Raw genomic sequence first — 49,455 nt, 5'->3', positions numbered from 1 at the left:
GGCGTTGGCCTCGACCCGGTAGGTCGAGCCCGGCGCGAAGGCGGCGTTGCCGGTGACGGTCAGCGTGCCGATCGAGTTGCCGGGCGACACGGTGCCGCCCGGCAGCGCGCGGATCCCGCCCACGATGCCCGTGCCGCCGAGCAGGCCGCCGGATCCGACCGAGACGGTGCCGGAGATCGTGCCGTTGGCGTAGAGAGCGCCGCCCTGGCCGATGCCGACGTCGAGGCCGAGGCGGTCGCTGGAATCCATGTGCAGCGTGCCGGTGACGTTCCCGAAGTAGCCGGCGGCGGAGTAGAGGTCGAGGCGGCTCCAGTAGCTGAGCGGGCTGCCGTAGAAGGCAGCGAGCGCGTTGGTCTCGGTGTTGACCAGGATCTGGTTGACTGTCGCGGTCGAGAGCTGGCCGTAGAGGCCGCCGTTCGGCGCGAGGGTCTTGGCCGCGCTCGTCGAACCGCCGTAGAGGGGCGCAAGCAGGATCGAGGCGTCGGGTCCGTTGGCGGGCGCGGCCTCGCGCGGCGCCTGGGCAAAGGTCAGGGTCGGCAGGCCGTAGGTCAGGCGGCTCTGGTAGAGGGCCTGGTTGGCGGCGGACGGCACGTAGGGGTTGCCGGCCTGGTTGGCGGCGCTGCCGGCACAGGCCGCGACGGTGTTGCCGCAATGGGCGGCGAGGTAGGCCTGGAGCTCGCCCTGCGCCTTCACGAACTGCGCCGGCAGGTTGACCGCCGTGCCGGTCACCGCCGCGTTGTTGATGTAGGCCGGGTTCGTGAAGGCCTGCGCGAGGTCGTAGGTCGCGAGCGCCCGGCTTCCGATGACGTCGAGCGGGTAATGCACGCCGAGCGCGACTCGGCTGTAGCCGTAATCGGCCGCGCGGGCGAGCATGTTCTGGTACTGCTGCGGCACCAGCATCGCCAGCAGGATGCCGTCGGTGAACGCGTAGGTGGTGTGCCCGCTCGGGAAGGACGGGTTGGTGGCGATGCCGCTGAGCGCCGTCGGATCGTAGATGTTGAACCGGGCGGGCGCCGCCTGGACCGGCCGCGAGGAGCCGTAGACGTCCTGGCCCGGCTGCGTGTTGGTGACGCCGTAGGCGAGATCGTAGACGCTGTTGGTGGTGTTGGGCAGGCCGTTATAGGTCGGCAGGCTGTAGCCGGCCGGCGCCACTGCCGGAGCCGCGACGTAGTTGTTCGGCGTGACGCTCGGGTTGTTGGCCGCACCGTTGGCGCAGTAGTTCTTGGCGACGCCCAGATTGTTGCCGCTGAAAGTGTACGCGCCGACCAGGAGATTGACCACGCTGCCGAGCGGGCCGCTCGCCCCCTGCGCGACGCCGCGCTGGTAGATCGGGCCGAGCTGGGCGCCGAGACCGCCCACGAGCTGCTGCGGGACGATCCCGTTGACCGGCGTCTGGGCCGGCAGGCCGCCCGCGAGGTTGGCGGCCACGCCGTAGGTGCCCAGCCCCACCGAGGACAGGTTGTTGCTGGCCGAGCCGAGGAGGCTCTTGTCGCTGATCGCGCGCTGCTGCTGCGCGAGGCCGGCAGCGGTGTTGATCGCCGCCGATTGAGACACGTTGAGTTGCAGCGTCTGCTGACCGGTGGCCGTCGCGTTGAGGGCGAGATACGGCGCGAGAAGATTGAGCACGTTCACGTCGGACGGCGTCGTATTGACGGTCTGTGCCCGCACCCCCGAACTGAATGCCGCGACCATCAAGGCCGCAATCGAGACCCCGTGTCGTAACGTCATCTTTGGCCCCCAAAGCCCGCGGCCGTCCGGCTGCGGCAGCAGACTTAGCGAAAACTACCGGCGCAACGACGTCATAATCTAGTCACGATAAGCAGAATCGCCCCGTGTCGCATTCAAGCAACACAGATACTCTTAGCCAACACATAAATTGATCCGGAAGCACTGCAACTGTTATTTCGAACGTCAGGGCTCGACGTGCCGTCAACGTCCGGCGGACCAACGTCCGACCGTCGCCACAACCCTTGAAGTCACCTTCATGGCCTGTTGTAGCCAAACTCAAATCTTGGGCCATCAAGAACAATGACGACGATGCGAAGTCGTTCATCGCACGAATGTTGTCCCCGCACGGCGTAATCGCTCAAAGGCGTCACCGAAGCGTCACGGGCGCATCTTAATCGGGATTTTACCAACACACCTGATTCCGCGTGAGGGTTCATGTCCGATTCCGCCGTGCTGTCGCCACCGGGGGCCGCAGGAGTTCGACCGGCCGGTCCCCCCCGCCTGGATCACGGGATGCACCCGGGCGGGGTGATCGCATTCCTCCTCGTTCTGGTGGCGGGGCTGGGCTACGCGGTCGTGAGCCTGATCGCCGACATGAATGCGGTCGGCGAAGCGCCCCTGGCGTACGGCGCCTTCGCGCTGCTGGGGCTCGCCCTCCTGATCGCCCTCGCCTTCGAGTTCGTGAACGGCTTCCACGACACCGCCAACGCGGTCGCCACGGTCATCTACACCCACTCGCTGCCGCCCCTCGTGGCGGTTATCTGGTCGGGTTTCTTCAACTTCCTCGGCGTGATGCTCTCCTCCGGCGCGGTGGCCTACGCCATCGTCACGCTGCTGCCGGTGGAGCTGATCCTGAACGTCGGCTCCCACGCGGGCTACGCGATGATCTTCGCGCTGCTGCTGGCGGCAATCATCTGGAACCTCGGCACCTGGGCGTTCGGCCTGCCGAATTCCTCGTCCCACGCGCTGATCGGCTCGGTTCTGGGGGTCGGCCTCGCCAACCAGCTGATGAGCGGCGGCGATGGGACCTCCGGGGTCGATTGGGGCCAGGCGCTCAACGTGTTCAAGGCGCTGCTGTTCTCGCCGATCTGCGGCTTCGTGCTGGCGGCGCTGCTGCTGCTCGCGCTGAAGTTCACCGTGCGCCGCAAGGATCTCTACGCGGCGCCGAAGGGCGACGCCCCGCCGCCCCTGTGGATCCGCGGCCTGCTGATCCTGACCTGCACGCTGGTCTCGTTCTTCCACGGCGGCAATGACGGCCAGAAGGGCATGGGCCTGATCATGCTGATCCTGATCGGCGCCGCCCCGACCGCCTACGCGCTGAACCGCACCATGGCGGACGACACCACGCCGGCCTTCGTGCAGACCTCGATGGCGGCGAGCCAAGTCTTCGCCGCCCGCGCGCCCGGCGCCCCGGTGCCGGAGGCCGCCGAGGCGCGCCGGACGGTGACGCAGGCGCTGAAGACCAAGGACCTGAACACCCCTCCGGTCTTCGCGGCCCTCTCGGCGCTCTCGACCGACATCGCCGCCAGCGTGAAGAATTACGGCGCGATCCGGACGGTGCCGGCCGCCCAGACGCAGAACCTGCGCAGCGACATGTATCTCGCCTCCGACGCGGTGCGGCTCCTGCCGAAAGCCGGCGCCGACCTCTCGGAGGCCGAGAGCGGGACCCTGAAGCGTTACGCGGGGCTGCTCAATGACGGCACCCGCTACATCCCGGGCTGGGTGAAGGTCTGCGTCGCGCTGGCACTCGGTCTCGGCACCATGGTCGGGTGGAAGCGCATCGTCGTGACGGTAGGCGAGAAAATCGGCAAGACGCACCTCACCTACGCGCAGGGCGCCTCCGCCGAGATCGTGGCCGCCGGCACGATCGGGCTCGCCGAACTCTACGGCCTGCCGGTCTCGACCACCCACATCCTGTCGTCGGGCGTCGCCGGGACGATGGCGGCCAATGGTTCGGGGCTTCAGATGTCGACCGTGCGCAACATGGCGCTGGCCTGGATCATGACCCTGCCAGCCGCCATCACCCTTGCGGCCGGATTGTTCTTCATCCTGCGCCACGTGTTCTGACGCGCGAGCACCATCCCGACCGGTGAGGGCCGGTTACAGGATGAGGCAGACATAATGATCGACAGCGTCGTCCCGGACCCAAGGCCCGGGACGATGCTGTCTGAGAATCTCTCTGACCCGGAAATCGGGTTTCCAAAGGGCTGAAGCCGTTTGGCGGGTTCTCAGGGCGGAGCCCTGAGAGGACGGCCAGGGCTCTGCCCTAGACCCGCGAAAGGTCCCGATCCTTCGAAACCAGGATTGGAGCCACCCGCGCGACGCGGAAGACCTTCATAACGCAGCCGGCCGGGTTCGCCGGGCCCGCCCCGTGCGCCCCCCCGGGCCCGAGCGGGCGGCGTGACGCCCGGCCAGCTGCGGCGCCCCCCGGCGCCTCAGGAACTCGCCATCGCCCGCACGAAGGCCAGACAGGTCCGGCGCGCGGCGGGGTTCTCGATCGCCGAGAAGACCGTGACGAGATTCGCCGCCTGGAGGACAGCTTCGCCGCGTCCCTGCTGCTCGGGGGAGAAGGCCGAGACCGGAACACCCAGCACGTCCGCGAGGCGGGCGAGGTTGTCCCGGATCCGGGCCGCATCCGGCAGGGGCGCAGGCGACGGCGCCGGCCCCTCAGGGTAGCCGGGCGCCATGGCTCAGGCCGCCTTGTGGCCGAGCTGGATCGCCTTGGCGATCTCGGACCGGCGGACAGCGTAGCCCGGGGCGACCATCGGGTAATCCGCCGGCAAGCCGTACTGGAGCCGGTAGCGCTCCGGCGTCAGGCCATGCGCGGTGAGGTGACGCTTCAGGGTCTTGTAGGACCGGCCGTCGATGAAGCTGATCAGGCCGTCATGCTGGATCGAGGCCTCCACCTTCGCGGCATCCGCCCCGGCCCAGCGCGCACCGCCCTGCCCCGCCCGGTCGCGCAGATCCGCGATGGCCGTGTGGACCTGATCGATCAGGCTCGGCAGCTCCGCGGCCTCGACGGCGTTGCGGGAGACGTAGGCCGCCACGATGGCACCGACCTTCTCCAGCATGAAAACGGGGTGCACTTCTTTCAGGTTGTTCATTTCGAGCTTCGCTGTCTGTTAGACCTTCGCGGAATCGTCGATCGGATTGATTTTCATCCGGTATCTCACGGAGTTAGATCGACGCCGAAAGCCGCTCGGGTGACTGGGGTGGGACCGACCTCAAGTTCGCTTCGCCTCGTTTCTTGAGGATGCAGAAGATATACAATATGTGTCGGATCGCGCTTGTCCGACGGCGCGAGGATTTTTGCTCCACGGCGCAGCCCAGCGGCATCAAGGTTGAGAATACTGATGCAGCCACTGTTTTCGACTGTTGGCCTTCACCCACGAAACAGTTTTCCGCTCTGGCGCGATATGCTGCGCCAACAATCGCTGCCGATCGAAGCAGAGCGCCTCGACGATACGCCGTTTGAAGGCCGGCTCGATGTCGCAGATATTGGTCCAATACAGCTCACTCGTATTGCGCAAGGCAACATCCGCAGCGAAGTCACACCGGAACTTCTGCAACGCCTGAGGAAGGGCGATACGCTCGTCGTGCTGTTCAAGCTCGCCGGAACCTTGACGGTCCAGCAGTCGGGGCGGATTGCGGAGCAGCAGGCGGGCGATTTCGTGGTGATCGATCACCGGCCCGCGATCCTGACATCCGGTCCGGGGAGCCAGTCCCTGTTCCTGGAACTGCCCCGGGAGCGGCTGGAGAGCCTGCTCGGGCCGGCCGGCCTCTATACGGCGCTGACGGTCGGCGCGGATCTGAGCGCGACGCGGCTGGCCACGATGTTCTTCCACGATCTGATCCGGGTCCGCCGCCAGCTCGCGCCGGACGCTGCGGCCCGCATGACGGCGATCGGCAGCGACTTGATCGTGGCCAGCATCGCCGAGCGGCTCGCCCAGGAGGTGCCCCAGCCCCTGCACGGCACCGTCGTGGTGCAGCGTGCCAAGGCCCATGTCGAGGCCCATCTCCACGCACTCGACCTCGATCCGCGCACCCTGGCCGGGGCCCTGGGCGTGTCGCTGCGCCGCCTTCAGGACTTGTTCCAGGCGTGCGGCCAGTCCGTCTCCGACTACATCTGGGAGCGCCGTCTGGAGGCCTCCGCCAAGCGCTTGGCCGATCCCGCCTGCGCCCATCTGGCGATCGGCCTCGTCGCCTACGGTTGCGGCTTCACCAGCCAAGCCCACTTCGCCCGCCGCTTCAAGGCCCATCATGGCATGACGCCCCGGGAGTACCGGCAGGCCGCCCTCGTGGGCGCCCCCTGACCGGCCGAACCGGGGCGCCCGGTGCCGCCCCTTAGGAGGCGCGATCGCTCCGGCGCAGGCTCGCCGGCAGGGCGAACAGCGCGAGCGCGGCGGCCACGAGGCAGAGCGCCCCGATGCCGTAGAGGGCGGGGGTGGTCGAGCCGGTGAGGTCCTTCACCCAGCCAACCATCACGGGGCTGACGATGCCGCCGAACTGGCCGAGGGTGTTGATCAGCGCGATGCCGCCCGCCGCGCCGACGCCGGTGACGAGCTTGGCCGGCAGGGTCCAGAAAGTCGGGATCGAGGCCACGATGCCGGCCCCCAGCAGTGCCAGGGCGAACATCAGCGGCACGATGTGCTTGTCGAACAGGCCGGCGCCGAAGAAGCCGAGCGCCGCCGCAATGGCGAGGCCGGCGACGAATTTCGGCCGCTCGCCCGAGGCGTCCGACAGGCGCCCGATCACCACCATGCTGATCGCCCCGCAGATGTAGGGGATCGCGGTCAGGAAGCCGACGGAGGCCGCCTGCCCGCCGCTCGCGGTCTTGATCAGGTCAGGCCCCCAGAAGTTCAGGCCGTAGGAGCCGATCTGCAGCAGGAAGTAGATCAGCCCGATCATCAGGAAGCCCGGCTGCCGGATCGCGCCGAGGAGCGAGTGGTCGCCGATATCCTTGTTGTGATGCGCGATGCGGCTCGACAGAAGCGACTTCTCGGGCTCCGACAGCCATTTCGCGTCGGTGATCCGGTCGTCGAGGCGGGTCAGCACAAGAAGGCCGAGGACGAGGCAGGGCAGGCCGCCGGCCAGGAACAGCCATTGCCAGCCGGCCAGTCCCCCGACGCCGTTGAGGCCGCCGAGGATCAGCCCCGCCACCGGCGCGCCGAAGATCCCCGAGAAGGCCGAGGCCACGAACATGAACGAGGTGATCCGCCCGCGATGCGAGGCCGGAAACCAGATAGTCAGGTAGTAGAGGATGCCCGGCGCGAAGCCCGCCTCCATGGCGCCGATCAGGAAGCGCAGGGCGTAGAAGTGCCACTCGCTGCGGATGAAGATCATCAGCGCGGTGGCAATGCCCCAGGAGATCATGATCCGGGCGATCCAGCGCCGCGCCCCGACCCGGTAGAGGAACAGGTTCGAGGGCACCTCGAAGATCACGTAGCCGACCACGAACATGCTGGCGCCCAGCCCGTAGGCGACGTTGCTGAAGCCAAGATCGCTCTGGAGCTGGAACTTGGCGAAGCTGATGTTGATGCGGTCGAAGAACGCGAACATGTAGCAGATCATGATCAGCGGCATGAGCCGCCACGCGACCTTGCGGACGATGGCGTTCTCGGTCACCGCGCCGGCCTCGACGGCGGCCGGCGACCCGGACAGGGCTGCGGTCATGGTTTCCTCCGTTTTTTTGGGTTTGGGGGAGCGGTGCCGCCTTCGGGTGGGCGGCTTTTCGCGGAATCAAGCTTGGGTGGGCAGGCTTACGACCGACGACGGTAATGCCGTCTTTGCCGGGCCCGGCGCGGGTCCCCCCTCCCGTGCGGGAGAGGTCTGCTTTCGCAGAAAGCCGGGTGAGGGATCAGGTCTGTTCGAATGTGGCGCCTCGCTGGCGTGCTCGATCCTGGGAGTTCTCGTCCCTCACCCCAACCCTCTCCCGCATGGGAAAGGGACTCGTCGTGCCTAATCGCAGATCCAGCCGGATCCCCGTCCGACCGGGGTGAATCAAGCTTTGCTCAACCGCCGCGCGTTGGCCTGGACCTTCCGGCGGTAGCTGCGGATCACCTTGCCGTTCGAGGCGCCGGTGGCGAGCATCAGGGCGGCCTCGCCGGCGGCCATCATCTTCTCGGTCACCATGAGTTGCGCCTCGGCCTGGGCGGCGGGTCCACCGAGGGCGAACATCGCGAGACGCTGCGCGATGACGCCCTGCGCCTCCAGTCCCAGCATGGCCATGTCCAGGCCTGTCTTCCACCAACCGAACAGCATTGCGTTCCTCATGTTGCCCATGGCAACTGTTGCATAGGGCAACGGCCGAGCCTGGTTTCGGGTCCCGGCATGCGCCCAGGTCTGCGTGGGACGCAAGCGTTATCCCGCACCGCGGCATCGTGGCTTTGCACCGCCGCGGCCAATGCCGTAAGCGCCCGGGAGACCTCCGGACAGCGCCCACCCCATGATACGCCTGGACAAGATCACCAAGCAGAACGGGCGGCAGCTCGTCTTCATCGAGGCCTCGGCCGCCCTGCAGAAGGGCGAGAAGGTCGGGCTCGTCGGCCCGAACGGGGCCGGCAAGACCACCCTGTTCCGGATGATCATCGGCCAGGAGCAGCCCGACGAGGGGCAGGTCTCGGCCGATCGCGGCATCACGATCGGCTATTTCAGCCAGGATGTCGGCGAGATGTCCGGCCGCAGCGTCGTCACCGAGGTGATGGACGGCGCCGGCCCGGTCAGCACGGTGGCGGCCGAACTTGCCGAGCTCGGCGCGGCGCTCGCCGACCCGGACCGTGCCGACGAGATGGATGCGTTGATCGAGCGCTACGGCGAGGTCCAGGCCCGGTTCGAGGAGCTCGACGGCTACGCCCTGGAGGGTCGGGCCCGCGAGGTGCTCGACGGCCTGAGCTTCAGCCAGGCGATGATGGACGGCGATGTCGGCGCCCTCTCGGGCGGCTGGAAGATGCGCGTGGCCCTCGCCCGCATCCTGCTGATGCGCCCGGACGTGATGCTCCTCGACGAGCCGTCGAACCACCTCGACCTGGAGAGCCTGATCTGGCTCGAATCGTTCCTCAAGGCCTATGACGGCGCCCTGCTGATGACCTCGCACGACCGCGAGTTCATGAACCGCATCGTCACCAAGGTCATCGAGATCGACGGCGGTGCGCTCACCACCTATTCGGGCGATTACGCCTTCTACGAGGGCCAGCGGAAGCTGAACGAGGCGCAGCAACAGGCGCAGTTCGAGCGCCAGCAGGCGATGCTGGCGAAGGAAATCGCCTTCATCGAGCGCTTCAAGGCCCGGGCCTCCCACGCCGCCCAGGTGCAAAGCCGGGTGAAGAAGCTCGACAAGATCGAGCGGGTCGAGCCGCCCCGGCGGCGGCAATCGGTGGCCTTCGAGTTCCAGCCGGCGCCCCGCTCGGGCGACGACGTCGTGATGCTCAAGGGGGTCCACAAGCGCTACGGCAGCCGCACGATCTACGAGGGGCTCGACTTCTCGGTGCGCCGCCGGGAGCGCTGGTGCGTGATGGGCATCAACGGCGCCGGCAAGTCGACGCTGCTCAAGCTCGTCACCGGCACCACGGAGCCCGATGACGGCGCGGTCACGATCGGCGGCAGCGTGAAGCTCGGCTACTTCGCCCAGCACGCCATGGACCTGCTCGACGGCGACCGCACCGTGTTCGAGACACTGGAAGACGCGTTCCCCCAGGCCGGCCAGGGATCGCTGCGGGCGCTCGCTGGCTGCTTCGGCTTCTCGGGCGACGATGTCGAGAAGCGCTGCCGGGTCCTGTCCGGCGGCGAGAAGGCCCGGCTGGTCATGGCGCTGATGCTCTACGACCCGCCGAACTTCCTGGTGCTCGACGAGCCGACCAACCACCTCGACATGGGCACCAAGGAGATGCTGATCGCGGCGCTCGCCACTTACGAGGGCACGATGCTGTTCGTCTCGCACGACCGGCATTTCCTGGCCGCGCTCTCCAACCGGGTGCTGGAGGTGACGCCCGAGGGCATCCACCAGTATGGCGGCGGCTACACCGAGTACGTGGCCCGCACCGGCCAGGAGGCGCCGGGCCTGCGGAGCTAAGGGGCCGCGCCGTCATCGCGAGGGCCGCGAACCGACCCGGGGCAGCGCGTCGTGGGCAAGCATGGCGCGACTGGATTGCTTCGCTCGCGCTCGCAAGGATGGTGAGGGTTCGGGCTGGACGCCCTGCGACCGGCGCGCCGCTATCCCGCCGGGGGTCCCCGCGCTAGGTTGCGCGCAAACGGCCCGGGTGAGACGCCGTGCGACGCCTGCTCAAGTTCCTCCATACGATGGGATCCGCCGGATTGCTCGGGGCGCTGGCGTCCCTGGTGGTCATGCTGGCGCTGACCCCGCCCCCCACCGCCCTGCTCGGCTACGCGGCGATGCGCGGCGCGATGGGCGCGGTGGCCACCTGGGTGTTCCTGCCGTCGCTCGCCGTGACGCTGATGTCGGGGCTGATCGCCATGGCGGTGAACCGGGCCTATCTCAACGCCGGTTGGGCGTGGCTGAAGCTCGCCACCGGCGTCCTGATGTTCGAGGGCGGGCTGGTCTACGTGCAGGGGCCGATGAAACAGGAGGCAGAGCAGAGCGCCCGGGCGCTGTCCGGTCTCCTCGATCCGGCGGCGCTCGCTGTCTCGCTCCCCGGCGAGCGCGGGACATTATGGGTCCTGCTCGCGATCTCGGCTGCCAACGTCGCGCTGGGCATCTGGCGGCCGCGGATCCTGCGAATCCCGAGCTAGGCGTCGAAGCCTGCTATTTGCCGATACAAAAGCCGGCAAACAACCGATCGAGCACGTCCTCGACGCCGACATGACCGGCGACCTCGCCCAGCGCCCGGACGGCGAGGCGGAGATCCTCGGCGACGAGTTCCGGCGGGCTGGTGGCCCCGGCGAGCAGGCGATCGAGATGGGCGGTGCAGGCTTCCAGGGCGGCCCGGTGGCGCGCCCGGGTGATCAGCGCATCGCCCTGCCCCAGGCCGGTCTCAGCCTGCGCCTGGATGGCATCGAGGAGATCGATCAGACCGTGGCCGGTCCGGGCCGAAACACGCAGAACGCCAACCGATCGCTGGCCTTGAAAGCCGGCTAACAGATCGGCCTTGGTGTGAACCGTCATGACGGGCACGGCGGTGCCGGTGAGGTCGGGTGCCGCGCCCTCGGGTGGCACCAGCGCAACGACGAGATCGGCGGCCTCGATCCGTACGCGGGTCCGCCGGATTCCCTCGGCCTCAACGGCTTCCGCCGTTTCGCGCAGCCCCGCGGTATCGACCAGCAGAACCGGCAGGCCGGCGAGATCGAGACGCACCTCGATCGCATCCCGCGTGGTGCCGGGCGTATCCGACACGATGGCGACGTCCCGACGACTCAGCGCATTCAGCAGCGTCGACTTCCCGGCATTGGGCGCGCCCGCCAACACCACGGTGAACCCATCGCGCAGCCGCTCGCCCCTCCGCCCATCGCGGAGGACGGCGGCGATCTGGTCGCGCAGGGCGGCAGCCCGGGCGAACAGCGCGGCATCGAGACTGGCATCGTCGACATCGCCCTCATCGGCGAAATCCAGTGCGGCTTCCGCGGCGGCGAGGCAATCGATCGCCTCCGCGCGCCAGGCCGCGACCTGCCGGCTGAGCGCACCGTCGAGCTGGCGCAGGGCCTGCCGTCGCTGCCCCTCGGTTTCGGCATCGATCAGGTCGGCGACGGCTTCGGCCTCGGCCAGATCCATCCGGCCGTTGAGCACCGCCCGCCGCGTGAACGCGCCGGGTCCGGCGGCCCGGCAACCCGGCATTCGGGCCAGGACGGTGAGCACGCCCATGCGCACCGCTGGCCCACCATGGAGGTGCAGTTCCGCCATGTCCTCGCCGCTGTAGGTGTTCGGCCCCGGAAGCCACGCGACGAGCGCCCGGTCCAGCTCGGTCCCGTCGGCCGGGTCCCGCAGCGTCCGCAGGGAGAGCCGGCGGGGGGATGGCAGAGCCCCGCACAGGGTGCAGAGGACCTCCCGGGCGGCCGGTCCGCTGAGGCGGATGACTGCCACGGCCGCTCGGCCGAAGCCGCTGGCGGGTGCGAAGAGGGTTCTGGTTTCGGTCATGGCTGCAGCGTTGCGCAAGCTTTGCCTTGTTCAGGCCGTGGGTGGGTGTTTCACGTGAAACAGGCCGGCTCCCTATACCGCATCCCGGTGCGGCGCCGATCCGTCTGATCCTGAGGAAACCCCGATGGTTCCCACGCGCCGCACGCTCTGCCGCAGCCTGCTCGCTGCGCCGGTCATCCTGCCGATACGGTTCGCCGGAGCCGAAACGGACGGGGAATTGACGGCGATCGAGCGGCGCATCGGCGGCCGGATCGGCGTCGCGGCCGGATCGGCGGATCGTGTTTTGCTCCGCAACCGGGTCGACGAACGCTTCCCGATGTGTAGCACCGTCAAGGTCCTGATCGCGGCGGCTCTGCTGGCGCGGGTCGATGCGGGCTCCGAGCGGCTCGACGCGTCGGTGACGTATGGGATGGGCGATCTCCTGAGCTATGCCCCCGTCACCCGGAAGGCCCTCGAGACACACGGCGGCACCGGGCAACTCCCGGTGGCCGATCTCTGCGCCGCCGCCCTCGAATGGAGCGACAACACGGCCGCCAATCTGCTCCTCGCCCGCGTCGGTGGACCCGAGGGACTGACCGCGTGGCTGCGGGGCATCGGCGATCCTGTGACCCGGCTCGACCGCACAGAGCCGACCCTGAACACGGCGATCCCCGGTGATCCCCGCGACACCACCACCCCGGAGGCGATGCGCGCGACCCTCGGCCGGATCCTGCTCGGCTCCATCCTGGCGCCGCCGTCGCGCGACCGCCTGGAGGCCTGGATGGTCGGCAGCCAGACCGGCTTCAAGCGGATCCGGGCCGGCCTGCCGAAGGATTGGGCCGTCGGCGATAAGACCGGCACCGGCGACACCGGCACGGTCAACGACGTGGCGATCCTGCGGCCGCCGGGGCGTGCGGCCATCATCGCGACCGTGTACATCACCGGCGCCACCCAATCCGCCGCCGCGGCCGACATCGGCCCATGCCGAGATCAGCCGGCTCATCGCCGCCCGGATCGCCGCCTGAGGCCCGTCTCTCCAGACCATCATGGCCAGATCAGTCCCCAAGACCACCCGGGCGACCCAGGTCCTCGACAAGGCCGGCACGCCCTACAGCGTCCACGCCTACGATTACGATCCCGACGCCCCGCGCATCGGCCTTCAGGCCGCGGAGGCTTTGGGCGTCCCGCCCGGCCGCGTGCTGAAGACCCTGATGGCGGCGGTCGACGGACGCACAATCTGGCTGCTGGTCGCCTCCGACCGGGAGGTGGCGATGAAGCGGGTGGCGGCCGCCTTCTCGGGCAAGACCGCCGCGATGCTCAAGCCCGCCGACGCCGAGCGGCTGACCGGCTACCATGTCGGCGGCATCAGCCCGCTCGGCCAGAAGCGCCTGTTTCCGACCGCGATCGATGCCGGTTCGCTCAGCGATCCGGGCGCCGCAATCCACGTCAACGGCGGCGGTCGGGGCCTGCAGATCCGCTTGGCCGAGGGGGATCTGGTGGCGGTGCTGAAGGCGCTGGTCGTGCCGCTGACCTAACGGCAGGTAATCAGTCATTTACCGCGATTCGCCACGGTACCGGCCCATCGAGGAGATGACGGCGACATGCGGATGATCGGGCGCAGGGACACGATGGCGCTCGGATTCGCCCTGCTGCTCGCCGTCCCCGGCGCGGCCGCGGACCTCGATGTCCGGGGTCCCTACGGACCTGAGCCGAGCGCCCGTCTCCGCTTTTTCCCGCGCAGCGACGGCATCGACCGCCCGCCGGTCTATGCGTATCGGACCCGCCCCGTGCCGGTCGGCTGCACGCCGCGGCGGGCGCCCGTGCCCACCAACGCGCCGGACGATCCGAGCTATGTCGGCTCTGAATACGGCTTGGCGCATCCGAGCTACTATGGCTTCACGCCGCCGCTCGGCGTCGATGACCCCTTCGGCCGCTCCCTGCTCCCCTACTGCCCCTGATTCCCCTCCCCGGCCGCATGCTCTAGACGGGCGGTCCCGCCCCTCCGGAGCCCGTGCCGTGCCTGATTCGGTCCCCCAGCGCTTCAGCGATCCGGCCGCTCTGCGCCACTGCATGGCCGCTTGGCGGGAAGCGGGCGAGCGGATCGTCCTCGTGCCGACCATGGGCGCACTGCACCGGGGACACCTTGCCCTGGTGGCGGAGGCGCAGCGGATCGGCGACCGCGCCGTGGTCAGCATCTTCGTGAACCCGACCCAGTTCGGCCCCAACGAGGATTTTTCCCGTTATCCGCGCGATCTGGAGGTCGACCTCGCACGCCTGGGCGAGGTGGGGACCGACGCGGCCTGGACGCCGACCGTCGAGACCATGTACCCGCCGGGCTTCGCCAGCCGCATCGAGGTCGTGGGCCTGTCCGAGGGGCTGTGCGGGCCGTTCCGACCCGGTCACTTCGCCGGGGTCGCCACGGTGGTGACCAAGCTGCTCAATCAGGTTCGGCCCGACGTCGCCCTGTTCGGCGAGAAGGATTTCCAGCAGCTCCGCGTCATCCAGCAGGCGGTGGCCGACCTCGATATCGGGGTCGAGATCCGCGGCGTGCCGACCCTGCGCGAGCCCGACGGGCTCGCCCTGTCGTCGCGCAACCGCTACCTGTCGCCCGAGGAGCGCGCCATCGCGCCGAAGCTGCACGGGGTGCTGGCCGAGATCGCCCTCGCCTCTCGCAACGGCACCGGCGTCGCCGGGCGGATCGCGGCCGGACGGGCCGCCCTGGAGGCTGCGGGCTTCCGGGTGCAGTATCTTACGGTCTGCGACGCCCGGACGCTGGCGCCGGTCGAACGGGTGGACGGCCCGGCCCGGGTCCTCGTGGCGGCCTTCCTGGGCCGGACGCGGCTCATCGACAATCTCGCGGTTTAGGATCAGCCCTGGCGCTCCGGTCCGACGGCGATCCGCTGGCGGATTGCCCGCGGCCCTGGGGACCGCGCCCCCAACCGGCGGAAGCAGGCTCCCCGCTGCCTCCGTGGCTGCTCAGCCACCCCGCTGAATTTTTCCGTCCGTCCTAACCCCATGATATTGGCGGCGCCGCATCGACCTGTTCTTTGCTGGCGGCGTGATAAGAGTTCGCCCGGCCCCGACCTTCCTGGCCGCCACCCTCGCCTGCGCGGCCCCAGCCCGCGCCGGTGATGCGATCGAGGGCATGGCGGGGCCCTATGGCGAGCGCCTGCGCTACGACGAGAAGGGCCTCAGCCTCACCTTTCCCGCGTCGGACGTCACCCTGGAGATCGGTGGCCGGCTCCATCTCGATGCCGGTGGCGCGCGCTTCAGCCGGCCCGAGGGGCCGGAAGCCTTTCCCGACACCTTCGCGGTGCGCCGTTCCTGGATCGAGCCGACGCTCACGATCGGCCGGGATTGGGTGATCGCCTTCCAGTACGATTTCAGCGACCCGGTGCTGCCAATCAACGACGCCTTCGTGGCCTGGAAGGGGCTGCCCGACACGATCGTGACGCTCGGCAACATGAAGGTGCCGCTGAGCCTCGAATGGCTGCAGAGCAACAACGACACGCTGTTCGTCGAGCGCTCCCTGGCCAACGCCTTCGTGCCGGACCGCCGGTTCGGCTTCGCCATCGGCCATCATGGCCAAGCCTGGACCGCGGTGGCCGGGGTGTTCGGCAACGCGGCCAGCAACGGCATCGCGGGGGACGGGGTGGCGGCCGCGGGGCGGGCCACCTGGGCCCCGATCCTGGAGGAGCGCGAGACCCTGCATGTCGGGCTCGCCGGGATCTATCGCCGCCGCTCCCGGGGGGATGGCGATTTCAGCGTCTCCACCACCCCGGAGGCGGCCCTGTTCACCCGCTCCTTCGTGGATACCGGAGACCTTCCGGATGCGGCGAGCGTGTCGCGGATCGGCGCCGAGTTCGCCTACCGCAACGGTCCGGTCCTGGTGCAGGCCGAGTACATCCGCGCGGAGATCGAGCGTTTCGGTGGCCCCGGTGGGCCCGCCTCGGGTCTCGGCTTCCAGGGCGGCTACGTGGAGGCCGGCTGGGTCTTGAATGGGGAGGGGCGCGGCTATGCGCTCACGCCCAAAGGCGGCACCACCTACGCGACCTTCAAGGGCGTCACCGTGCCGGAGGGCCAGCGGGTCTCCCGGGGCGGGATCGGCGTGTTCGAGCTGGCGGCGCGCTACAGCGCCATCGACCTCAACGCCCGGGGTTTCAGCGGCGGCCTCGAGCGGGACGTGACCCTCGGCCTGAGCTGGTATCCCGAGCCGAACCTCCGCCTGATCGCCAACTACATTCACGGCCGCGTGCGGCCGGGCGAGGCCCAGGCCGACACGGTCGGGCGCGCGCCGTTCTCGGTCGACACGGTCGTCGGGCGCCTGCAGATCTATTGGTAAGGTCGGGTTCCCAAAGGGCTCGCCCTTTGGCGGGGTTCGGGGGCGGAGCCCCTGACAGCGCGCCCCGGGCTCCGCCCTGGACCCGCGCAAGGGCTCGCCCTTTCGAAACTGGGACAGGCGCAGATTCTCAGACGGCCCGGCGCAGGACCGAGCGGAAGGGCCGCCGCTCGGGGGCCGGCTCCGTGGGGGGCGCCGGGGTCTCGGGGGGCGCGGTCAGGACCTCGGCCCGCACCGGACGCGGCGCCGCGAAGACCACGCCCTGCGCGAACGGCACGTCGAGGTCGATCAGGTCGGGGATGTCGGCCTCGTCGCCGACACCCGTGGCGACGAGGCGGATCCCGGCCCGCGCCAGGGCCGGGCCCGTATCCTCGACCGCGATATCCGACAGGCTGCCCCCTGCCTGAGGCCGCAGCAGCATCGCGGCCGGCACGCGGACCTGACCGATGCCGAGGGCGGCGAGTTCCACCGCGTCGAAGCGCAGGTCGTCCGGCCGGTCGAGGCTGAAGCCGATCCGCCCACGCAACGGCATCAGCAGGCCGCGCTGACCGGCATCGAGGCCCCGCCAACTCGCCTGCGGCAGGGCAATCACCAGACCGGCCAGGGATGGATCCTCCGCCACCGTGCGGCCGAGCTCGCGCAGCAGGCCGGGCTCGAACAGCGAGAGCGGCGAGAGGCTGTAGGTCAGCAGGGTGTCGCTGCCGCGGCGCGCGAGGTGCCGTACCACCAGGGAGGCCCGCTGCAGCATGCGGCGGTCCAGCTCGGTGGTGCGGCCATAGCGCTCCAGCACCGGCAGGAACGCCTCCGGCTCGGCCGGGGCCGCGGGACCGAGATCGCCGATCCGCAACCGCGCCAGCGCCTCGTAGGCCACGACCTTGCGCTGGGGCAGGCTGACCACCGGCTGCAGGTGGATCTCCAGCCCGTCCTCCTCGAAGGCCCGGATGATCTCGGCCTCGCTTGCGGGATCCCGCGCCGGCCGGGGCGGGATCGGCCGGGTCTGGATCGGCCGGGTCTGGATCGGCCCTGGGGGGACCGGACGTGGCGGAATCGGCCGTGCCGGGACCGGTGGTTCGAACACAGGCGGCGCCGGGGCGGGAGGCTGAACGTCAGGCGGCTGGAAGGCCGCGGGCTGCCGCGCGACGGCCGCGGGCGGCGGCGGAACCACGGCGGGGATGGGCGCAGCCGCGGTCCGGGGCGGAGGCGCGGGCTCGGGCCGGGCCTTGAAGCTCGCGATCTCGGTATCCTGCGTGCTCACCACCGTCGTGAGATCGCGCACGATGCCCGAGAGGAGGCCGAACTCGACCGTCAGTTCCTCGATCTGGGCGCGGAGCGCCGCCTCGCCGGAGCCGGGGGTCGGCTTGGCACCCGTGGTCTCGACCTTCAGCAGGCGCCGGGACAGGAGATCGACCTCGCCCGACAGCTTCTCGCAACGCTCCGTCAGGGTCTTGATGCGGGCGAGGGCGAGGCCGGACGCCGCGGCCGCCACGGCGCCGAGCGTCAGGGAACTCCAGAGCGGCAGGAACACGGCGAGCGGCCCGAACACGACGAGCCCGATGAGGGCGACCGTCAACAGCCCCGCGTACCGGCCGAGGACCGGGACCATCGTCTGAACACCTGCCGGACTCGCGCGCCGGTCGCCGGGAAGATCCCGCGCGAAGCCCCGCCGGGCGCGAATCGAATCCTTCGATCAATGGCCCGGAGGAACCGGCGCGGCAAGGCCGTGCGCCGGGGCCTATCGATCGGCCGCCTGTTAATTCTGGGCGGTGTGACGCCCACGCCCGCTGGAACGTTGCGGAATCATCACGGCGCGCCTGATTGCGTGGCGATCCGGGATGGGTTGTGCGCGTTGCAAATGCATGGGTCAGCAAAAGGCGCCATAAAGCGTGGCCATGAGCTCCGTACCTCCGCGTAATCCCCGACTTTGCACCGTTCTCGGCGCCGGCGCGCTGCTGGCCGTCTGTGGGACGACCGCGCCCCGTGCGGCCGATCTCACCGCTGATCTTCCGCGGCAGGCGCCGACCTTCACCATGGTCGATCCCAACACATGGATCGTGACGCTGAGCGGCTCGATCCAGGCGATCCCACGTTACCCCGGCGCCAGCGACTACGCGGCGGTGTTCTATCCCTCGATCGACATCCGGAAGGTGGGCGAGCCGCGCCGCTTCTCGACGCCGGATGACGGCTTCAGCTTCGCGCTGTTCGACAACGGGACCTTCCGGATCGGCCCGACCGCGCGGTTCGTGCCCGGGCGCTACTACGGCGACGACCGGCGCCACCTGTTCGGCTTTCGCGACGCGCGCTTCGCCGTGGAGCCCGGCGTGTTCGCGGAGTTCTACCCCGTCTCCTTCATCCGCACCCGGGTGGAGGCCCGGCAGGGGGTCTACGGGCATCACGGCACGGTCGGCTCGGTGGCGGCCGATTACCTGATCCCGGTGGAGAAGTTCCTGTTCTCGATCGGGCCGCGCTTCAACATCGGCGATGGCAGCTATGCCCGGAAGTATTTCGGCGTGTCGCCGATCGAGGCCGCGCTCAACGGCCGCGTCACCCCGTACGATCCGGCGAGCTTCTACTCCGCGGGCGTGCTTGGCGGCATCACCTACACGCAGAACGAGACCTGGGCCTATACGGCCTATGCCGGCTACACCCGCATCCTGGGCGCCTCCGGTGCCAGCCCGCTGGTGCGCCGCCCCTTCGGCAACCCCAACCAGTACCAGTTCGGCCTGCGGATCGACTACGCGTTCCAGATGCCGGCGCTGTTCTGAGCCCGCGCTTGCGCGAACCGCACCGGGCCCCGACATACCGGTGATCCCGTTCACGGAGGCTCACATGGATGCGACGCGCGCCGATCTGCTGATGCGGGTCGAAGGCATGACCTGCGATGGCTGCGCCGCCGCCGTGACCCGCACGGTGAAGCGCCTCGACCCGGCGGCCGAGGTTCAGGTCGACCGGGCGGCGGAACGGGTGGCGATCCGCACCGACGCGCAGGCACTGTCGATCGCCGAGGCGCTCACCAAGGCGGGCTACACGGCCACCGCAATGACGGGCTGAGGCTAGGTTTCGAAAGGTCGAGACCTTTCGCAAGTCCAGGGCAGAGCCCTGGAAGCCGCCTCCGGGCGAACAGCCGTTACGAGCGGGTCAGGTACATACCGGTCAACAGCAGGGCGAAGGCCGCGAGGCCGAACAGGCCCTCCTTGCGATGGGTGGTGTCGAGGAAATGGGCGGCCGCGCCGGCCGCGCAGCAGGCGGCGCCGAGGCCGATCGTGAGCGAGGACATTGGTGTCTCCCCCACCGCGCGTCGCCGGGGCGACGCTGCGAAGCGAGGTCTCCCGGGTGCCTGCCGGACACCGGCGTTCGGCCAGGAATCGGGGACGGAACAGGTTTGCACGCGTTGAATGAGCTGGCAAGCGGCATTCATCAGGTCTTTTTCATCTGTTGAATAGTAAAGCAGCGCCGTCTGCACATCTCGCGATCCAGGCGCGCAAAAAATACTATATTCAGCGTTCGGCTCGGCCCGCTCAGCGACTGAGCCGCAAGGCTTCGCACCGGGGCGCCCCGTTGACCACCCCGCCCGGCCGCCTTTAGACCGGCGGGCAACGCGCCCGGCCTGCATCATCCCTCAGGGATCCGACCCGGCGACAATCCCGCAGATCCTGTTCGAGACCCGATGTCCCTCCCCTCCCCCGACCGGTTCGACGTCGCGGTCGTCGGCGGCGGCCATGCCGGCGTCGAGGCGGCCGCCGCCGCGGCGCGTTGCGGCGCGCGCACCGCCCTGGTCACGCACGATCCGGCCACGATCGGCGCGATGTCGTGCAACCCCGCCATCGGCGGACTCGGCAAGGGCCACCTCGTGCGCGAGGTCGATGCCCTGGACGGGCTGATGGGCCGGGTCGCCGATGCGGCCGGCATCCAGTTCCGCCTGCTCAACCGCCGGAAGGGGCCGGCCGTGCGCGGGCCTCGGACCCAGGCCGACCGGAAGCTCTACGCCGCCGCCATGCAGGCGGCCATCGCCGCCACGCCGGGCCTCACCGTGGTGGCGGGCGGTTGCGAAGATCTGGTTCTCGACGCGGAGGGCCGGATCCAAGGCCTCGTCCTGGCGGATGGGCGCCGCCTCGCCTGCGGCGCCGTGGTGTTGACCACCGGTACCTTCCTGCGTGGCCTGATTCATATCGGCGAGCGCCAGATCCCGGCCGGCCGGGTCGGCGAGGCCCCCGCAATCGGGTTGGCCCAAACCCTCGACCGCCTGGGCCTGCGCCTCGGACGCCTGAAGACCGGAACGCCCCCACGCCTCGACGGCCGGACCATCGACTGGTCCGGCCTGGAGATGCAGGACGCCGATGCCGATCCAGTGCCGTTCTCGACGCTGACGGAGCGCATCATCAATCCGCAGATCCGCTGCGGCATCACCCGGACGACCCAGGCGGTCCACGACCTGATCCGCGCCAACCTGCACCGCTCGCCAATGTATTCCGGCGGCATCGCCAGCCGGGGCCCTCGCTATTGCCCGTCGATCGAGGACAAGGTGGTGCGTTTCGGCGACCGGGAGGGCCACCAGATCTTTCTGGAGCCCGAGGGGCTCGACGATCCGACCATCTACCCGAATGGCATCTCCACGGCCCTGCCCGAGGCGGTGCAGCACGACCTTGTGCGGCTGATCCCGGGGCTGGAGCGGGTCGAGATCCTGCGGCCGGGCTACGCCATCGAGTACGATTACGTCGATCCCCGGGAGCTCGACACCGGCCTTCAGGTGAAAAGCTGTCCCGGCCTGTTCCTGGCCGGGCAGATCAACGGCACCACCGGCTACGAGGAGGCGGCCGGCCAGGGGCTGGTGGCCGGCCTGAACGCCGCGCGCCGGGCGGGCGGCGTTCAGGCCGCGACCTTCGACCGGGCCGAATCCTATCTCGGCGTGATGATCGACGACCTCGTGACCCACGGGGTCAGCGAGCCCTACCGGATGTTCACCTCACGGTCGGAGTACCGTCTGTCCCTGCGGGTCGACAATGCCGATGCGCGGCTGACCCCGCGGGGCATCGATCTGGGCTGTGTCGGCGCGGCGCGAGCCAGCCATTTCGCGGCGTCCCAGCAGGTGCTCGATGCGGCCCGCACGCGGCTGGACACGCTCGCGCTGACGCCGAGCCAGGCCGCCCGCCATGGGATCAGCCTGAACCGTGACGGCATCCGGCGGACCGCCTTCCAGCTGCTCGCATACCCTGAGATCGAATGGCGTGACGTGGCGGCGATCTGGCCGGACCTCGCCGCCGTGCCGGCTCAGGTCGCCGACCGTCTGAAGACCGATGCGACCTACGCGGTCTATCTCGACCGGCAGAACGCCGATATCGCGGCCTTCCGCCGGGACGAAGCCGTGCGACTTCCGGTGAGCCTGGACTACGCGGCGATCAGCGGGCTCTCCAACGAAATGCGTACCAAGCTCGAGACTGTCCGGCCCGGGACCCTGGGGCAGGCGGCTCGCATCGAGGGTGTGACACCCGCGGCCCTGACACTGCTGGCCGCCCATGCCCGACGGGGCGAGCGGGCAGCCCTGGTTCACCCGTCGGCATGATCGACCGGGACCGCGCCCGCATCCTCGCCGCCTCCGGTGTTTCACGTGAAACAGCCGAGCGTCTGGACCTCTATGTCGCCCAGCTCCGCCGTTGGCAGCCGATCAAGAACCTTGTCGGCCCGGCTACTTTGGCGGAGGTCTGGAGCCGGCACATCGACGATGCGCTCCAGCTGCTTGACCTCGCTCCGCAGGCAAAAACTTGGCTGGATCTCGGCTCCGGCGCCGGCATCCCCGGCCTGATCCTCGCCATTGCGGGGCTGGAGCGGGGCATCCGGGTCGATCTCGTCGAGAGCAACGCACGCAAATGCGCCTTCCTCACCGAGACCGCCCGGCTCACCGGGGCGCCGGCCCGGATCCGCAATGCGCGGATCGAGGCAGTGATCGGCGAATACGTCGGAACCGCCGAGATCGTCTGTGCCCGGGCGCTTGCCCCCCTCTCTCAACTCCTTGCCTGGACCGAGCCATTGTTGAAAACGGGCACCACCGGACTGTTTCCGAAGGGCCGGGATGCGCATGCTGAATTGACCCAGGCGGCCGCGCAGTGGACAGTCGTTAACGACCTCGTGCCGAGCCGGACCGATTCCGAAGCCCGAATCGTGCGCGTCACCGCCCTCGCCGCCCCGAGTCACCGATGAGCGAAGCCATCCTCGGCGAGCCCGCCGACCGGTCCATGGAGTCTGCCGTGCGTCGCCCCGTGCGTGTCCTCGCCCTTGCCAACCAGAAGGGCGGCGTCGGCAAGACCACGACGGCGATCAATCTCGGCACCGCGCTCGCGGCCATCGGCGAGGATGTGCTGGTGATCGACCTCGATCCCCAGGGCAACGCCTCGACGGGCCTGGGCATCGATCGGGCGAACCGCCGGGTCTCGACCTACGAGGTCATGGCGGGCGAAGCCTCGCTGGCCCAGGCGGTGATCCCCACGGCGGTGCCGCGGCTGTCGATCGCGCCCTCCACCATGGATCTCCTCGGGCTGGAGCTGGAGCTCGCCACCCTGCCCGACCGGGCGCATCGCTTGCGCGGCACGCTGAAGAGCCTGACTCAGGCGCCGAGCCTGAGCCGGATCAGCTACGTGCTGATCGACTGCCCGCCCTCGCTGAACCTGCTGACCATCAACGCCCTGGCGGCGGCCGATGCCGTGCTGGTGCCGCTGCAATGCGAGTTCTTCGCCCTGGAGGGCCTCAGCCAGCTGCTGCGGACCGTCGAGCAGGTGCGCGGCGCCCTCAACCCGAAATTGACGATCCAGGGCATCGTGCTGACGATGTACGATCCGCGCAACAACCTCTCGGCCCAGGTTGTGGCGGATGTGCGCGGCTTCATGGGCGACAAGGTCTACGAGACCGTGATCCCGCGCAACGTGCGGATCTCGGAGGCGCCCTCGCACGGCAAGCCGGCCCTGCTGTACGACCTGAAATGCGCCGGCAGTCAGGCCTATCTGCGCCTCGCCTCGGAGGTGATCCAGCGCGAGGGCCGGGTTCCGGCGGCCGCCTGACGGCGAATGGAGAGACCCCCGACAAAGGGGGGCGTGTGGAGCGTGAGACGGGTGGCAAGCATGGCGGAGGAGGGGGCAAGACCCCGGCTGGGGCGCGGTCTCGCCGCGCTGATCGGCGATTTCGGCGATGCCGCGCCGGCGCCCGAGAAGGTCGAGGGGCAGCGCAAGGTCGCCATCGAGTTCCTGCGGCCCAACCCGCGCAACCCGCGGCGCAGCTTCGGTGAGGTGGAACTGAGCGAGCTCGCGACCTCGATCACCCAGCGCGGCCTGATCCAGCCGATCGTGGTCCGCCCGATCGGCGACGTACCGGGCACGTTCGAGATCGTGGCCGGCGAGCGGCGCTGGCGGGCGGCCCAGCGCGCCGGGCTCGACGAGGTGCCGGTGGTGGTGGTCGAGATCGACGACCGCGCCTCGCTGGAATTCGCCATCCTGGAGAACGTCCAGCGCAGCGACCTGAACCCGATCGAGGAGGCCTCGGGCTACGAGCGCCTGATGCAGGACTTCTCGTACACCCAGCGGGATCTGGCCGAGATCCTCGGCAAGAGCCGCAGCCATCTCGCCAACACCCTGCGCCTGCTGAACCTCCCGCCCGCCGTGCAGGATCGCGTGTCGGCGGGCGAGCTGACCGCAGGCCATGCCCGCGCCCTGCTGGCGGTGAAGGACCCGGAAGGTCTGGCCCGGCGGGTCGTGGCCGAGGGCCTGTCGGTGCGGCAGGTGGAGGCCCTGGCCTCGGCCGAGGCCGAGCCGTCCGAGACGCCCCGCCCCGGCCGGCCGCGCCTCTCGGCCGAGCGCTCCGCGCCGGTGCGCGATCTGGAGCTGCGGATCCGGCGGGCGCTGGGGGTGGAGGTGACCTATCGGCCGAAGGACGAGGCTTCGGGCGAGATCCGGATCCGCTACGAGACCCAGGACGAACTCCAGGGGCTGCTGAACCGGTTCAAGGTGTCGGACGGCTGAACGAAACCGGGGTTTCCAACGGGCGAGCCCTTTGGCAGGGCGTCGGGGCGGAGCCCCGACAGCGGCCTTGCCCGAATCCAGCAAGGCTCCGCCCTGCACCCGCAAAAGGCCTCGGTCTTTTGAAACCCGGAACTTCTACCGCCGCCGGCGGGCGCCCGCCTCCGCGACCCGCAGCAGCGCCGCCGAGGCCAGGGCGTGGGCCAGTTCCGGCTCGGCCCGGCGGCAGGCCAGGACGGCCGCCTGGAGGGCCACCGCGGCCTGACGCAGGGTACCGGGCGCCCAGGTGCCGAGCTGCCCCTCCAGGCTGGCCTTGCGCTTGAAATGCAGGCCCCGCCACGTCGCCACCATCATGGATGGCGTCTTGTCGGGGTTGTCGAGCCGGGTCGTCAGCAGCGTCAGGGCGTGCCGGAGGGCCGAGCCGAGCACCACCCCCGGATCCAGCCCCTCGTGCCGGAACCGCCGGTAATCGCGCTCCACCGCCTCCCGCCGCCCGTCGAAGGCGGCGTCGATCAGGGTGTTGAGCACGCTCGCCGCCACGTCGCTGGTGATGGCCTCCACGTGATCGAGCGTCACGGTGCCCTCCCCCGCGGCGTAGAGAGCGAGCTTCTCGATCTCCATCAGGCTTGCCCGGCGGTCGCCGCCGAGGCTTCGCGCCAGGACCTCCCGGGCGGCCCGGTCGATCCACAGGCCGCGCTCCTGCAGGGTCCGGTCGATCAGGTCTGCGAGGGTGCGCTCGTCATCCGCGTAGCAGGGGATCGCCAGCGCCTTGGGTGAGCGCTCGCACAGGGTGCGCAGGGGGTTGTTCTTGGCGAGATCGCCACCCTCCACGACGATGCGAGCCTCGGCCACCGGCGCACCCAGCACCGCCTCGACGGCCGGCGCGTAATTGCGGCTCCCGGGCCGGACCCAGATCGACCGGCGCCCGCCGAACAGGCCCATCGTGCCGGCCTCGTCGCAGAGGCGTCCCGGATCGGACGCCAGGGCGTCGCCGTCGATCCGCACCAGCGCGAAGGGATCGGACGGGTCGGTGACGAAATCCTCGGCGAGCTTGCGGGCCCGCTCGGTCACGAGGCCGGTATCGGGGCCGTAGACGAGGATCACCGGAATGCGCGGGTCGGGCCCGCGCCGGATCAGCCCCTCGATCTCACCAGCCTTGGCGGCGACCATTCCGGCTTACGGCTTCGTCGACAGCACGGCGGCCAGCCGGCTCTTGATCTGATCGGACAGCACGCTGGCGAGCCGGATCTCGGCGTCGCGGGCGGCCCGCTGGCTGGCGAAGCGCTGAACGGACCGGTCGTAGGTCGCGGTCGAGGTCGCCACACCCTCGGTGTAGACCTTGCTGCCCGACATGTCCTCCAGGCTGTACTTGATGTTGGCCACCAGGGTGCCGGCCTCGGCGCGGCCGGTGGTCGAGGACACGATCGGGGTCTGCACGATCTCGGAGCCCGAGAGCTTCAGGCGGTAGGTCTTGGTCGCGGGCTGGCCCGATCCGTCGAGGTCGAACACCAGCTCGCTGCGCAGGTAATGGCCGAGCCGCTCCTGGCCCTGCGCCATGGCGACGTCATCGACCTGCACGGAGGCCAACAGCGCCTGGACCGGCACGCCCGAGGCGGTCGGCCCGTAGAGCGGACGGAAACAGGCCGACAGGCTCAAGCAGAGGCCGCCGATGCAGGCGAGGCGTGCGATCCGCCCCACAACCGATACGCTCGAACTCACCATACGCCGTCGTTCCGCCCCGCTCTCGAGGATCATTCTAGCGCGGACAGGGGTGGCCGCGCCACAAGCTACGCGGTGCGGGCTACGATTCCTCTGCGGCGGGAGCGTGGTCGTTCGGTTTCTGAGCCGGCTTCATTCGGAAACCGGTCCTGAACGCCTCCGAGTCAGGCCATCCAACCCGATGCCCGCATCCTGAGATGCCGAGGCGCAGCGGAGGCCGGGAAGGAGATCTCCAGCCAGCACAGCGATCCCTGGGCCTTCCTCCGAGGCCCGCTACCGCGGGCACCTCGGGATGAGGCCGGGGATAGGAGGAATCGGGGCGATCGGAGCCTCAGAGTGTCGCCAGGTAGCCGGAGACGGTGACCACCGCCAGCACGGTCGAGACCAGCACCACGGTGGCGGTCAGGTCCGCCTCGCGCCGGTAGAACTCCGCCAGCATGAACGGCCCGGTGCCGGTGGGCAGCGCCGCCATCAGCACGGCGGTGTGGAGCAGGAGTGGTGGCAGGCCGAACACGTAGCGGCCGAGCCCGTAGGCGAGGAGCGGATGGGCGGCGAGTTTCAGCCCGACCAGCAACGCCGCGATTCGCGCATGCCCGTCCCGCCCCGGCCCGCCCCGGTTCCGGCGCTTCTGGGCGAGGAACAGGCCGAGCGCCACCAGGGCGCAGGGCGAGGCCGCCCCCCCGAGGAGCTTCAGGAAGGTCTCCACGGACCCCGGCACGGCGAGGCCGAGGCTCGGCACCAGCGCACCGAGGGCCGGGGCCACCAGCAGCGGGTTGCGCACCAGGGAGCGGCCGACCGCCAGCCAGATTGGCAGGCGCCGCTCCCCCTGCCCGCCCGCCGGATCCGCCCGGCGCAGCCCGGTCTCGATCAGCACGATCGCCACCGCGAACACGGCGCAGACCGTGAGGATCACCGCCACCGTGGTGGGGGCGAGCGCCTCCGGCCCGAAGGCCACGAGGGCCAGGGGGAATCCCATGAAGCCGGTATTGGCGTAGCCCGCGTTGAGCCCGTCCAGGGCGGCATCCGCCAGGGGTCGCCCGGCCCCACACCGGATCAGGACCGTGAAGGCGAAGACCGCGAGGCTGCTCAACCCGAAGGCGCCGATGAAGCCGGGCTTCCAGAGGGCCGCCCAATGGGCATGGGCCGTGACGTCGAACAGCAGCGCCGGCAGGGCCAGGAAGACCACGAACCGGTTGAGTTCCGTGGTGGCGGCGGCGCCGAGCACGCCGATCCGCCGGGCGAGCCACCCGGCGAAGACGAGCGCGAAGATCGGCAGCACGACCGGGAGGGTCGACAGCATGGCGGGTCCGGATCGAAGGACGAGGCTCCGGCCTTAGGACGAAGTGCCCGCCGATCTCCAGTGCCGGGGGCGGGGACCTGCCATGCCGGTGGCCCCGTGCCCCCCGATCCCTGCCCTGGCCCCCTGCCCCGTCGGCTACCAGCGGTAGATCAGGCTGCCGATCACCGTGGCGGGGGCACCGCGGAAGCAATTGCCGAACGCGCAGGTATTATAGGTCCGGTCGAACACGTTAGTGGCGTTGATCTGCGCGCGCAGGCCCTGATACTTCGGGTCGATCGCGGCGAAATCGTAGGCCACCAGCGCGTCGTAGAGCGTCACGGTGGGGTTGCGCACCGTGTTGTCGTCATCGGCGAAACTCGTGCCGATGTAGCGGATGCCGCCGCCGATCGTCAGGCCGCGCAGGGGCGAAGACGTCGGGAACGCGTAGGTGAGGAACGACGCGTAGGTGTCGGCGGGGATGCCGGAGACGCGGTTCCCGTCCTGCGTCGCACCTGTGAACGCGGTCTGGCTCAGGAAGCGGAAGTCGAGGTGCGTGTAGGCGATGGTCAGGTTCGTGCCCGGCGCGAGATTGGCGGTCGCCTCGGCCTCGAAGCCCCGGGAGCGCACGGCCCCGGTGGCGGATTGGAAGGCGAGGTTGGTCGGATCGGTGCGCAGGATGCTCGACTGCTCGATGTCGAAGCCCGCGAAGGCCGTCTGGATGTTGGTGCCGGGGATCAGGTATTTCACGCCGGCCTCGATCTGGTCGCCGGTCGCCGGCTTGAAGGCCTGCCCGCGCACGTCGGTGCCCACCTGCGGCGTGAAGGTCGTGGCGTAGCTGGCATAGGGCACGAGGCCCGGCGCGAGGACGTAGCCCAGGCCGACGCGGCCCGTGAAGGCGGTGTTGTCCTGGCGGGTCGCCGTGCTGACGGGCGTCGCGCGGTTGTCCTGTGAGACCCAGTCGTGCCGCCCGTTCAGGGTCAGGATGAAGTTGCCGAACCTGGCCTGGTCCTGCAGGTAGACGCCGATCTGATCCTGCGCCTGGCGCGTGGGGCTGGCGAGCGTCGGCGTCGGGATGAATTGCCGGCCGTAATTCTGGGTGACCAGATCGAGGTCCGGCGCCGGGCCGGCCCCGAAGCGGTTGCTCAGGCCGTAATGGGCATAATCCACCCCCGCCAGCAGGGTGTGGGCGACCGGACCGGTGACGAGGTGCGCCTCGATCTGGTTGTCCAGCGTCTGCTGCACCAGCCCCTCCCGGATGTAGCCGGTCGAGCGCGAAGCGAGCGTGCGCGCCGCGTTGATGGAATCGATGCCCGTGTACTTCGCGCTGAGGAAGACGCCGTAGTGGCGGAAGTTCTGGCGGACGATCAGATCCTCCGAGAACCGGTGCTCGAAAGCGTAGCCGATTCGGTACTGGGTCTGGTCGAGGCCGGCGAAGCGCGGATCGCCGCTGTAGTACTTGGTCACCCGGAAGCCGGGATCGTTGTAGTAGAACACGGTTGCGGGCGTGTTGCGGACCTGGAACTCGCTCAGGACGGTGAGGGTGGTGTCGGCCGAGGGCTTCCACGTGAAGGCCGGGGCGATGTTGAGCTGGTCGTCGTTGGTGCCGCGGCCGATGAAGGTGCGGGCTTCCCGCCGCACGCCGGTGAGCCGGTACGCCATGGTGCCGTCCGAGCCCGCGACCGGACCGCCGAGGTCGAAATTGCCCTGGAAGCGGTCGAAGCTGCCGGACTGGAACCAGACCTCGCCGAAGGGCGCGAAGACCGGGCGCTTCGACGTGACGTCGAGGATGCCGCCCGGTGAGCCCAGGCCATAGAGGCCCGAGGACGGGCCGCGCAGGATCGTCACGGCCTCCAGCCCGTAGGGCTCGATGCGCGGGAAGATGAAGCCGCTGCCGATCTGGCGCAGGCCGTCGCGGTAGACGCCCTGGTTGGAGAGCACGTCGAAGCCGCGGATGAAGACCTGATCGAAGCGCGGATCGAAGCCCGACACGTTGATGCTCGCCCCCGGGACATAGGCCAGGGCGTCGCTGAAGGACTGGACGTTGCGGTCGTTCAGCTGCTCGCGGGTGACGACCGAGACCGATTGCGGCGCCTCGATCAGCGGCGTGTTGGTCTTGGTGGCGGTGGGGCTGATCCGGGCGACGTAGCCGGTGACGCCGGAGGGCCCGCCCCCGCCGCCGCTGGTCGCCGCCGTGCCGCCGTCACCCAGGCTCAGGTTGCCGCCCAGCCCCGCACCGGCCGGAACCACGGGCCCGGGGCCGACGGCTTCCACGGAGATCTCGTTGAGCTGCACGCTCCGGTCCTGGGCGATGGCGGGGCCGAGGGCGGGCGCCACGAGGGCCGTGGAGGCGAGGAGCAGCCCAAGGCGGGCGGAACGCATGAACATCGAAAACCCTGTTGTGTGCCGTTGGAGTGGCACCGGGCTCACGATGGTTCGATCACGGGTTGTTGATCAAGCCAAATACGTGTTGTAAATCACACACTTAGAAGACTTAAAAAGTGGAATCGTTCGAGCCTAGAATTCCAGCGGCGGTTCGCGCAGGGCCTCGCTCTCCCGGGTGCAGATGGCCTGATCGGGGGGCGTCCCGGCCCCCGCCATCGCGGCCCGGAGTTCGGTGCGGGCCTTCTCCAGGTCGGCCCGGAAGGTCGGATCGCCCATCAGGGCGGCGAAGACCGACGTGCCGGTGAGGCGCCCCGCCACCACGTCGCTCAGCCAGTGCACCCCGCACACGACGCGGCTCTCGCCATAGGCCCGCCCGCGCACCAGGATCGGGGTCGCCTTCTCGGGTACCAGGGCGGCCAGGATCAGCGCGTAGGCCCAGCCCTGCGTCGCGTGACCCGACGGGTAGCTGAAGCTGTCGGCGAGCTTCTCGGTCCGCTGCACACAGATCGGTGCCTCGTTGCCCACGAAGGGGCGCAGGCGCCGGTAATGCACCTTCGGACCCCGGGTGGCATGGGCGAGGTCGAGACGGGCGCGTTCCAGAAGGTTGATCACCGCCGGAACCCGGGTCTGGTCGATCCGGGTGCCGAGCACGCAGGCGAAGTTCTCCAGCACCGCGGCGGCGCCCTCGGCCACGTCGTTGGCGGCGATCTCCCAGCGGGGGCTGCCCTTGAGGACGCGGGTGTTGGCGAAGGCCGCCCGGTCGGCCTTGTCGAGGGGTGCGTCGTGGCCTGGCGGCGGCGGCAGGATCTGGACCGCGTCCGGCAGCGCCGTATCGGCGAGATAGGGTTTCACCGCCGGCTTGCCGGGCTTGAGCGTGTCGGCGCCGAGCGAGGGCGGGGCCGCGGGGGCCGGCGACGGGGCGGGGCGGGGCGCCTCTTCGGCCCGGGCCGGGATGGCGGAGGCCAGCAGAAGGACGAGGACCGCCGAAGGGAAGGGGGGCCGGAGCGGGAGGCGCATCATCGGATCCGGGGCTCTCTCGGATGCTTCCGCGGGGTGCTCCCGCCCTGCCGGATGAACGGTTCAGCCAGCCCGGTCAGTCCGTGCACAGGTGGAGGATCGTGTCCAGGGGTGCTCGACCCCGGCCGGGGTGGGGTGGTTGACCCCAGGTGGGGTGGTTGACCCCAAGGGCGCGCCGTCAAGCTTGAAGCGAGCCACATGATCTAAGCGGCATCTCCCGGGGATAGGATCAAGCTGCCATGACCGAAACGGACCCAACCCTTTCACTGGCCGAACAGGCCCAGATCGCGAATCTGATGACGGCCCAGATCGATGTGCTCCTCATGGACCTGCATCGGCGACGCGCCGAACTGGCGGCGCAGATTGCCAGCCTGCACGGGCAGGATTCGAGTGGTCTTACACGGATCGACAAGCTCCGCACCGACCTGAACGCTGAGATCAACAGCAGCTTGGCGGCGATCGATGCGCTGATCGAAGAGACCGAGACGGCCGCCCAGGGGCTCCGGCGCGAGGCCGCGTCGGCGTGAGCCTTTAGCCGGGACGCGGCCGAAGCGCCCTGATCGCGATGCCGCCGAGCCTCCGCCGGGCGCCCTGCCCCGAGGATCCTCAGGCCGCCCGGATGGCGGCCGCGACGGCGCCCGGATGCTCCTCGTGCGGGCTGAGCGCCCCGGGAATCGCGGCGCCCGTCACCCGGCCGGAGGCGATCAGCGCGTCCATCTCGGCCCCGGAGCGCCGCGGCGCGCCTTCGGGGCGCAGGACCAGGGTCGGCGGCAGATCCCCGGCGAACAGGTCGAGGAAGTCCATGCGGCTGCCCACCGGGTCGAGGCCGCCGGTGACGAAGGCCGCGGTGCCGAACCGGCCGTTGCGCTGGCGGGTGATGGCGTGCTTCTCGCGAACCAGGGCCGGGGTCACCCGGGCGGAATCGGCGTAGACATGGGCGCGCAGCATCCGGCCGATGATCGGCGGGCTGATGTTGATCCGATAGAGCGCCTCGCCCAGGAGCGGCGCCTCCACGGCCCGGCGGATCCGCGGGAACCAATGGGCGCGCCCCGGCATCGCGGTGGGCAGCGGCCCCCGCCAGGTCGGCGCCACCAGCACCAGCCGGCCGAAGGTTTTTGGGTGGCGCCGTGCCGCCGCGACCAGATAGCCGGCGGCGTGGCCGGCCGCGACCCCGAGGGCGTAGGGGCCCGGGGCGGCCTCGAGCAGTGCGTCCAGGAAGGCGTGGAAGGTTTCGGGGGCCAGCGGCACCCGCGCCCGCGGACGCGCGCCGAAGCCCGGCCAGTCGGGGATGCGGCAGCGATAGTCGGCGCCGAGCGCGTGGGCGAGGTCCCGCATCTCGGCCCGGGCCGAGATGGTCGAGAGGGCCGGGAGCAGCAGCGCCTCCGGCCCCTGTCCGATCCCGTCGCAGGGTGTCGGCACCGGCCGGCCCGTCACCGTGAGGTTCAGCGCCTGCGTGTCCATCCGGCGGTCCACCGATCGGGGATCCCAAAGGGCCGGGCCCTTTGGTGGGTCGCCAGGGCAAAGCCCTGGCGTATGGGGACGCGCGTCAGGTGCGCAGCAGCTCGTTGATGGCGGTCTTCGACCGGGTTCCGGCATCGACGCGCTTGACGATCACCGCACAGTACAGGCCCGGGCCCGGCGAGCCGTCCGGCAGGGCCTTGCCGGGCATCGTGCCCGAGACCACCACCGAGTAGGGCGGCACGCGGCCATACATCACCTCACCGGTGGTGCGGTCCACGATCTTGGTGGAGGCGCCGATATAGACGCCCATCGACAGGACGCTGCCCTGGCCGACGATCACACCCTCGGCCACCTCGGCGCGGGCGCCGATGAAGCAATCATCCTCGATGATCACCGGGTTGGCCTGGAGGGGCTCCAGCACGCCCGCGATGCCGGCGCCGCCGGAGATGTGGCAGTTCTTCCCCACCTGCGCGCAGGAGCCGATCGTCACCCAGGTGTCGACCATGGTCCCCTCACCCACATGGGCGCCGAGGTTGACGAAGCTCGGCATCAGCACGGCGCCCGGCGCGATGTAGGAGCCGCGGCGCACGAAGCAGCCCGGCACGGCGCGCAGGCCCGCTTCCCGGAATTCCGCCTCGCCCCAGCCGGCGAATTTGGAGGCGACCTTGTCCCACCACGGCGCGCCGCCGGGGCCGCCCTCGATCGTCGCCATGTCGTTGAGGCGGAAGGAGAGCAGCACCGCCTTCTTGAGCCACTGGTTGACGACCCAATCCTGGTTGCCGGATTTCTCGGCGACCCGGGCCTTGCCGGAATCGAGCAGGTTGAGCGCGGCCTCGACAGCCTCGCGCACCGCGCCCTTGGTGGCGGTCGTGATGGTGGCGCGGTCCTCCCAGGCGGATTCGATGGTCTGGGCGAGATCGGAATGGGGCATGTCAGCCTGGGACATGAAGGTCGAAACACTCTCGTGGCGGGTGCCCGTGCTTACAAGCGGGCACCGGGGCTGTCACCTGAGGAGATGCCGTCGATCACCTCAAGGAGCCCGCGCACCTGATCGAGGTCGGCCACCAGACCGGCGAGGTCGTCGGCCAGCGTATCGTGGACCGCCTGCGCGGCCTGCGGGAACTCCTCCAGCACGCGGCGCATCAGGGTGGGCGTGATGCGCATGACCTCGGCGGCGCTCTCGGCCCGCGCCCCAGTCGGGCGCGTTCCACGGACGAACAGGGCGAGCTGCCCGATCAGGGCGGAGCGGCCGGCCCGCACCGGCTCGGTCCGGGCGTCCCGGGGTTCGAGCCGGATCGTGCCCGACAGCACCACGAAGCCGCCATCGGCCGGGTCGCCCCGGGAAAACAGCACATCGCCATCCGCGAGTTCGCGGCGCTCGGCCGCGAAGGTCAGCAGGCGCAGGGCATCCCGGTCGAGGAAGCCGAACAGCGGCGCGGCGGCGAGGATCGCGATATCGTCGTCGAGCCCCAAGAACGCCTCACCACCCTGCGCATACGCGAACCGATTGATCGCCTATACGGTAAACGTCTTTTCGTCAGGGCAGCAACTTGTATCCACCGCCTTCCGTCACCAGGATCGCGGCGGTGGCGGGGTTCGGCTCGATCTTCTGGCGCAGCCGGTAGATATGCGTCTCCAGCGTGTGGGTGGTGACGTGGGCGTTGTAGCCCCACACCTCGGCGAGCAGCGTGTCGCGGTTCACCACGGCCCGGCCGGCCCGATAGAGGAAGCGCAGGATCGCGGTCTCCTTCTCGGTGAGCTTGAGCTTCGAGCCGCGCTCGCCGACCAGCAGCTTGGCGCCGGGCCGGAACGTGTAGGGGCCGATCTGGAACACCGCGTCCTCGGAGGCCTCGTGGCTGCGCAGATGGGCGCGGATCCGGGCCAGCAGGATGCCGAACTTGAACGGCTTGGTGACGTAATCGTTGGCGCCGGCCTCCAGCCCCTCGACATGGTCGGCCTCGGAATCCTGGGCGGTGAGCATGATCACCGGCCCGCGGAAGCCGCCGGCGCGCATCCGGCGCACGGCCTCGCGCCCGTCGAGATCGGGCAGGCCGACATCCATCACGGCGAGGTCGATGCGCTCCGTGGCCGTCCGCCGGATCGCGTCCGCGGCGTTCGCCTCGGTGAAGACCGAGAACTCGTCGCAGAGATCGAGCTGCTCGGTGAGGGTGTCGCGCAGGATCGCGTCGTCGTCGCAGATCAGGAGGCGGTAGGCATTCGGCATCGTCCGGGCCCCAGGACAGGCCGCCGGCGGGGGAGGGTGATCCTCCCGGGGGGCAGCACGCAAGACTAACGGTTCTCGGCAGGATCACGGCGATTCTGCGGAGGCTTCTGTTTCCGCAGCATTGCGCCGCCGTGGTGGCGGACGGGATTGCTGCGGTGGCCGAGCCGCCGTGCCGGACTCCGAAGGTGCCCATCCCGCAGGGGCGAGGGGCCGAGTTCCTCCCGGGTCCCGGCTGGCTCCCGGGTTGCAATCAAGGATAGAGCACACTTTGTGGCCGGAAATTGCCTTGTGCGCAATTTTCATCCGTCCGGTCGCGAATATCGGGCATAAGGCGCGCCGATCGGGCGGAGGGCGGACATGCGGCGGGCGCGGGGCCAAGCGGAGGACGGCGTGCGCGTGACGCTGCGCGAGATCCGCGTGCGCCCGCTGGTCGGCGACCGGCGCCGGGGCCAGTTGCTGGTTGGGCCGGCGGTCATCCCCTGCGCACTCGGCGCGGGCGGCATCGTGGTCGACAAGCGGGAAGGGGACGGCGGCTCGCCCCGCGGACGGTTCCGGCTGCGCGGTGGGGCCTATCGGCCCGACCATCTGGGGATCCGCCCGCGCACGATGCTGCCGCTCCGGGCGACGCAGCCCGGCGATGGCTGGTGCGACGAAAGCCGCGACCGGCGCTACAACCGTCCGATCCGCCTGCCGGCGCCCGGGATCAGCGCTGAAACGCTGTGGCGGGACGACGGACTCTACGACGTGGTGATCGACCTCGATTACAACCGCGCCCCGATCCGGAAGGGGCGGGGTTCGGCAATCTTCCTGCACCTCGCCCGGGACGGCTACCGCCCCACGGAGGGCTGCGTGGCGCTGGCCCGGGCCGATCTGCTGCGCCTGCTGCGGCGGCTCGGGCCGCGGACCCATCTGCGGATCGGGTGATTCTTAAACCTTCGGCCGCCGAGCCCCGAAGATTGCGGTTCCGACCCGGACATGGGTGGCGCCGAGCTGGATCGCGGCCGGAAAGTCCGCGCTCATGCCCATGGAGAGGATCGGCAGGTTGTGCTCCTTGGCGAGTCGGGCCAGCAGGGCGAAATGCCCCGAGGGCGGGTCCTCCGCGGGGGGGATGCACATCAACCCCTGGATTGCCAGCCCGTGGGTCTGGCGGCATTCGGCGAGGAGGGTGGCGAGCTGGTCCGGCAGGACGCCGCCCTTCTGGGGCTCCGCGCCCGTGTTGACCTGAATCAGCAGCTTCGGGGTCCGACCGGACCGGGCGATCTCCTTGGCAAGCGCGGCGGCCAGCGACAGCCGGTCCAGGGAGTGGATTACGTCGAACAGCGCCACGGCTTCGCGGGCCTTGTTGGATTGCAGCGGCCCGACGAGGTGCAGCTCCACATCCGGGTAGCGGTCCCGCAAAGCCGGCCATTTGGCCGTGGATTCCTGCACGTAATTCTCGCCGAACACCCGCTGCCCCGCTTCGAGCGCCGGCAGGATACCCTCGGCCGGCACGGTCTTGGAGACAGCCACGAGCTGAATTTCGGCCGGGTCGCGCTCGTTATCCTCGGCTGCCTGGGCGATCGCCGCCCGCACCTCGGCGAGCCCGGCCGCCACGTCGGCCTGCCCGACCGGCGGCTTTTCCGCCCGATGCCCCATCCCGTCCGCCGCCGGGGCGTTCGTGTCGATCGCCTGATCGTCCATGGCGTGTCTGTCCTGTCGCTGCCGGGCGCCGGGTCCGACCTATGCGCTCGCGCGCCCCGCGCAAGCCCGAATCGCGCGCTGCGTTGACCGGCTCCCGCGCAGATATGCTATCGCGGCGCAACCGTGCCGTCGGTGTTCCGCAAAACGACCGACGAGCCCTTGACCCCGCCGGATCCATGACCAGCACCACCGCCCAACCCGTCGAGCGCTACAACGCCAAGGATGCCGAGCCGCGCTGGCAGGAGGCCTGGGCCGAGCAGCGGCTGTTCGAGACCGACAATGCCGATTCGCGTCCGAAATACTACGTGCTGGAGATGTTCCCCTACCCGTCGGGGCGCATCCACATGGGCCATGTCCGCAACTACGCGATGGGCGACGTGGTCGCCCGCTACAAGCGCGCCCGCGGCTTCAACGTGCTGCACCCGATGGGCTGGGACGCCTTCGGGTTGCCGGCCGAGAACGCCGCCATGGAGCGCAAGGTCAACCCGCGGGACTGGACCTACGCCAACATCGCCTCGATGCGCGACCAGCTGAAGGCCATGGGCCTGTCGCTCGACTGGAGCCGGGAGATCGCGACCTGCGATCCCGACTACTACAAGCACCAGCAGCGCATGTTCCTGGACTTCCTGGGGAAGGGCCTCGTCACCCGCCGGACCGCCAAGGTGAACTGGGACCCGGTGGACCACACGGTGCTGGCCAACGAGCAGGTGATCGACGGGCGCGGCTGGCGCTCCGGCGCCTTGGTCGAGCAGCGCGAGCTGACCCAGTGGTTCTTCAAGATCACCGATTTCGCCGAGGATCTGCTCACCGCCCTCGACGGTCTGGACCGCTGGCCGGAAAAAGTCCGGCTGATGCAGAAGAACTGGATCGGCCGCTCGGAGGGGCTGGAGGTCCGGTTCGCCCTGGCCCGGCCTGTGGCGGGCGCCGCCGATTCGGTGACCGTCTACACGACCCGGCCCGACACGCTGTTCGGTGCGAAATTCCTGGCGATCGCCGCCGACCATCCCCTCGCCGCCGCTCTGGCCGCGGACCGGCCGGAGCTGCAGACCTTCATCGAGGAGTGCCGCCGCACCGGCACCGCGCAGGCCGCGATCGACACCGCCGAGAAGCACGGCTTCGACACCGGCCTCACCGTACGCCATCCCCTCGACCCGTCCTGGGAGCTGCCGGTCTACGTGGCGAATTTCGTGCTGATGGACTACGGCACCGGCGCGGTGTTCGGCTGCCCGGCGCACGACCAGCGCGACCTCGATTTCGCCAACAAGTACGGGCTCGGCAATACGCCGGTGGTCTGCCCCGAGGGGCAGGACCCGGCGACGTTCGTCATCACTGACACCGCCTATGTCGAGGACGGGCGGATGATCCATTCCCGCTTCCTCGACGGGCTGAGCACGGACGCAGCCTTCGAGGCCGTGGCCCGGCGCCTCGAAGGGGAGGGGGTTGCGACCCGCAAGGTGCAGTTCCGCCTGCGCGATTGGGGCGTCTCGCGCCAGCGCTACTGGGGCTGCCCGATCCCGATCATTCACTGCGAGTCCTGCGGGCCGGTGCCCGTGCCGGTGGCCGACCTGCCGGTGAAGCTGCCCGAGGAGGTGTCCTTCGACCAGCCCGGCAACCCGCTGGAGCGGGACGCGGCGTGGCGGAACGTCCCGTGCCCGCAATGCGGCGCCCCGGCTTGGCGCGAGACCGACACGATGGACACGTTCGTCGATTCGTCCTGGTACTACGCGCGCTTCACCGCGCCCTGGCTGACGGACGCCCCCACCGACCGCGCCGTGGTCGATCGCTGGCTGGCGGTGGACCAGTATATCGGCGGCATCGAGCACGCGATCCTGCACCTGCTCTACGCCCGGTTCTTCATGCGGGCGATGCGCGAGACCGGCTGGGCCGGCGTCGCCGAACCCTTCGCCGGCCTGTTCACGCAGGGCATGGTCGTCCACGAGACCTACAAGGATGCCGCCGGCGCCTGGGTGCCCCCGGCCGAGATCCGCTTCGCCAGCGAGGAGGGTGAGCGCCGCGCGTTTCACGTGAAAACTCAGGCGCCGATCGCGATCGGCCCGATCGAGAAGATGTCGAAGTCGAAGAAGAACGTGGTCGACCCCGACGACATCATCGCGAGCTACGGGGCCGACACGGCGCGCTGGTTCATGCTGTCCGACTCGCCGCCCGAGCGCGACGTGATCTGGACCGAGGAGGGCGTGCAGGGCGCGGCCCGGTTCGTCCAGAAGGTCTGGCGGCTGGTGAACGCGGCCGGGCAGGGCACCGGCGACGGCGCCGCGGATCTCGCCCTGCGCAAGGCCGCCCACCGGGCGCTGGCCTCCGTGCAGGACGATATCGAGCGCCTGCGCTTCAACCGCTGCGTGGCCCACATCTACACCTTGGCCAACGCCCTGGAGGACGGCTTGCGCGGCCCGGTCTCGCCGGCTGCGGCCAAAGAGGCGGCCGGGATCCTGGTGCAGCTCATCGCGCCGATGATGCCGCATCTCGCGGAGGAATGCTGGGCCGCTCTCGGACGCTCCGGACTCGTCGCGCAGGCGCCCTGGCCGGAGGCGGAGGCCGGTCTTCTGGTCGAGGACGAGATCACCCTGCCGGTCCAGATCAACGGCAAGAAGCGGGCGGATGTCACCGTGAAGCGGGACGCCGACGCCAAGGCCGTCGAGGCCGCGACCCTGGCGCTGGAGGCAGTCCAGACGATCCTGGAGGGACGGGCGCCCCGCAAGGTGATCGTGGTGCCGGGGCGGATCGTGAATCTGGTGGTGTGACAATCCGGCTTGCGCGGCGCTTGATGAAAGCACCCAGCGCCGCAGCGGTCCGAAGCGGCGATGACCGGGGCCTCGCCGGCCTTCGCCTGAAAGGCACAAGCGCCTTGTCGTGCTGTACCGGTTTTGATACATCCTGCAGCATCGAACTATGAAGTCCGTCACGTTCCTGGGGGATAGCCGAAAGGTGCTCCAGAGCTTCCCGGAAACGGTCCGCTACAGAGCTGGCGTAGAACTCCGCGCTGTTCAGTCAGGCCTGGACCCGGACGATTGGAAGCCGATGTCGACAGTCGGGCCGGGGGTCCGAGAAATCAGGATCCGAGACCGCCGCGGTGCCTTCCGGATCCTCTATGTGGCGACGTTGCCGAACTGTGTTCTGGTGCTTCATGCGTTCCAGAAGAAGACTCAGCAGACCACGCAGCACGATATCGATCTGGCAGCGAAGCGTCTCAAGGATTGGAATGCCGGACTATGACCGCAGAAACCTTCGCTAGTGTCTTCGAGGCTCTGACCGATACACCCATTGAAGCTGCCAACATGACGGCGCGTGCCGACCTGCTATTGGCCATTCGGGAACGCATCCGCGCCTGGGACCTATCCCAGGACAAGGCCGCGACGCGGCTCGGTCTGACGCGTCCACGCCTGAACGACCTGATGCGCGGCAAGCTCGACAAATTTTCCCTCGACGCACTGGTCAACATTGCCAGTGCGGCAGGTCTCATGCTGCGTATCGAACTGATCGAGGCGGCGTGATCCGCTACGGCGCCGCCAGCCCCGGATCCTGCCCACTGGCTTCCAGACCCCGGCGCACGAGCCCGTCCCGCTTCGCCTGCGCGATGAACTCCGCGAGATACGCCGCCCCCGCCGGGCGCCCGACCGGCAGGCCCATCGCCTGCGGGATCTCCATGAAATGCCCCGGCAGCAGCCGCACCTCCGGATGCGCCGCCGCGTAGGCGGCGAGCGGCTGATCCACGCCGGCCGCCACCTCCAGCCCGTCCCGCGCGAAGGCCGTCACCGCCTCGGCCGAGGTCGGCGCCCGCACCAGGGTCGCGTGCGTGAGGCTGCGGCTCAGGAACAGGTCGTAGGCGCTGCCGCGCCCCACCGAGACCCGCACGCCGTCGCGGTCGACCGCCTCCAGGGTCCGGATTGGGGACGCAGCCGGTACGAGGTAGCTGCCGGCGATCAGCACGTAGGGGGCCGTGAAGGCGATGCCCTCGGCCCGCTTCGGGTCGATCGCCAGGAAGCAGATGTCCCAGCGGCCCGACCCCGCCGAGCCCGAGACCGCGCCGGCCCCCGGAAAGGTCACGAACGCCACGGGCACGCCGAGCCGTGCGGCGAGCGCCCGGGCGAGATCCACCGAGACCCCCGCCGGTCCGCCCGGACCCGCCTGCGCCAGAACCGGGTTGCCGAGGTTGATCGCCGCCCGCAGCGTGCCGGTGGGGGCGAGGTCGTGCAGAACCGCAGGATCGGGAACCACGGGCTTCGTCTCCGCGTGCGCGAGCGCCGGGGCGAGAAGCCAGCAGAGCGCCGCGAGGATCCGCATCAGGCTCGCTCCACGCGGCCGGGCGCCGACCCTTGAGCGCCCCGCCGCCGCCGCCGGGCCAGCATGTTGAGGCCCTCCACCCCCGCCGAGAACGCCATGGCGGTGTAGATGTAGCCCTTCGGCACGTGGGCCCCGAACCCCTCGGCGATCAGCACCATGCCGATCATGATCAGGAAGCCGAGCGCCAGCATCACCACGGTGGGGTTGCGGGCGATGAAGGCGGAGAGCGGCTCGGCGGCGATCAGCATCACCGCGACCGCGACGATCACCGCCACCATCATCACCGGCACGTGCTCGGTCATGCCGACCGCCGTGATGATCGAGTCGATCGAGAACACGAGGTCGAGGAGCAGGATCTGGCCGATCGCCGCGCCGAAGCCGATTCTGCCGCCGGACGCTTCCGATTTCGGCTCCGGATCCACGGTATGATGGATCTCCTGGGTGGCCTTCCAGAGCAGGAACAGGCCGCCGCCGATCAGGATCAGGTCGCGCCAGGAGAAGTCCTGGCCGAAGACCGAGACGACCGGCTCGGTCAGGTGCACGATGAACGCCACCGTGCCGAGCAGACCCAGCCGCAGGATCAACGCCAGCCCGATGCCGATGCGCCGGGCCCGGGTCTGCTGCTCGGCCGGCAGCTTGTTGGTCAGGATCGAGATGAAGATCAGGTTGTCGACGCCGAGCACCACCTCCATCACCACGAGGGTCGCAAGGGCGGCCCAGATTGCGGGCTGGCTGGCAAGCTGGATCAGGTCGCTCACGAGCCGGGGGCTTCGCTGGTCGGGAACAGGCGGCTGCCCAGCGCCATGAGGTCGAACGGGCTTGGACCGCGCACCGGTTCGGGGGCGAAGACCTGCAGGATCTTCGGGAAGACCTTAAAATGCGCGGGCGTGTGCGTGGTCAGCTCGCCGTCGGTGTTCACCGGCCGGGGCCGGCGGGTCGAGATCCGGATTTCCTGCGCGTGGAAGGCACGCACGTCGGCAGCCCGGCCGTGCGTGCCCCGCCGGAGCGCCGGCAGCAGCGCGATCAGCCGCCACCAGTGATTGATCTCCAGGCTGTAGAAATCGAGCTTGCCGTCATCCACCGCGGCGCTCTCCGCGACCGTCATGCCGCCGCCGTAGTGCCGGCCGTTGCCCACCGAGACCTGGATGGTGGTGACCTTCTCCACCACGCCGTCACGCTCGATCGTCACCGTGAAGGGCCGCACCCGGCGCAGCACCCGGATCGCCGCCACCGCGTAGCCCAGCACGCCGAACATCTTCTTCGAATCCGCCGTCAGCTCGCCCGCGAGTTCCGCCGAGAAGCCGATGCTCGCCACGTTGAAATAGTAGTGGCCGTTGACCCAGCCGAGATCCACCGGCCGCGCCTGCCCGGTCGGGATGAAGCGGGCCGCCTCCAGGGGATCGAGCGGCAGGTTGAGGGAGCGGGCGAGGTCGTTGGCCGTGCCGAGCGGCAGGATGGCGAGCGGCAGGCCGGTCTCCACCAGAGCGGGGGCGGCGAAGTTCATGGTGCCGTCGCCACCGCCGAGGATCACGAGATCGACCGCGCCGGCGTGTTGGTGGATCGCGTCGCGGCAATCGGCCTCCGGTGGCGGCTCCACCGGCTCGATCCCGCCTGCCCGCAGGATCCGGCGGACCTCGTCGAGGTCGAGGCCGCCGTTGCGGGCCTTGGCGTTGCAGATCAGCAGGGCGCGGCGTGGCGCGTTGCTCATCGGGGGCTCCCGAATCCCAGGGACGGGAAGGCCTCTGTTTCAGGTCGGACCACAGGACCCTCGGTGCGCGGTGGGGGAGCGGGCGGAACGGAGCCTGGGGACGGCCAAAGCCAAGACTGTCCCCGACTTGGTACCCAAACGCACGAACGCAACCCCATCATCCCCGCAATCCAGGGCTGGTCGCCGCCGTACGATCGGGCAGGATGTCAGCCGCACCCGAGACCGGCGTGGAACTCTCCACCCCCGCGGGCGCGTTCACGTTGATGTCCGCCCCGGCCGCCAGGAAGGCACCGATGTCCGCCACCCGCCTCCCCAGACCTCAGGCCCTCGCCCTCGGCATGCTGCTGCCGCTCGCCCTTGCGGGTACGGCCGTGGCCCAGCAATCCGGCGCGGCGAATCCGGGGGGCTGGGTCGACCCGCCGCCACGCACGGCCGCGCCAGCCCCCGGGGCTGCGAAGGAGCCGATGAAGGCCACCGCTCCCCGGAGCCAGGAGACGGTCGCCGCGAAGGCCCAGCCCGAGTCGCTGCGCGACGTCGCGCCGATCCGAGAGGCCGCCAAGCCGGAACCGGGCGAGGATGCCCTGCCGAAGGCCGCGGCAACGCGCATGCCGGGTCCGAAGCGGGCGGCCGCCCTGGAGCGTCCGCCGGTCCGGGAGAGCCTGCGCCGCCGGGAACACCACGACGCGCGCCAGGAAGCACGCCAAGAAGCGCGTCACGAGGCCCGGCGCCCGCACCGGCTCGCCGAGACACCGGCCGCGATCGGCCCGGCATCGGGCGTATCCGCCGAGCGCGCCGCCGCCGCGTGGGCGCTGACGGCCAGCTATCTCGCCACCGTCTCGGGGCCCGACGACACCATGGTGGGCGCCGCGACCCGGTACTACGCGACGCGCGTGCGCTTCTACGGCCGCCCGGTCACCACGGCGGGGCTCGTCGCCGAGAAGCGCAGCTTCGTCCAGCGCTGGCCCCAGCGGCGCTACGAGCCGCGGGCGATGCGCGCCGCCTGCGATGCCGAGACCTGCACGATCCGCACGCTGGTCGATTTCCGGACCGCCAATCCCGGACGGGGCGCCGTCTCCAGCGGCGAGGCCGAGCTGATCCTGGAGGTGGGCTTCGCCGGCACGCGGCCTTACATCCTGGGCGAGACCGGCCGCGTCCTGCGGCGGAGCATCCAGGCCGGGACCCTGGCCGCCTCGCCCGGCAAGGCGTAAGGAGCCTGTCGCCGCATGCGGCGGATGGCCGGGGGACGGATCCCGGCGATCGAACGTTTTGTGAGGCGCCCCCGCGCAGGTCCCGGCCGGTCAATTCCGGGCCGCGCCAGGGTGGCGCCGGGATCGGGTGAATGACGTCTTCGACATCGGTGGAACAGGAGGCGGAGCCGGCCCGTCCGGCCCTCGACGATCCGGGCCGCCGCGCCCTGCGGGTGGCGATCCGGGACGCGATTGCCCGTGCCCGCCCGCGTCCCGTGGCGGTGCAGACCCTCGAACTCCTGGCCGAGGCCGCCTGCACCCCCGACGAGGCCGGGACCGGCCTCCGGGTTCTCGACCGTCAGGGCAATCCGCGCCACCGGGACGGCAGCGATGCGCCGATGTCCCTGGCGGATCTCGTCGCGGAGCTGCGCGTCCGCCACCCCGCCCTGTTCCTCCCCCCGGAGCCGGAGATCGAGTCGGCCGCGCCCCTCGCCGACGAGGCCCGGGATTCCGCCCTGCTGACCGGCGCCTACGAGATGACGGCCGCCACCGCGCGCTTCGTCGGGGCGCAGTCCGAGCGGGCTCGCTCCCTGGCGGAGCGCTCCTCGGAGCAGGGCCGCGTCCTGGCCCAGAACGCCGCTGGCCGGTTCGCCACCCTGCAGACACGCCTGCGCGGCCGGTTCACCCGCCCCGTCGCGGTCGAGGATGCGGCCACCTCCGGGGCCGCCCCGGCGGTGGATCCGGCGCTGGCCTGGAACAGGGGGCCGGGCCGGTTCGGCGAGACGATCCGCGATGGCCTGGGCCGACTGCGCACCAGGCTCGGCACCGGCAGCGTGGTGGATGACGGGACCCACCGGCAGCGCCGGCTGCTCCTGGGTGCGGCCGCCGGCACCCTGGCGGCGGTGATCGCCGCCGGTCTCGTGCTGGAGAGCCGCGGGCCCGAAACCCAGCGGCCTGCAGCCTCGGCCACGCCCCGGAAGGAGGCCCCGGGCGGCGCCGTTCCGAACAACGCGTCCCCCAACACGGCGGCGAGCGCCCCCTCTGCCGCCCCCGACACGGTGACGCCGCCCCCCGAAACCGCTGGTGACGGGGAGCCCGACACGCCGCTGCCGCCGAACGCCGTGGCGGGACCGACCCAGGTGATCGACACCGCGACCCTCAAGGTCGGCGGCAAGGTGGTGCATCTGTTCGGCGTCGAGTGGGTGCGGGGCGGCCAGGCGGAGGAGCTGGCCCGCTACATCGGCAGCCGGCCGGTGACCTGCCAGCCCGCCCCGGGCAGCACCACCATGAACTGCCTCGTGGACGGGCGCGACCTGTCCGAGGTGGTGCTGTTCAACGGCGGCGGCCGCGCCTCCCCGGAGGCGAGCCCTGAACTGGTCGCGGCCGAGGACCATGCCCGGAGTGAGCGCCTCGGCGTGTGGAAGCGCTAGGGCATGGCGGCCGAATTGTTCGGACGAACCGCGGATGGCCGCCCGGTCAGCCGCCATAGCCTGAGCCGGAACGCCTTCCGCGTCGCCGTCATCGAGTTCGGTGCCGCCGTCACGGCCATCGTGGTGCCGGATCGGGATGGGCGCGTGGCCAACGTCGTCCTCGGCCTCGGTACGCTCGAGGGCTACGAGACCGTGAGCCCGAGCTTCGGCGCGATCGTCGGCCGCTATGCCAACCGCATCGCAGGCGGCCGGTTCAGCCTCGACGGACACAGCTACCAGCTGCCGGTGAACGAGGGGCCCAACACCCTGCACGGCGGCCCGCGGAACTTCGGCAAGCAGCTGTGGCGGACGGACGAATCGAACGCGACCCGCCTCGTCCTGAGTCGCCGCTCGCCGGACGGGGAGGAGGGGTTTCCGGGCAATCTCGATGTCCGCGTCACCTACAGCCTGCCGGCGGACGGCGTGCTGCGGATCGACTATGCCGCCGTGACCGACAAGCCCACGATCCTGAACCTCACCAATCACAGCTACGTCAACCTTGCCGGGGAGGGGGCCGGCAGCGTCCTCGGCCATCGGGTGCAGGTCGAGGCCGATGCCTTCGCGCCGACGGACGCGACCCAGATCCCGACCGGCGCGCTTCAGCCGGTCGCCGGGACGCCGTTCGATTTCCGCACCCCCCGGAGCCTGGAGGAGCGGATCCGCACCGGGGATCCGCAGCTCGCCTACGCCAAGGGCTACGACCACACCTTCGCGCTGCGCGGCCCCGCCGGGACCCTGCGGCCGGCCGCGACCTGCATCGATCCCGGCAGCGGGCGCCGGCTCGACGTCTGGACCACGCAACCGGCGTTGCAGCTCTACAGCGGCAACAATCTCGACGGCACGCTGATCGGCCCGTCGGGCCGGATCTATCGCTCCGGCGACGGGGTCTGCTTCGAGACGCAAGCCTTCCCCGACGCCCCGAACCACCCGAATTTCCCCTCCGCGGTGCTGCGGCCGGGCGAGACCTTTGCGGCCGCCACGGAGTTCCGGTTTTCGGTGATGTGAGGCCTCGCTGGCCGCTTCGATCCGGCTGCAGAAGCCCCTGGCCTCATGCGGCCATGCGATCGGGCTCCCATGATTCGAGGTCCCCTGACACGGGCAGCGCGGCGGCCGGCGCGGCCGGGTGGGGGTGCCAGGTCTCGCCGAGCGCCAGCAGCGCGGCCTTCACGGCGTCGAGCTGCGACGGCTCGCCCTCGGCCATGCCCTCGGCGGCCGCCACCTCCTTCAGGTGCTCGTCCCAGGCCCAGCGCCGCAGGATCTCCCGCTTGCAGCCGGGCAGCAGCCGGGGATGGTCGAGCACGTGCCTGGGCGTGGCGAACACCGCCGCGGGGTTGATGAGCGCCCGCTCCAGGTCCGGAAGCGCGGGCGCAGTCCTGCGGCCTCCCGAAGCACGTCGGACCGGCGGGCGCGGGGGCCGCGGCCGCGGGCCGGGCCGCCAGGACGGAATCGTCGGTGTGACCGGCGTGGGTCCGGTGACCCCGGTCTCGGGCTCGACCGTGTAGGCCAGCCCCTGGCGCTCGGCATAGGCGATCGCCTGCGCCCGGGTGGGGAAGCTGAGCTGGACCTGCGTGGCGAGGGGATCGTCGCCGGCCGTCCAGCCCATCAGGGGCTCGATCTCGGGCGGCGTCTCGCGCTCGAAGGTGAGGAGCCACGTCCCCGTCCGGGCCCGGCCCGCCGTGTCGACCGGGCGCCCGCGGCGCCGGATCCGGGCCGTGCGGCCGGCGAGCCAGCCCGGCGGCACCGCCACGGGCGGGTTGTTGTGGCCAAGTCCGATCGTCCGTTCCTCCATGGTAACCTCCCGTTATCTCTCGGTCTCTCGTTCGGGATCGGTGCCCCGGGGGACCCGGTCCCGGCTCATCCCCGGGGGCTGTGGCATCCGCCGGGACGCGGCGCATGGGCATCCCTCATGGGCATCCCTCATGGGCATCAGGCCCCGAGGAGCCCGAGCCGCGCAGCCGCCTGGAGGCCGAAGCTCGCCGCGAAGGACAGCAGCGCGGCGTCCCAGGCCGTCAGGGTCGGGGACGTGGCCGGTGCCTCGCCCCGCGTGAGGGCGACGCCGAGCCACGCGAAGCCCGACAGGCTCAGGAGCCCGGCCGCCACCCAGGGCAGGACCGGCGGCGGGCAGGGCGCCGCGAGGGCGAGGCACATCACGGCGGTCAGCAGCCAGCTGACCAGCACGGATTCGTTGGTCGCGCCCGCCGGGGCGCGGGCGCGATGCCGCCGCCGACGCCAGAGGTCGGTCCGGTGATGATTCAGGTTGAACGTCGCCATGGAACGTCCTCCCGGTTCAGTTCAGGACGGATCCGGGCGCGCCCCGTCCGCGGCCCCAGCGCCGGGTGAAGGCCGCCGGGAAGAGCGGCCGGCGCGGTGCGGCGGGCGCCGGAGACTCCGCGTCGAGGGCCTGGAGGGCTGCCAGGACCGCGTCGATGGGCACGGGCTCGGCTCGGCAGCCCGGCAGGCAGCGTAGGGTCGGGTTGGACTCGACCGCCCGGGCGTCGGAAGCCCAGGAGGCCAGCACCGCCCGCTTCTCGGCCTGGGACAGGCCCGGATAGGACAGCACCTCGTGGGGATGCCGGAAGACGTCGCCCGGGGCCACGAAGGCCTCGAACGGGTCGACCGCCGGTGGCCGGAGATGGGCCGATGCCACCGGGCCCAGATGGTCGATACCGGTCTCGACCGGACCGGCCTGAGGGGAATGGGTGTCGATCTGCTGCATGAAACCCTCCTCGGAATCTTCCGCGTGCGGGTAAGGGCGGGGGCGGCCGGCGCGCCCTGTCGGCGCGCGCCGGCCGCCGGGTCATGCGGTCCGTCTCACGGCAGCCCGGCGGCGCTCAGTGCTTGGCCGCCGAAGCGCCGCTGCCGTTGATCGCGATGCGGCGCCGACGCTCCGGCGCATCGGCCGAGCGCGGCAGCGTCACGGTCAGCACGCCGTTGCGGAAGGTCGCCTCGGCCTTGTCCTCCTGCACCGCGAAGGGCAGGGCGATCGACCGTTCGAAGCGGCCGTAGCTGCGCTCGGAATAGCCGCGCTCCTTGTCGGTGGTCTCGGCGCGCTTCTCGCCCTTCAGGGTCAGCACGCCGTCCTCGATCAGAAGCTCGACATCCTTCTCCTCCAGACCGGGCAGCTCGGCGGAGACGCGCAGGGCGCCGCCATCCGCCTCCACCACCTCGACGTTCGGCCAGCCGAAGCTCCGGGCCGCCGGATTCGAGCCCGCCAGGCTCGGCACGCCGAACCCGTTGAAGACATCGTCGAACAGGCGGTTCACCTCGCGGTGCAGCGCCAGGAACGGGCTCGTCGGCTCGTTCGACAGGCTGGCCGGCAGGCCGGCGGGCGCCGCGGTGCCGGTGCTGCGGTTCCAGGGAATCAGATCTCTCACGCTCATGGTCCAATCTCCTTCGCAAGACGCATCGTCGCGGGAGCAGGCCCCCGGGTCCGGGGACCCGCAAGAGAGTGTCGTCTGAGACAGCGTCCGCCGGCCCCGGCGGGGCGCGGGCCGGCGGATGCAGGATCAGGCCGCCATCAAGCCGCCTTGGCCTCGCGCTCGCGGGTGATCTGCGCCGGGGCGTTGTCCTGATCCGCCGTCGCCGAGACGCCGCCGATGGCGATGCGGCGGGGCTTCAGGGCCTCCGGCACCTCGCGCTTAAGCGCGACGGTGAGCAGGCCGTTTTCCAGGCTCGCGCCCACCACCTTCACGTGCTCGGCGAGGTTGAACGTCTGCCGGAAGGTCCGGGCCGCGATGCCGCGGTGGAGATAGTGCTTCTCGCCCTCCTGGGCGGCCTTCTGGCCGGCGACGAGGAGCGTGGTGTCCTGCTGGGTCAGCTCGATCTCGTCGGCCGTGAAGCCCGCCACCGCCATGGTGATGCGGTACTGGTCGTCGGCGACCTTCTCGATGTTGTAGGGCGGCCAAGCCGTGGACGGCTCGACCCGCTCGGCCTGATTGAGCAGATCCAACAGGCGGTCGAACCCGACGGACGACCGGAACAGGGGCGAAACGTCGTACGTCCTCATAACCACATCCTCCACTGAGCAACGTGACTACAGGCGACGCCGGACACCAGGTCCGGCGCCCTCACGCGAGCCCGTTTCGGGCCTCGCACGCGCGTAACGTGCGGATGGCGGGCGGGTTCCGCAAGAGGACGGAAATTTTGTGGCTGGTTTCCCCTCCCCCTTGTGGGGAGGGGCCAGGGGTGGGGGTGGTTCAGGATGAGGCGCAGCGGTGCCTTCTGCACCACCCCCACCTCCCACTCCTCCCCACAGGGGGAGGAGAGCGTGCCCCAGCCCGCAAAACGTGAACATCGTCGCTCTGCCGAGGAATAGGTGCCGTGGACGCAACGGCCCCCTCGCTCCTCAGCCGACCGCGTCCTCCACCAGAATCTCGCGCTTGCCGGCGTGGTTGGCCGGGCCGACGATGCCCTCGACCTCCATCCGCTCCATGATCGAGGCAGCGCGGTTGTAGCCGATCTGCAGGCGGCGCTGGATGTAGCTGGTCGAGGCCTTCTGGTCGCGCAGCACCACCTGCACGGCCTGCTCGTAGAGGTCGCCGCCGGCCTCGCCGAACGAGCCCTGGTCGAACACCGCGCCGTCGAGCTCCAGTTCCGCCGCGCCGGCCTTGCCCTTGGCGCCCTTCTCGGGCGCGCCCTCCTCGTCATCCGCCGTGACGGCGTCGAGATAGGCGGGCCGGCCCTGGCGCTTCAGGTGCGCCACGACGGTCTCGACCTCGCTGTCCGAGCAGAACGGCCCGTGCACGCGGGTCGTGCGACCGCCGCCGGCCATGAACAGCATGTCGCCCTGGCCGAGCAACTGCTCCGCGCCCATCTCGCCGAGAATGGTCCGCGAGTCGATCTTGCTGGTCACCTGGAAGCTGATCCGGGTCGGGAAGTTCGCCTTGATGGTGCCGGTGATCAC

50 protein-coding genes and 1 pseudogene are annotated in these 49,455 nt (G+C 70.3%); 23 read left to right on the top strand and 28 right to left on the bottom strand.

The features are described 5' to 3' along the window. Positions 1 to 1,728 (bottom strand): phosphatase PAP2 family protein (locus MKK88_RS15555; protein ID WP_244001178.1); only part of this gene is annotated, 1,728 nt, incomplete at its 3' end. 435 nt (positions 1,729 to 2,163) lie between these two features. Between MKK88_RS15555 and MKK88_RS15550 the strand changes: the two genes are divergently transcribed. Further along, positions 2,164 to 3,795: an inorganic phosphate transporter gene (locus MKK88_RS15550; protein ID WP_244001177.1), complete on the top strand. Its 1,632-nt coding sequence runs from the start codon at positions 2,164 to 2,166 to the stop codon at positions 3,793 to 3,795. A gap of 368 nt (positions 3,796 to 4,163) precedes the next feature. Here the strand turns inward: MKK88_RS15550 and MKK88_RS15545 are convergent, their stop codons facing one another. Next, positions 4,164 to 4,415, bottom strand: coding sequence for a hypothetical protein (locus MKK88_RS15545; RefSeq protein ID WP_244001175.1), 252 nt, complete (start codon positions 4,413 to 4,415; stop codon positions 4,164 to 4,166). 3 nt (positions 4,416 to 4,418) lie between these two features. After that, a complete protein-coding gene (locus MKK88_RS15540) occupies positions 4,419 to 4,832 on the bottom strand; it encodes a MucR family transcriptional regulator (protein WP_244001173.1) in 414 nt (137 codons plus the stop codon). A 249-nt stretch (positions 4,833 to 5,081) separates the two neighbouring features. On the opposite strand from MKK88_RS15540, the gene MKK88_RS15535 reads away from it, so the two are divergent. Beyond that, positions 5,082 to 6,041, top strand: coding sequence for a helix-turn-helix domain-containing protein (locus MKK88_RS15535; protein ID WP_244001171.1), 960 nt, complete (start codon positions 5,082 to 5,084; stop codon positions 6,039 to 6,041). A gap of 31 nt (positions 6,042 to 6,072) precedes the next feature. Here the strand turns inward: MKK88_RS15535 and MKK88_RS15530 are convergent, their stop codons facing one another. Continuing rightward, positions 6,073 to 7,401, bottom strand: a complete 1,329-nt coding sequence (locus tag MKK88_RS15530; RefSeq protein WP_244001169.1) for an MFS transporter — start codon at positions 7,399 to 7,401, stop codon at positions 6,073 to 6,075. Between the two features lie 327 nt (positions 7,402 to 7,728). After that, the gene (locus tag MKK88_RS15525) at positions 7,729 to 7,989 is read right to left on the bottom strand and encodes a hypothetical protein (protein WP_244001167.1); all 261 of its coding nucleotides are present in this window, start codon (positions 7,987 to 7,989) and stop codon (positions 7,729 to 7,731) included. A 184-nt stretch (positions 7,990 to 8,173) separates the two neighbouring features. On the opposite strand from MKK88_RS15525, the gene MKK88_RS15520 reads away from it, so the two are divergent. Together MKK88_RS15520 and MKK88_RS15515 are read left to right on the top strand one after the other, a co-directional pair. After that, the gene (locus tag MKK88_RS15520) at positions 8,174 to 9,796 is read left to right on the top strand and encodes an ABC-F family ATP-binding cassette domain-containing protein (protein ID WP_244001165.1); all 1,623 of its coding nucleotides are present in this window, start codon (positions 8,174 to 8,176) and stop codon (positions 9,794 to 9,796) included. A gap of 197 nt (positions 9,797 to 9,993) precedes the next feature. After that, on the top strand, positions 9,994 to 10,473 hold the full coding sequence (locus tag MKK88_RS15515; RefSeq protein ID WP_244001163.1) for a hypothetical protein: 480 nt from the start codon (positions 9,994 to 9,996) through the stop codon (positions 10,471 to 10,473). Between the two features lie 13 nt (positions 10,474 to 10,486). Here the strand turns inward: MKK88_RS15515 and mnmE are convergent, their stop codons facing one another. Further along, positions 10,487 to 11,812 carry a tRNA uridine-5-carboxymethylaminomethyl(34) synthesis GTPase MnmE gene (gene mnmE / locus MKK88_RS15510; protein ID WP_244001161.1) on the bottom strand — a complete coding sequence of 442 codons (1,326 nt, stop codon included), beginning with the start codon at positions 11,810 to 11,812 and terminating at the stop codon, positions 10,487 to 10,489. A 124-nt stretch (positions 11,813 to 11,936) separates the two neighbouring features. Between mnmE and bla the strand changes: the two are divergent. The 5 genes and pseudogenes from bla to MKK88_RS15485 form a co-directional block, all read left to right on the top strand. Next, a pseudogene (bla, locus tag MKK88_RS15505) lies at positions 11,937 to 12,758 on the top strand (class A beta-lactamase); the annotation flags it as partial. 79 nt (positions 12,759 to 12,837) lie between these two features. Further along, positions 12,838 to 13,326, top strand: coding sequence for an aminoacyl-tRNA deacylase (locus MKK88_RS15500; RefSeq protein WP_244001159.1), 489 nt, complete (start codon positions 12,838 to 12,840; stop codon positions 13,324 to 13,326). A gap of 66 nt (positions 13,327 to 13,392) precedes the next feature. Continuing rightward, positions 13,393 to 13,749: a hypothetical protein gene (locus MKK88_RS15495; RefSeq protein ID WP_244001157.1), complete on the top strand. Its 357-nt coding sequence runs from the start codon at positions 13,393 to 13,395 to the stop codon at positions 13,747 to 13,749. Between the two features lie 58 nt (positions 13,750 to 13,807). Then, positions 13,808 to 14,656 carry a pantoate--beta-alanine ligase gene (gene panC / locus MKK88_RS15490; protein WP_313902322.1) on the top strand — a complete coding sequence of 283 codons (849 nt, stop codon included), beginning with the start codon at positions 13,808 to 13,810 and terminating at the stop codon, positions 14,654 to 14,656. Positions 14,657 to 14,849: 193 nt separating this feature from the next. Next, positions 14,850 to 16,133, top strand: a complete 1,284-nt coding sequence (locus MKK88_RS15485; protein ID WP_244001156.1) for an OprO/OprP family phosphate-selective porin — start codon at positions 14,850 to 14,852, stop codon at positions 16,131 to 16,133. Between the two features lie 127 nt (positions 16,134 to 16,260). On the opposite strand, the gene MKK88_RS15480 is transcribed toward MKK88_RS15485, so the two are convergent. Next, positions 16,261 to 17,733, bottom strand: a complete 1,473-nt coding sequence (locus MKK88_RS15480; RefSeq protein ID WP_244001154.1) for an EAL domain-containing protein — start codon at positions 17,731 to 17,733, stop codon at positions 16,261 to 16,263. A gap of 286 nt (positions 17,734 to 18,019) precedes the next feature. Here MKK88_RS15480 and MKK88_RS15475 point away from each other — a divergent pair, with 286 nt between their 5' ends. Together MKK88_RS15475 and MKK88_RS15470 are read left to right on the top strand one after the other, a co-directional pair. Further along, positions 18,020 to 18,892 (top strand): MipA/OmpV family protein, encoded by an 873-nt coding sequence (locus tag MKK88_RS15475; RefSeq protein WP_409566671.1) that lies wholly within the window; start codon positions 18,020 to 18,022, stop codon positions 18,890 to 18,892. Between the two features lie 64 nt (positions 18,893 to 18,956). After that, positions 18,957 to 19,178 carry a heavy-metal-associated domain-containing protein gene (locus MKK88_RS15470; protein ID WP_244001151.1) on the top strand — a complete coding sequence of 74 codons (222 nt, stop codon included), beginning with the start codon at positions 18,957 to 18,959 and terminating at the stop codon, positions 19,176 to 19,178. Between the two features lie 76 nt (positions 19,179 to 19,254). On the opposite strand, the gene MKK88_RS15465 is transcribed toward MKK88_RS15470, so the two are convergent. Continuing rightward, positions 19,255 to 19,404, bottom strand: a complete 150-nt coding sequence (locus MKK88_RS15465) for a hypothetical protein (protein ID WP_167627704.1) — start codon at positions 19,402 to 19,404, stop codon at positions 19,255 to 19,257. A gap of 390 nt (positions 19,405 to 19,794) precedes the next feature. On the opposite strand from MKK88_RS15465, the gene mnmG reads away from it, so the two are divergent. From mnmG to MKK88_RS15445, 4 genes are read left to right on the top strand one after another with little or no spacing between them, the layout of a single operon-like run. Beyond that, positions 19,795 to 21,687, top strand: a complete 1,893-nt coding sequence (gene mnmG / locus MKK88_RS15460) for a tRNA uridine-5-carboxymethylaminomethyl(34) synthesis enzyme MnmG (RefSeq protein WP_244001149.1) — start codon at positions 19,795 to 19,797, stop codon at positions 21,685 to 21,687. Next, a complete protein-coding gene (rsmG, locus tag MKK88_RS15455) occupies positions 21,684 to 22,322 on the top strand; it encodes a 16S rRNA (guanine(527)-N(7))-methyltransferase RsmG (RefSeq protein ID WP_244001147.1) in 639 nt (212 codons plus the stop codon). Before mnmG ends, rsmG begins: the two co-directional genes overlap by 4 nt. Continuing rightward, positions 22,319 to 23,176 carry a ParA family protein gene (locus tag MKK88_RS15450; protein WP_279602319.1) on the top strand — a complete coding sequence of 286 codons (858 nt, stop codon included), beginning with the start codon at positions 22,319 to 22,321 and terminating at the stop codon, positions 23,174 to 23,176. Before rsmG ends, MKK88_RS15450 begins: the two co-directional genes overlap by 4 nt. 60 nt (positions 23,177 to 23,236) lie before the next feature. Then, the gene (locus MKK88_RS15445; RefSeq protein ID WP_244001145.1) at positions 23,237 to 24,130 is read left to right on the top strand and encodes a ParB/RepB/Spo0J family partition protein; all 894 of its coding nucleotides are present in this window, start codon (positions 23,237 to 23,239) and stop codon (positions 24,128 to 24,130) included. 135 nt (positions 24,131 to 24,265) lie between these two features. Here MKK88_RS15445 and holA read toward each other — a convergent pair whose 3' ends face one another. The 5 genes from holA to MKK88_RS15420 form a co-directional block, all read right to left on the bottom strand. Continuing rightward, entirely contained in the window at positions 24,266 to 25,297 is a 1,032-nt protein-coding gene (gene holA / locus MKK88_RS15440) for a DNA polymerase III subunit delta (protein ID WP_244001143.1), read from the bottom strand. A 6-nt stretch (positions 25,298 to 25,303) separates the two neighbouring features. Then, positions 25,304 to 25,849, bottom strand: a complete 546-nt coding sequence (gene lptE / locus MKK88_RS15435) for an LPS assembly lipoprotein LptE (protein WP_244001141.1) — start codon at positions 25,847 to 25,849, stop codon at positions 25,304 to 25,306. A 328-nt stretch (positions 25,850 to 26,177) separates the two neighbouring features. Further along, entirely contained in the window at positions 26,178 to 27,146 is a 969-nt protein-coding gene (locus tag MKK88_RS15430; protein ID WP_244001139.1) for an AEC family transporter, read from the bottom strand. 135 nt (positions 27,147 to 27,281) lie between these two features. Further along, a complete protein-coding gene (locus MKK88_RS15425; RefSeq protein WP_244001137.1) occupies positions 27,282 to 29,510 on the bottom strand; it encodes a TonB-dependent siderophore receptor in 2,229 nt (742 codons plus the stop codon). Positions 29,511 to 29,639: 129 nt separating this feature from the next. Continuing rightward, on the bottom strand, positions 29,640 to 30,524 hold the full coding sequence (locus tag MKK88_RS15420) for an acid phosphatase (protein ID WP_409566670.1): 885 nt from the start codon (positions 30,522 to 30,524) through the stop codon (positions 29,640 to 29,642). Positions 30,525 to 30,763: 239 nt separating this feature from the next. Here MKK88_RS15420 and MKK88_RS15415 point away from each other — a divergent pair, with 239 nt between their 5' ends. After that, a complete protein-coding gene (locus MKK88_RS15415; RefSeq protein ID WP_244001134.1) occupies positions 30,764 to 31,051 on the top strand; it encodes a hypothetical protein in 288 nt (95 codons plus the stop codon). A gap of 79 nt (positions 31,052 to 31,130) precedes the next feature. On the opposite strand, the gene MKK88_RS15410 is transcribed toward MKK88_RS15415, so the two are convergent. The 4 genes from MKK88_RS15410 to MKK88_RS15395 all read right to left on the bottom strand — a co-directional run bounded on the left by MKK88_RS15410 (position 31,131) and on the right by MKK88_RS15395 (position 34,209). After that, positions 31,131 to 31,985, bottom strand: a complete 855-nt coding sequence (locus MKK88_RS15410) for an alpha/beta fold hydrolase (RefSeq protein WP_244001184.1) — start codon at positions 31,983 to 31,985, stop codon at positions 31,131 to 31,133. An 85-nt stretch (positions 31,986 to 32,070) separates the two neighbouring features. Beyond that, positions 32,071 to 32,916, bottom strand: a complete 846-nt coding sequence (gene dapD / locus MKK88_RS15405; protein ID WP_244001182.1) for a 2,3,4,5-tetrahydropyridine-2,6-dicarboxylate N-succinyltransferase — start codon at positions 32,914 to 32,916, stop codon at positions 32,071 to 32,073. A 50-nt stretch (positions 32,917 to 32,966) separates the two neighbouring features. After that, complete coding sequence (locus tag MKK88_RS15400; protein WP_244001133.1) at positions 32,967 to 33,458, bottom strand: cyclic nucleotide-binding domain-containing protein; 492 nt, start codon at positions 33,456 to 33,458, stop codon at positions 32,967 to 32,969. A gap of 64 nt (positions 33,459 to 33,522) precedes the next feature. Further along, positions 33,523 to 34,209: a response regulator transcription factor gene (locus tag MKK88_RS15395; protein WP_244001131.1), complete on the bottom strand. Its 687-nt coding sequence runs from the start codon at positions 34,207 to 34,209 to the stop codon at positions 33,523 to 33,525. Between the two features lie 357 nt (positions 34,210 to 34,566). Between MKK88_RS15395 and MKK88_RS15390 the strand changes: the two genes are divergently transcribed. Further along, complete coding sequence (locus tag MKK88_RS15390; protein WP_244001129.1) at positions 34,567 to 35,133, top strand: L,D-transpeptidase; 567 nt, start codon at positions 34,567 to 34,569, stop codon at positions 35,131 to 35,133. Positions 35,134 to 35,136: 3 nt separating this feature from the next. On the opposite strand, the gene MKK88_RS15385 is transcribed toward MKK88_RS15390, so the two are convergent. After that, positions 35,137 to 35,844: a YggS family pyridoxal phosphate-dependent enzyme gene (locus tag MKK88_RS15385; protein ID WP_244001180.1), complete on the bottom strand. Its 708-nt coding sequence runs from the start codon at positions 35,842 to 35,844 to the stop codon at positions 35,137 to 35,139. 221 nt (positions 35,845 to 36,065) lie between these two features. Between MKK88_RS15385 and leuS the strand changes: the two genes are divergently transcribed. The 3 genes from leuS (at position 36,066) to MKK88_RS15370 (ending at position 39,398) form a co-directional block, all read left to right on the top strand. After that, the gene (leuS, locus tag MKK88_RS15380) at positions 36,066 to 38,648 is read left to right on the top strand and encodes a leucine--tRNA ligase (protein ID WP_244001127.1); all 2,583 of its coding nucleotides are present in this window, start codon (positions 36,066 to 36,068) and stop codon (positions 38,646 to 38,648) included. Between the two features lie 148 nt (positions 38,649 to 38,796). Next, positions 38,797 to 39,120 carry a type II toxin-antitoxin system RelE/ParE family toxin gene (locus tag MKK88_RS15375; RefSeq protein WP_244001125.1) on the top strand — a complete coding sequence of 108 codons (324 nt, stop codon included), beginning with the start codon at positions 38,797 to 38,799 and terminating at the stop codon, positions 39,118 to 39,120. Next, positions 39,117 to 39,398, top strand: coding sequence for a helix-turn-helix domain-containing protein (locus tag MKK88_RS15370; protein WP_244001123.1), 282 nt, complete (start codon positions 39,117 to 39,119; stop codon positions 39,396 to 39,398). The genes MKK88_RS15375 and MKK88_RS15370 overlap by 4 nt, the downstream gene beginning before the upstream one ends. Positions 39,399 to 39,402: 4 nt before the next feature. On the opposite strand, the gene MKK88_RS15365 is transcribed toward MKK88_RS15370, so the two are convergent. The 4 genes from MKK88_RS15365 to MKK88_RS15350 all read right to left on the bottom strand — a co-directional run bounded on the left by MKK88_RS15365 (position 39,403) and on the right by MKK88_RS15350 (position 42,200). Further along, positions 39,403 to 40,188, bottom strand: a complete 786-nt coding sequence (locus tag MKK88_RS15365; RefSeq protein ID WP_244001121.1) for an ABC transporter substrate-binding protein — start codon at positions 40,186 to 40,188, stop codon at positions 39,403 to 39,405. Continuing rightward, positions 40,188 to 40,946, bottom strand: coding sequence for a TerC family protein (locus MKK88_RS15360; protein WP_244001119.1), 759 nt, complete (start codon positions 40,944 to 40,946; stop codon positions 40,188 to 40,190). Before MKK88_RS15360 ends, MKK88_RS15365 begins: the two co-directional genes overlap by 1 nt. Then, positions 40,943 to 41,896 carry a lipid kinase gene (locus tag MKK88_RS15355; protein ID WP_244001117.1) on the bottom strand — a complete coding sequence of 318 codons (954 nt, stop codon included), beginning with the start codon at positions 41,894 to 41,896 and terminating at the stop codon, positions 40,943 to 40,945. The genes MKK88_RS15360 and MKK88_RS15355 overlap by 4 nt, the downstream gene beginning before the upstream one ends. 157 nt (positions 41,897 to 42,053) lie before the next feature. Further along, on the bottom strand, positions 42,054 to 42,200 hold the full coding sequence (locus MKK88_RS15350) for a hypothetical protein (RefSeq protein WP_244001115.1): 147 nt from the start codon (positions 42,198 to 42,200) through the stop codon (positions 42,054 to 42,056). Between MKK88_RS15350 and MKK88_RS15345 the strand changes: the two genes are divergently transcribed. The 3 genes from MKK88_RS15345 (at position 42,190) to MKK88_RS15335 (ending at position 45,557) form a co-directional block, all read left to right on the top strand. Continuing rightward, positions 42,190 to 43,104 carry a hypothetical protein gene (locus tag MKK88_RS15345; RefSeq protein ID WP_244001113.1) on the top strand — a complete coding sequence of 305 codons (915 nt, stop codon included), beginning with the start codon at positions 42,190 to 42,192 and terminating at the stop codon, positions 43,102 to 43,104. The two genes, MKK88_RS15350 and MKK88_RS15345, sit on opposite strands and share 11 nt — an antisense overlap. Before the next feature lie 131 nt (positions 43,105 to 43,235). Further along, positions 43,236 to 44,513, top strand: coding sequence for a thermonuclease family protein (locus tag MKK88_RS15340; RefSeq protein ID WP_244001111.1), 1,278 nt, complete (start codon positions 43,236 to 43,238; stop codon positions 44,511 to 44,513). A 3-nt stretch (positions 44,514 to 44,516) separates the two neighbouring features. After that, a complete protein-coding gene (locus tag MKK88_RS15335; RefSeq protein WP_244001109.1) occupies positions 44,517 to 45,557 on the top strand; it encodes an aldose epimerase family protein in 1,041 nt (346 codons plus the stop codon). Positions 45,558 to 45,600: 43 nt separating this feature from the next. Here the strand turns inward: MKK88_RS15335 and MKK88_RS15330 are convergent, their stop codons facing one another. The 6 genes from MKK88_RS15330 to MKK88_RS15305 form a co-directional block, all read right to left on the bottom strand. Beyond that, complete coding sequence (locus MKK88_RS15330; protein ID WP_244001107.1) at positions 45,601 to 46,341, bottom strand: NADH dehydrogenase ubiquinone Fe-S protein 4; 741 nt, start codon at positions 46,339 to 46,341, stop codon at positions 45,601 to 45,603. 137 nt (positions 46,342 to 46,478) lie between these two features. Continuing rightward, on the bottom strand, positions 46,479 to 46,823 hold the full coding sequence (locus MKK88_RS15325; protein WP_244001106.1) for a hypothetical protein: 345 nt from the start codon (positions 46,821 to 46,823) through the stop codon (positions 46,479 to 46,481). A 16-nt stretch (positions 46,824 to 46,839) separates the two neighbouring features. Continuing rightward, entirely contained in the window at positions 46,840 to 47,268 is a 429-nt protein-coding gene (locus MKK88_RS15320; protein ID WP_244001103.1) for a hypothetical protein, read from the bottom strand. A 115-nt stretch (positions 47,269 to 47,383) separates the two neighbouring features. Next, on the bottom strand, positions 47,384 to 47,932 hold the full coding sequence (locus MKK88_RS15315) for an Hsp20/alpha crystallin family protein (RefSeq protein WP_244001101.1): 549 nt from the start codon (positions 47,930 to 47,932) through the stop codon (positions 47,384 to 47,386). A 137-nt stretch (positions 47,933 to 48,069) separates the two neighbouring features. Then, entirely contained in the window at positions 48,070 to 48,558 is a 489-nt protein-coding gene (locus MKK88_RS15310) for an Hsp20 family protein (RefSeq protein WP_244001099.1), read from the bottom strand. A 339-nt stretch (positions 48,559 to 48,897) separates the two neighbouring features. Further along, positions 48,898 to 49,455 (bottom strand): DNA translocase FtsK (locus tag MKK88_RS15305; protein ID WP_279602318.1); only part of this gene is annotated, 558 nt, incomplete at its 5' end.

Origin of the sequence: Methylobacterium sp. E-005, from assembly GCF_022829725.1 — a bacterium.
Taxonomy (GTDB): domain Bacteria; phylum Pseudomonadota; class Alphaproteobacteria; order Rhizobiales; family Beijerinckiaceae; genus Methylobacterium.
This window is presented reverse-complemented; position numbering and strand designations above follow the sequence as displayed.

Bases quoted from the DNA above. Each gene is read 5' to 3' on its own strand.
- MKK88_RS15550 (WP_244001177.1), top strand. From the start codon at position 2,164: ATGTCCGATTCCGCCGTGCTGTCGCCACCGGGGGCCGCAGGAGTTCGA.
- MKK88_RS15545 (WP_244001175.1), bottom strand. From the start codon at position 4,415: ATGGCGCCCGGCTACCCTGAGGGGCCGGCGCCGTCGCCTGCGCCCCTG.
- MKK88_RS15540 (WP_244001173.1), bottom strand. From the start codon at position 4,832: ATGAACAACCTGAAAGAAGTGCACCCCGTTTTCATGCTGGAGAAGGTC.
- MKK88_RS15535 (WP_244001171.1), top strand. From the start codon at position 5,082: ATGCAGCCACTGTTTTCGACTGTTGGCCTTCACCCACGAAACAGTTTT.
- MKK88_RS15530 (WP_244001169.1), bottom strand. From the start codon at position 7,401: ATGACCGCAGCCCTGTCCGGGTCGCCGGCCGCCGTCGAGGCCGGCGCG.
- MKK88_RS15525 (WP_244001167.1), bottom strand. From the start codon at position 7,989: ATGCTGTTCGGTTGGTGGAAGACAGGCCTGGACATGGCCATGCTGGGA.
- MKK88_RS15520 (WP_244001165.1), top strand. From the start codon at position 8,174: ATGATACGCCTGGACAAGATCACCAAGCAGAACGGGCGGCAGCTCGTC.
- mnmE (WP_244001161.1), bottom strand. From the start codon at position 11,812: ATGACCGAAACCAGAACCCTCTTCGCACCCGCCAGCGGCTTCGGCCGA.
- MKK88_RS15500 (WP_244001159.1), top strand. From the start codon at position 12,838: ATGGCCAGATCAGTCCCCAAGACCACCCGGGCGACCCAGGTCCTCGAC.
- MKK88_RS15495 (WP_244001157.1), top strand. From the start codon at position 13,393: ATGCGGATGATCGGGCGCAGGGACACGATGGCGCTCGGATTCGCCCTG.
- MKK88_RS15480 (WP_244001154.1), bottom strand. From the start codon at position 17,733: ATGGTCCCGGTCCTCGGCCGGTACGCGGGGCTGTTGACGGTCGCCCTC.
- MKK88_RS15475 (WP_409566671.1), top strand. From the start codon at position 18,020: ATGAGCTCCGTACCTCCGCGTAATCCCCGACTTTGCACCGTTCTCGGC.
- MKK88_RS15470 (WP_244001151.1), top strand. From the start codon at position 18,957: ATGGATGCGACGCGCGCCGATCTGCTGATGCGGGTCGAAGGCATGACC.
- MKK88_RS15465 (WP_167627704.1), bottom strand. From the start codon at position 19,404: ATGTCCTCGCTCACGATCGGCCTCGGCGCCGCCTGCTGCGCGGCCGGC.
- mnmG (WP_244001149.1), top strand. From the start codon at position 19,795: ATGTCCCTCCCCTCCCCCGACCGGTTCGACGTCGCGGTCGTCGGCGGC.
- rsmG (WP_244001147.1), top strand. From the start codon at position 21,684: ATGATCGACCGGGACCGCGCCCGCATCCTCGCCGCCTCCGGTGTTTCA.
- MKK88_RS15450 (WP_279602319.1), top strand. From the start codon at position 22,319: ATGAGCGAAGCCATCCTCGGCGAGCCCGCCGACCGGTCCATGGAGTCT.
- MKK88_RS15445 (WP_244001145.1), top strand. From the start codon at position 23,237: ATGGCGGAGGAGGGGGCAAGACCCCGGCTGGGGCGCGGTCTCGCCGCG.
- holA (WP_244001143.1), bottom strand. From the start codon at position 25,297: ATGGTCGCCGCCAAGGCTGGTGAGATCGAGGGGCTGATCCGGCGCGGG.
- lptE (WP_244001141.1), bottom strand. From the start codon at position 25,849: ATGGTGAGTTCGAGCGTATCGGTTGTGGGGCGGATCGCACGCCTCGCC.
- MKK88_RS15430 (WP_244001139.1), bottom strand. From the start codon at position 27,146: ATGCTGTCGACCCTCCCGGTCGTGCTGCCGATCTTCGCGCTCGTCTTC.
- MKK88_RS15425 (WP_244001137.1), bottom strand. From the start codon at position 29,510: ATGTTCATGCGTTCCGCCCGCCTTGGGCTGCTCCTCGCCTCCACGGCC.
- MKK88_RS15420 (WP_409566670.1), bottom strand. From the start codon at position 30,524: ATGCGCCTCCCGCTCCGGCCCCCCTTCCCTTCGGCGGTCCTCGTCCTT.
- MKK88_RS15415 (WP_244001134.1), top strand. From the start codon at position 30,764: ATGACCGAAACGGACCCAACCCTTTCACTGGCCGAACAGGCCCAGATC.
- MKK88_RS15410 (WP_244001184.1), bottom strand. From the start codon at position 31,985: ATGGACACGCAGGCGCTGAACCTCACGGTGACGGGCCGGCCGGTGCCG.
- dapD (WP_244001182.1), bottom strand. From the start codon at position 32,916: ATGCCCCATTCCGATCTCGCCCAGACCATCGAATCCGCCTGGGAGGAC.
- MKK88_RS15395 (WP_244001131.1), bottom strand. From the start codon at position 34,209: ATGCCGAATGCCTACCGCCTCCTGATCTGCGACGACGACGCGATCCTG.
- MKK88_RS15390 (WP_244001129.1), top strand. From the start codon at position 34,567: ATGCGGCGGGCGCGGGGCCAAGCGGAGGACGGCGTGCGCGTGACGCTG.
- MKK88_RS15385 (WP_244001180.1), bottom strand. From the start codon at position 35,844: ATGGGGCATCGGGCGGAAAAGCCGCCGGTCGGGCAGGCCGACGTGGCG.
- leuS (WP_244001127.1), top strand. From the start codon at position 36,066: ATGACCAGCACCACCGCCCAACCCGTCGAGCGCTACAACGCCAAGGAT.
- MKK88_RS15375 (WP_244001125.1), top strand. From the start codon at position 38,797: ATGAAGTCCGTCACGTTCCTGGGGGATAGCCGAAAGGTGCTCCAGAGC.
- MKK88_RS15370 (WP_244001123.1), top strand. From the start codon at position 39,117: ATGACCGCAGAAACCTTCGCTAGTGTCTTCGAGGCTCTGACCGATACA.
- MKK88_RS15365 (WP_244001121.1), bottom strand. From the start codon at position 40,188: ATGCGGATCCTCGCGGCGCTCTGCTGGCTTCTCGCCCCGGCGCTCGCG.
- MKK88_RS15355 (WP_244001117.1), bottom strand. From the start codon at position 41,896: ATGAGCAACGCGCCACGCCGCGCCCTGCTGATCTGCAACGCCAAGGCC.
- MKK88_RS15345 (WP_244001113.1), top strand. From the start codon at position 42,190: ATGTCCGCCACCCGCCTCCCCAGACCTCAGGCCCTCGCCCTCGGCATG.
- MKK88_RS15340 (WP_244001111.1), top strand. From the start codon at position 43,236: ATGACGTCTTCGACATCGGTGGAACAGGAGGCGGAGCCGGCCCGTCCG.
- MKK88_RS15335 (WP_244001109.1), top strand. From the start codon at position 44,517: ATGGCGGCCGAATTGTTCGGACGAACCGCGGATGGCCGCCCGGTCAGC.
- MKK88_RS15330 (WP_244001107.1), bottom strand. From the start codon at position 46,341: ATGGAGGAACGGACGATCGGACTTGGCCACAACAACCCGCCCGTGGCG.
- MKK88_RS15325 (WP_244001106.1), bottom strand. From the start codon at position 46,823: ATGGCGACGTTCAACCTGAATCATCACCGGACCGACCTCTGGCGTCGG.
- MKK88_RS15320 (WP_244001103.1), bottom strand. From the start codon at position 47,268: ATGCAGCAGATCGACACCCATTCCCCTCAGGCCGGTCCGGTCGAGACC.
- MKK88_RS15315 (WP_244001101.1), bottom strand. From the start codon at position 47,932: ATGAGCGTGAGAGATCTGATTCCCTGGAACCGCAGCACCGGCACCGCG.
- MKK88_RS15310 (WP_244001099.1), bottom strand. From the start codon at position 48,558: ATGAGGACGTACGACGTTTCGCCCCTGTTCCGGTCGTCCGTCGGGTTC.